Genomic DNA, 41,738 nt, shown 5'->3' on the forward strand with positions numbered 1-41,738 from the left:
ACGTCATGGGAATCGGCCCGGTCTCGGCCAGCCAGCTGGCACTGGACAGGGCAGGACTGACGCTTGCGGACATCGACGTCCTAGAACTCAACGAGGCTTTCGCGGCGCAGGTCCTGGCGTGCACCCGCTCCTTGGGACTGACCGACGCCGACCATGAGGAACGGATCAATGTCAACGGTTCAGGAATCTCCCTGGGGCACCCGGTAGGGGCTACCGGAGCGCGTATCCTCGCCAATCTTGTCCGTGAGATGGAACGCCGCAACGCCACCTACGGACTCGAAACTATGTGCATCGGCGGGGGCCAGGGGCTTGCCGCCGTCTTCCGGAACATCACCGCAGCCTGATTCGGCACCACCCGAACAAACCACCGTTACAACCAGATAATCAATCACCAAGGAGAATCACATGAAGTACATGGTCCAGATGACTGTTAACCCGCCCAAGGACATGGATCCGCAGGAGTGGCAGGAGATCCTGCGCCGGGAGAAGGAGTACGGCCAGGCGTTCATGAAGAACGGAAAGTTCCAGCACATCTGGCGGATTGTGGGCGAATTCGCCAACGTCAGCATTTTCGACGTCGAATCCAATGACGAGCTGCACACCATCCTCGCCGGATTCCCGCTCTTCCCCTACATGGACATGAACGTCACGGCCCTGGCCAAGCACCCCTCTGCCCTCAACTGATCTCAGCTGGGCTGTGCACCGCCGTCGGCGGGAACCCGATCGCCGGGTTCCCGCCGTCAGCGGTTAATCGGCCGGTGGTTTACGGTTCGACCACATTGGACTCCGCCAGCTGGACGGAAGCGAATTCGGTTTTGAGTGTCTCCATGACGCGGCCCAGGGTGCGGGACACCTTGTCGGTACGCCAGCCCAGCGCAGTGTGGATGGTGTCTTTACTGTCCCGTAGGGACTTGAACACAACGGAGTCCGGATGCAGGTTTTGCACGCCGGAGAGGGACACGCTGATCCCTACGCCGCCGCCCACCAGGGCCAGGATCGTATACGTGTCTTCTGCCTCCTGAATGATCCGTGGATTGAATCCGGCCTCCACGCACCGGCTGACCAGCAGGTCGCGCATCACCGAGCCCTGGTAGGCCTCGGGCGCCACGAAGTCTTCGTCCCGAAGGGACTCGAAGGAGACGTCGTCTTCGCTGGCGAGGGGGTGATCCTTGGGCACCACCGCCATGAGCGTGTGCTCAAGGATGGGGAGCGTGGAGATGCCCGCACGTTGCACGGGGAGGATCACGATGCCCAGATCCAGGTCTCCGTCCACCACACGGTCAAGCACGGTGGAGGAGTATGACTGCCTGCGGATCCGGATTTCAATGTTGGGATGGCGTTGGTGGACTGTCCTGATAATGCGGGGCAGGATGGCCCCGCCCAGCGCCCCAGAAAAGCCAATGGTGACAGTGCCCGTCTCACCGTCCGAGGCACGTTGTGCAGCAGCCGAAGCTTGGTCGGCCGCTTCAAGGACCTTCTTCGCCGGATCAATAAAAGCCTGACCTGCGTGGGTCAACCGGACGCCGCGCGAATGACGTTCGAACAGTTGGACCCCAAGGTCCCGTTCTAACTGATGAATCTGTTTGGTCAACGGCGGCTGGGCAATATGAAGCCGTTCCGCGGCACGGCCGAAATGCAGTTCCTGGGCCAGGACCAGAAAAGACCGTAGCAGACGAATTTCCATCAGTATTCCTTCATTAGATTGCTTCGATATTCATCCGGTATTGGACGCTCCACAACACCGGATGGAATTATTGTACCCAGACGATATTCAGTGAGGAGTGATCGTGCAGCAAGCGAAAACCATGACCATGGCCGAGGCCGTTTCTGCGTTTATTCGCAATGGTCAGTCAATTTCAATCGAAGGATTTACCCACCTTATTCCGGTGGCGGCCGCACACGAAATAATAAGGCAGGGGATCAGTGGCCTGACTGTGTACCGCATGACGGCGGACATCGTGGTGGACCAGCTTGTTGCCGCCGGCTGCGTGCAGAAACTCGTGTCTTCCTTCATTGGAAACAGTTCAGTGGGTTCCCTGCATGAGCTGCGCCGCAGGATAGAGGATGCTGATCCGGTGCCTTTGGAATACGTTGAGTACAGCCACGGCGGGATGATCTCCCGGTACCTGGCGGGGGCGAGCGGGCTGCCTTTTTATCCGATCCATTCCTACGCGGGCAGCGACATCAAGACGGTCAATGATGAGATCCGGGTGGTTGAATCGCCGTATGACGGGAGCAAAATCCACGTGGTTCCGCCCATCAAGCCCGATGTGACCATCATCCATGCCCAGCGCGCGGACGCCCGGGGCAACACCCAGATCTGGGGCCTCACCGGTATCCAGCAGGAGGCCGCATACGCCGCAGAGAACGTCATCGTTGTGGTCGAAGAGATCGTGGCCGACGAGGTTATCCGCTCGGACCCGAACCGTACGCTCCTTCCGGCCCATGCCGTCAGCGCCGTTGTCGAATGTCCCAAAGGCGCCCACCCTTCATTTGTCCAGGGGTACTACGACCGCGATGGCGACTTTTACCGGCAATGGAACTCCATCAGCAAGGAACCCGAACTGCTACAGCGCTGGCTAAAGGAATGGGTTTACGACCTGGAAGACCACGCTGCCTACGTGCGTAAGCAGGGCAGTGACTTCTGGGATGGACTCGAATCCCCGAACGTCCCCTCCCTCCCCGTGAGCTATGGAAGCAGGAAACTATGAGCGCCACAGCCATTGCCCCGGTTGACGCCGCACCCACTACGTCCGAACTGCTCGCCGTGATCGCCTCCCGCGAGCTGGCCCGGACCCGGACTGTGTTTGCCGGAATCGGGCTGCCCACCCTCGCAGTCTCCCTGGCACACATGACGTCGGCACCGGACATTGAGATCGTCTACGAAAGCGGAGTCTGCGGGGCGCACCCTGCAACGCTCCCAGAGACTGTTGCAGACTCCGTACTGATCACCGGCGCCGAAGCTGTCCTGGATATGACGTCGCTGTTCAACTACGTACTGCAGGGCGGCCACATCGACGTCGGTTTCCTGGGCGCCGCCCAGATCGACAAGTGGGGCAATCTAAACAGCTCAGTGATCGGGCCGTGGGACGAACCCAAGGTCCGGCTTCCCGGTTCGGGAGGAGCCATCGAGGTGATGGCCAACTCGAAGGAAGTCTTTGTGGTCATGCGCCGGCATGAGAAGCGTTCCCTGGTGGGCACCTTGGACTTCTGCACGTCTCCAGGCCCCGACCGTGCCGTGGCCGAAGGCTTCAAGCCCCGCGGTGCGGGAGTGACCAAAGTAATCACCGAACTCGGCATCCTCAGCCGCAGCGGACCCGGTGAGGAGCTTCAACTCACTGCCGTCCATCCGGGCGTGGATGTGGCCACCGTCGCCTCAGCGACCGGTTGGCAGCTCAAGATCGCTGACGATGTGCAAATTATTCCTGCGCCAACGGCCCAGGAACTCGAACTGCTCCGGACCAAAGTGGATCCGGACAAGATTTACCTGCGTTAGAAAGGGACAACATCATGCTGAACTACGAGGCCACAGGCAACCCCACCGGACCGGTTCTGTTCATGGGCAGCTCACTCGGTACAACGCTGCGGATGTGGGAAAATCTGCTCCCGGGCCTGGAGCCCCACTTCCGGATCATCCGGTTCGACGCCCGCGGACACGGCGGATCCGTTGACACCGAAACCGCGGCCGCGGGTAAGGTATCCACCCGCACTGTCGAAGAGCTGGCCAAGGATGTGGTGGACCTCGCCGATGAACTGAACATCGACGCCTTCCACTATGCAGGGCTGTCGCTGGGAGGGGCTATCGGCCAGGAGTTGGCCATCTCCTACCCGGGCCGGGTCCAAAGCCTCGTGCTCTGCTGCACCGCCGCCAAGTTCGGCGAACCCAAACCCTGGCAGGACCGCGCCGAACGTGTTCGTGCCGAAGGCATGGGTTGGCTTCGCCAGCCCACGGCAGACCGGTGGTTCACTGAGGGGTTTGCCGGGACAGACGATTTTGCCAAGGTGCTGCTTGAAGACCTGCTGGCGCTGTCCCCGGCAGGATACGCTAATGCGTGCGACGCCGTGTCAAGGTTCGACGCGTCCGACCGGCTGGACGAAATTACCATTCCGGTCCTGGTCATCGCCGGCGCCCAGGACCTCGCCACACCCCCTTCGGTGGTCAAGGCCATCGCGGATGGCATCTCCGGTGCGAAGTACCTCGAAATCGACGGCGCCGCCCACATTGCCAACGTGCAGCGCCCTGAGGCCTTCGTGAAGGCGATCACGGAATTCATCCAGGACTAGAAGCGGCCGCCATGAAGATCACTCGCGTCGAGACGATTCCATACTCCATTCCTTACACTCGCTCGCTGCATTTCGCCGTGGGTTCGGTGGCGGAGGCCGAACATGTCCTGCTTCGAATCCACACGGACGAAGGCCTGGTCGGCACAGCAGATGTGCCGCCCCGGCCCTACACCTATGGTGAGACGCAGGAATCGATTGTCAGCATCGTTCGGCGGATTTTTGCGCCAATCTTGACGGGGCGGGATCCCTTCGAACGCGAGTTCATCCATAAGGGCATGGAGCGCACTGTAGGGAACAACGCCACTAAAGGTGCTATCGACGTCGCCCTCTGGGATTTGATGGGCCAGTCCCTCGGAGTCAGTTGCCACCGCCTCCTGGGGGGCTACACCGACTCCATGCGGGTGTCCCATATGGTCGGAATCGGGACACCCGAAACCATGCTCGAGGATGCCTTGCGCGTGCATGAGGAGTACGGGATTACGGCGGTGAAGCTCAAAGTGGGGCGTAGCAGCATTGACGAGGACGTAGCCGCCGTCGGCGCGGTCCGTGAAGGGCTGGGTCCAGACTTCGAGATCGGGCTCGACGCCAACCACGGCTGGACGGCGAACCAGGCGATCGAGGCGATGGAACGGATGTCAGGTCTTGGGCTGACAGTACTGGAGGAGCCCTGCCCCGCCAGCGAGGTACTGGGCCGGCGGCGGATCGTGGCCCAGTCCAGGATTCCCGTAATCTCCGACGAGAGCACACCCACCCCTGGGGACGCCGCCCGGGAGCTGCTGGCCGGGGCATGCAGTGCCATCAACATCAAGATCACCCGGACGGGGTTCACCCAGTCTGCGCGGCTGGTGGGCCTTTGTGAAGGGCTGGGTGTGGACGTGCTGATCGGCAACCAGATCGATACCCAGCTGGGCACCCTGGCATCCGTCACTTTTGGCGCGGCCTTCGAGTCGACCTCGCGGCGGGCTGGGGAGCTGTCCAACTTCCTCGACATGTCAGATGACCTCCTGGCCGATCCGATCCGCATCGTGGAGGGCCGCATCTACGTGCGCGACGTCCCGGGAACAGGCCTGTTGATTGATGAGGACAAGCTCGAGAAGTACCGGCAAGACGGGCAGCGGTAGCGCGGCGCAGGTGCTGTGCGGAACGGGGTTGTCATGGAACCAATGAAGACATTGCGCCGACTCGGCGCTAGGGTCCGGTCCTTCAACGTTCAAGCCGCGGACCGGGACCGCGCCCGGCGGCAAGATACGCGGTGCTACACCTGCGGATGCTCCCGGGCGGAACTGCTGGTTGTGCCTGATGTCTTGGCTTATTCGGCATCGGCCTGTAACGAAAAGTGGCATAAAACCGAGTGAAGAGGTCCAGGACAAAGTGTCCTGGACCTCTTCACTTGTATGATCGGTCGCCCCTGCTTACGCTCCTCAGGTGGCGGTTCCGACACCGATGACGTCGAGGTTGTGCCCGATGATGAGCTGCCCGTCGAAACCGTTGCCGCAAGCCTCCCACACGTTGTCGGGTCTGTTGCCCGGAACCAGATGTGAGAGGACCAGTGTTTTGACGCCGGCCTCTTGGGCAATGGTTCCGACGTCCTCGATGAGTGGGTGCGCCTGGATCAGATGCTGGTACAGCCCCTCCTGAGCGTCAGTACGAGGCTCAGGGAAGAGGGACTGGGGCCAGGTTTTATCGATCACTTCGTGGACCAGTACATCGGCGTCCTTGGCCAGCTTGATCAGGTTTGGGGTCTTTCCAGTGTCACCGGATAAGACCACGGAGCCATCGTCTGCGTCAAAGCGGAAGGCCAGTGCCGGGAAAACGGGGGCATGGTTGTCCAAGGTTGCTGACACCCGCATATTCATCTTCGTAGGACGTGAAAGGGCTCATTTCCGGGCAAGGATCTGTATTTGGGCTTTTCGTGAACTCTGGGGGAACGGGTACGTCGAAGGCTTCCCATAGGTGGTTCGGATGAGGCTTGCGGTTGTCGAAAGCCTGTCATTGAAGTCAGTAGCGTAGGCCTGCACAGTGAGATCTGTCATTTCCCAGGTGCCAGGGGTCGGGTTTGCTGGACTGACAGGGGTGGGCGGGTATCCTGATCCGAACAAGGCAGGCACCTGGCCTCTGTTTCCCGGTCCCCAGATGGGTATTTTATTGACGGACTGAAGGCCGTTGTAGATGCCCTCGCTGAGAATGTTGTTCAGGTCCACGACATGGTCGGAGTGTAGATGCGTCAGGAATATTCCGGCCAACACATCCAAGGGTCCTTCGAAATCCTTGTCGTAGTTGGGGCCAAGTTTGGCCTTCCGTAACTGTCGCATGACCCCATGGCCTGCATCGATGAGATAGTAGCGGTCGCCCACCACAAGGGCGGAGGATATTCCTTCACGCGTCCCGCCGGGCCAGTAGGGCGGGCCACCCGGGGTGCCGAGAAGAACGAGCCGGGTGCGATGCCCCTCAGCTGAAGCGGGGCCAAACGCCCGGGAAGCTGATGACTTCTCTGAGCCAGTTTGAATGTTGCTGCCGTTTTGTCAATAAATTAGGAGTGCCTCCGCTCGTCAATGACGCGGAGGCACTCCTCACAGAGGAAAGGAGATGACTCGCGGACTTACTTGGTCTGACCTTCCTTGGCGAGAACGTAGTTGTAGACGCCTTCTTCGCCTACACCGCCGTCGGTACGTGGTTGTGGGTCGAGCATCAATTCGGGCTTAACCGCTGAAGCGATATCGTCCTCGTTGTGGGGGTCTCCGGGGAAGTACAGCTGCTGGATAACTGGCTGATAACCGGGGGCCGAGACCCTGAGGTGGATGTGCGCCGGGCGCCAGGCGTGCCAGCCGGCTGCAGCGATCAGTTCCCCGCAGGCGCCGTCGGTGGGGATCTGGTACGGCGCGGGCCTCATGGTGGCGATTTCGAAGTAGCCAGTTTCGTCCGCCATCACGGTCCCGCGGAATAGCCATTCGGGCAAGCCCGGAGCGTATTGCGAGTAGAACCCGGCTGCGTCTGCGTGCCAGATCTCCACTTGGGCGTTGCGGATTGGTTCACCGTCGGTGTTGGTGAAGTGTCCTTTGAACTGCAGCGGCGTGCCCTGCTCATCTTCGCGCATTTCCAGTGTCCCTGGGGTCTGGAGAACCGGGGAGTTAGGAACATAGAAGGGTCCTTCGATCGCTCCAACGGTGCCGGGGCGGTCTACTGAATTGACTTCCTCGACCGAATGCTCGAGCCACACGTCGAGGAACAACGGCCATTCCCCATCTGTACCGACCTTGATCAGCCAGGCTTTCAGGGCGTTGTACTCGTCGTAGGTCACCTGGTGTTTGTGGACGAGGTCATTGGCGGCCTTGATCATTTCCCCGGCCAGCAGGCTCACTCGCTCCTTGCTCGCAGTGCCCGGGGCAGATCGTTTGACGGATTGGGCGAAGCGCTCAGTTGCCTTGGTGCCGGCCTCGACGGCCGTGCCTTCGTCTTCAGTGCGGGTCTCGCTGGTGGTTTGCATCATGAACTCCAAATTCGTTCGATAGGACTGTCGTGATCGGGGGTGTTATTGCAGTCAGGGTCGTTGAGCTGTGCGGATGAAGTTACCGGCCCGCGGCATCTCGTTTCATGTACGCGTTGACGTCGTTGCTGTTGAACAGGTCGGGGACGGTCCAACCATCGAGGTCGTATTCGCTCATGCACTGCTCCACCATTCCGTGCATGGTGCTGGTGGCGCCGTTGTGCATGGCATTCATGAGCATCTCGACCCGGACGTTTTCATGGTTTCCGGAGTAATTGCGCTCATAGAGCTCGTGCCGGCCTCCAAACTCGGATCCGATGGCGTCCCAGAGCAGTTTCATGAGCTTGACCCGGTCGATCGCTTCGATGCCGTTGGAGCCGCGCACGTACTTGTCCAGGTAGGGACGAATAGTGGCGTTCTTGAAGTCCAATGCCCCGGAGGGCAAGTAGATCAAGCCGGACGCGACATCCTGCTCGATGATTTCCTTGATCCGCGCATAGCCTTGGCCCATGAACAGGCGGTAGGCCATTCCGTACTCCAGGTTAGGCAGCACCGATCCGTTGGGGCCCTGATCCGGATTGTGCATCATGCCATCTACAAGGGCCCAGAACATGTTGCGCCAGCCGATAACTTCGCCGGCCCGGGCCTGCACGCCCCGGAAGTCCTGCGTACCTGCAATCTCGAGTGCCTTCAGGAGCAGGCCGGCGATAAAGTCGAGCTTCACTGCCAACCGAATGCAGCCTTGGAAGACGGCGCGGTTCAGGAATCCGGTCTGTGGCATAAACCCATTCACCTGGTCCGGATCCCCATAGGCGAAGATGTTCTCCCAAGGCACCAGGACCTTGTCGAAGACGAAGACGGCATCGTTCTCGTCCATCCGCGAGGACAGCGGGTAGTCGAACGGGGTGCCTGTCACGGCGGCGTTCTGGGCGTAGGAGGTCCGCGAGATCAGCTTAACGCCCGGGGCATCCGTGGGAACCGTGCAGATGAGCGCGAATTCCTTCTTCTTGATGGGCAGTCCGTAATGGGACACAAAGTTGTACTGCGTGATGGCCGAGCCGGTGGCTACTACCTTGGCACCGGAGACAATGACGCCGTTGTCCGTTTCTTTCTCCACTCGCATGAACACGTCGGCCACCTGGTCCGGGGGAAGATGGCGGTCCACCGGCGGGTTGATGATGGCGTGGTTCCAGAACAGGACCTTTTCCTGCGATTCCTTGTACCACCGCTTGGCGTTCTCCTGATAGGGGGCGTAGAAGTCAGGCATGGCACCCAGGGTGCCCAGGAATGAGGCCTTGTAGTCGGGTGAGCGGCCCATCCAGCCATAGCTCATGCGGGCCCATGTCTCGATGGCAGTTTTGGCATCCTTCAGGTCGTCCACAGAATGCGGCACCTTGAAGAACGGGTGTGTCTGACCGCCGGATCCCGTGTCTGTGGGCACCAGCAGCTTTTTGGAGGTCTCAGGGTCGTGGAAACCGTCGTACATCCGGGCCACCATCCGCACGGAGTTTCGGAAGGCGGGGTGTGTGGTGACGTCGTCTACTCGGTCGCCGTGGATGTACACCTCACGGCCGTCCTTCAACGACTCGATGTATTCGTCACCTGTCATGGGCAGTTTCGGGTTAGCCGGCGTGATTCGTTCCGAATAACTGCCCTGCGAAACTGTCTCTTCGGTCTCGGGAATGGTGGTCATGGTTGCTCCTTTGATGTGGGTGGGGACACTGGGGCGATCATAAAAATCGCGTTCCGGTTTGTGGATCTGGTGCGGAGGTGCGCGGTTAGAAGGATTTGAACGACTTGGAGCCCTCGAACCAGCCTGTGGAAAGGCTGTCTCCGGAAGCGTCCCAGGGGCTGCCTCCTGAGAAATTCCCGACCTCCCGGAATTTTCCTGAGACGAACAGCAGGGGCTCGACGTCGTTGACCTCCATCGCGATCACCTCGCCGATGACGATCACGTGGTCGCCGCCGTCGTATATTCGCCACGGCTTGCATTCGATGGTCGCCGCGGTTCCGCACAGTACGGGCACGCCGTCTTCGGATCGCCATTGCGGGGCACCCTTCATTGGCTTGCCGGCGAAGTTAAGGCAGACGTCGAGTTGGTCTTCTGCCATGATGTTGATCGCGAACGGTTGGTCCTCCAGGTACTGGGAGGCCCTGTTTCCACGGATCAGCGTGACTTGGGCCAACGGCGGGTCCAGTGACACAGCGGTGAAGGCGTTGACGGTGGCGCCGTGGGGCTCTCCGTCCGGCGTATGGCAAGTGACCACGGTCACGCCCGTTGCAAATTTGCCGAATGCGTTGCGCAGTTCTCGGACGTCAATCGTCTGTGCCGGAAGCTCCGACGTGGTCTCGCTCATGAGTAATTTCTCCTCATACTGCCCGGTTCAAGCCGGAGCCTTGGAAGTGGTGGTGCCTGTCAAGCGTTGGCCGTCTCAGCGAGACTGAGAACGAACCGGTATTGAAGAGCTCGTCAGGCCGTTGCGAAATGCGGATCACCTGGGAGTGGTGCGCCGGAGCCATGTCAATGAGTGTCCTGTGTCACACAGCCAATTCCTAGATGCTGTCCCGCAGAGATAAGGGGATGTCCCATAGGGGCGATTCCGGTTGGGGAGGTGCTGCTCTCAGGCAGGGGCCGGACGCACGGCATCAATCAGAAGAGGTGCGAAATTTCCCGATTAGCGCTGGCGGGGCACACGACAGCTGAAGGGCCGGCAGGGAGGCAACAGGAACGTCCGCTCGTCGAGTCGGTGATGAATCATGGCGCCAGATGCGACTTGTGACTCTCGGGGCGAGGCCAGGGAACTGGCCCGAGCTGTGGCCGCTGGGCCGCGCTGGTCCACCATGGCTAACGCTCATCTTTGTGCGGCGGCCGCACTGGCGATTTCAGCCCCGGTTTGCGCGCTGCAGCTCCGAAGGAAGCGCCCCCATGCGGGCCTTGAACGTCCGGGCGAAATGCGAAGGTGATGCAAAGCCGCATCGACGTGCAATCTCGGCGATCGGCGTATACGGCTCAGAGCCCAGGAGGGCCTCCGCCGTCTGCAGTCGGTGGGAAACCAGGTAGTCTCCGAACGATATTCCTTGGGCAGCAAATAGGCGGGTGAGCTGGCGTTCGCTGATTCCCGCAGCCGCGGCGACCTGGGCCCGGTCCAGGGAGTGGTCGGTGAACCGGCGCTCAATCTCCTTCAGCGCTCGCTGATAAGCCGAACGAGGGTCGGTACCAGGGGTTTTGGTCAGCAACTGCTCCATCAGGGCGAAAGCCTCCTGCTCGCCTTGTTCGAGGCCCTCACCTTGCCGGGCGAGGACCGAATTAGCCAGTGAAGCCAGGCTGGCCGCGGCGGCGTCCTTGCCCGGGGCACCTGCAGCAGTCGCGAAATCGTAAATGACAGGCTCCCTCAGCGAACTTCCATGGGCCAGCCGCACATACTCTTCGCGCGGCACGGTTAGCACAAGCTCGTACACGCCTTGGGAGAATCCACGCAGGAACGGTCGATCCAAGTCGCAGAGCACTGCCTGGCCAGGCTTGAGCAGGATCATCCCCGTGGAGTGGTAGAAGAAGGCTTCGCCGCCTAGAGCGAAGAACATCGCCACATCGCCCGTGGGGTTTGTGGCGATGAATCGCTCTGAACGTTCAATGACTTGCGGAGAACCTTTCACGCGGGCGAGCCGCAGTGTCGGACAATGAAGGGTGATTTCCTCCGCCACCAGGGGAGTGCTATCAATCGTGCGTATATCCAGACCCATAAGCGTCGCGGCGTTGTAGGATGCCCAGTGCTCTAAGCGGTGACTCGCGGGAATCTGCGACGTGGAAAAGCTGAGCAAGGGTGAGCCGGGAATATGAGGCTTAGGCACAGCATTTCCCTCTCCAATGAAGGCTTAATCTGAAGCACTCGGCATCTCGCCGGGTGCTTAGCCCGATACGGCGGCGAGCAGCGAAGTGCCGTAGGTGATCTACGTCATAGTCTCAGCAATGTGAGTGGACATCCAATACGAATACGGTATGGGTTCGATATGGTCACAGGATGGAAGCATGCGCCTTCGCGCCTTCTACAACTCCTTCGTCAGTGGCAATCCCGTAGCTCAGGAGCCTGCTCTCCGCCGCACCACGGTCGTCAACGGCTTTTGCCGGCCGCGCAGTCCTCGAATATAGCCCAGGTTCTGGATCGCGGAGAGCGAGCGGCCCAATACTGAACGTTTAGCCCGCCCGGACGGCTTCGGGTAACCGTGCATTTTCGATTCCGAACTATTTAAGATTCGGCACCGCCCGGGCGATACCCCCGTGTAGGTGGTCGTTAGTCAGGGTCGGTCGGACTTCCAGCTCCTGCTTCCTGAGCCGAGAGGTAGTTTCGGGAAGTTTACGCATCCTTGTCAGGGACAAGGATAGTCATGACCTTCACCGACTGCTTGGTGTTGGCTCTGGCGGGGATGCCGATGGTGGCCCGGGTCGCAGAATGTCCGAGATCCCTGAACGCTGCCCTCCCGTGGTCGGCCGTCGCTGCAGCAAGCTTACCCAAAGTGAAGGCGAGCATCCTTCGCCGCTGCGAACGCATTGGGTCATTTGTCCAATACTTTCTTTCTCTTTCTTTATACGGGATCAGTATAAGACTTAGGAAGCAGCACACTCAATTGGCGGGTAATTTATAATGTAAACTCTAAATACTCGCGGCTTTACGCCTTGAATTTAGATTGATTGCCCAAGGAGGCCGCAAATGACGGATCATGAAAAGTTGTTTCGAACCACAGATGGCGTGGAATTGGTTTACGACGACTTCGGTTCCGGCCCCGCTGTTTTGCTCGTGCACGGGTTTACATGCAGGGCCGCCCATTGGGCATTCCAGCGCGAGGCGCTGGTGGCTGCGGGGTATCGGACGTTGGCCCTTGACTTAAGATTTCACGGCCGTTCGAACTCGCCGGCCACTGGTCAGCGTGTCTCCCGCCTAGGGAAAGACGTGCGCGAACTGATGGAACATCTGGAACTTGACGAGGTGGCGCTTGTTGGTCATTCCTTAGGGGTTTCGGTTTGTCTCGCGTACTTTGACTTATTCGGCACGGACCGCGTACGAGCTTTCGTGGCCATCGACCAGTCGCCGAAAATCGTTAACGACGAGTCGTGGGCTTGGGGCGTCAGGTCTGTCGGGTGGGCCAATGTCTGGGATTCAGTAAACGGGAGATTTCAGTGGGGTAATCCATCGCTTGAGCCCCCTATGCCGCCTCATGTCGGGCAACTCTTTTCCGATGTGGGCGGACTCACTGAATTTCCTGAAGGAGCCGTCCTCCAACTTATGGTGGATCACTTCACTGCAGACTGGCGGGATGTTGTTCCGGCAGTGAATGTTCCGTCCTGGGTAGCCACCGGCCGCTACTCGCCATCTTTTCCGCTTGAGGGCATGCAGTGGTTGGCTGAGTCGCTGCCCAAGTCTTCCCTGTCCGTTTTCGAAAACAGTGGCCACTGCCCCCACTGGAACGAGCCGGAAGAATTCAACCGCGAAATGCTCGCTTTCCTGAGTAGCGCTTTGTAGTAGCTGCTGGACCCGCACCCCAGTGACTGAGCTGTCTCTTGGGAACTAAAAGCTTTCGGTCGTGATGGAACCAAGGAAAGATTTCAACTCGCCAGCCATGTCAACAGACTCGTTGTCCAGGAGCCACTGGACCTGTAACCCATCCATAAGTGCGACTAGCTGCCGCGCTGCCGCAGCCGGTGTTACTCCGTGTCGCAGCCTGCCTCGCCGATCCAAATCGGCAAATGCTTGTCCACCGACGTCCCGCACCCAGTTGTAGCGGCGCTTAAAGTACTCATGGGCGGGGTGCGTCGGGTCTGTCGATTCGGCTGACAATACGCAATGAAGCGCGACGAGTCCAGGAACAGTGGTGTTGTTATGCACGAGGCGGATGATGCCGTTCAGCGTCTCCATGCCGTTGTCCGTCACGATGCCGGCGGCCGCCCATGAATCCTCGTCGCGAAGGGTGAGAACGGCCTCAAGCAGGGCCTCTTTGCTGGGGAAGTGGTGGAGGAGACCAGTCTTGGTGAGGCCGATCTTGTCAGCGATGTCTTGGATGGACCCTGCCCGGTAGCCGGATGTGGAGAAAACCTCGAAGGCCGCCGCCAGGATTTCTTGGCGGCGGCCTTCCGTCTTTGCGTAGCTTCCGCGTGGCCGCCCACGGCGCGGTTCCCGTGCCACAGCATTGGTCGCTATTTCAGTCATCTGGCAACTCTAACAACCTTCAGCTTGGGCCTGCGTTCCGTCCGGTGTCAGCTGTGCGTCCAGGTCACACACGGGGAAAACTAAGTACTTAGAAACCTACCACATGGTCAGTTTTCGTGATACGTTCTCTTTCATTGGCCGTCCATGGTGGACGCCACTGACCGCGAAAGGGACCAAAGATGTTCCGATCCAAGCGAATGGCCGCACTTGTTGCCGCCGCTGCCCTGAGCCTCACCGGCTGCTCTGCTGCAGGTGAGCCCCCTGCCGAACAGGCCTCGCAAACATTGACGCTGGGTGCTCTCATGGCACCCAAATCCTTTGCGGCTGCCGACTCTGACTTCGCCAACGTATCGCCGTTCTACCAGGCGGTGTACGACACCCTGCTTCGCATGGAGCCTGACGGCAAGCTGGTGCCGATGCTGGCGACCGAATGGACCTACAACGAGGACAAGACCGTCCTCACCCTGAAGCTTCGTGATGACGTCAAGTTCACGGATGGCACGGCATTCAATGCAGACGCTGCCAAGCAGAACCTCGAGCGATTCAAGGTGGGAACATCAGCAGACGCGCAGTTCCTGGCAGCCTTGCAGAAAGCCGATGCAGTTGACGCAACCACGCTGAAGCTGACCCTATCTGCGCCGGACCCCGCCTTCTTGGGGTACCTGTCCAAGGAAGCGTCGTTTATGCAAAGCCCGGCTTCCTTCGGCAACGCGGACATCGCCACCAACCCCGTGGGATCCGGACCATACATTCTGGACACTGCTGCCACCGTGACCGGCACTTCCTACACGTACAAGACCAACCCGGACTACTGGGCCAAGGACCTTGTTCACTATGACAACCTGATTCTGAACGTATACCCGGAACAGACCTCACTGCTGAGCGCCGTCAAGTCCGGGACGCTCAACGGCTCCCTCATTGACATCGCGATGATTCAGGAAGCTGAAGCTGCAGGCTATAAAAACAATTCTTTCGAAGGTAACTGGGTTGGCTTGATGCTCTTTGACCGTGCGGGTACAACCAACCCCGCCCTCAAGGACGTCCGCGTCCGGCAGGCCTTGAACTATGCCTTCGACACGAAGTCGCTGTTGGATGCCGTGAACCAAGGTCGCGGCACGCCCACCACCCAAGTGTTCCCACCGTCGTCGGACGCGTACGATCCGTCCCTGGACTCCCGCTACGCCTACGACCCCGCCAAAGCCAAGGCGCTCCTGGCCGAGGCCGGCTACGCGAACGGGTTCAACCTCCAGATGCCGTCTACCCCACTCGTCAACAGCTCGATTTTTGCTTTGATTACGCAGCAACTCAAGGATGTCGGAGTTACTGTCGAGACCGTTGACGCGGGTAATAACTTCATTGCCGACCTGCTGGCAGCAAAATATGCCGCCAGTTACATGATTCTGGAGCAGCAGTCGGACTGGCAGCTGATCAACATGAAAATTGCGCCGAAGTCAGCGTGGAATCCTTACAAATACGCCGATCCCAAGGTCGACGAACTGGTGAAGAAAGTTAACCTGGGTTCCGAGGACGAGCAGAAGTCCGCAGCGAAGGAACTTAACAAGTACATCGTTGAGCAGGCCTGGTTTGCCCCGTGGTACCGCCCGCAGAACAGCTTTGTGACTGATGCTAAGACCAATGTGCAGCTTCAGACGGGCAACGTCTACCCCTACATCTGGTCCTTCACCCCCGCCTCCTAGCGGACAGGCTGCCGGACCGGGCTCCTAGCCCGGTCCGGCAGCCCGAGGAACCCTCCCAAAGGATTTTCGAATGTACCGATTCGTGCTGCGGCGCCTGTTTTCCGGTGTCCTTCTGCTGTTTGTCATCACCACGGTCGCCTACCTGCTGCTCTATGCGGGCGGCGGAAATATCGCGCGCCGCCTCGTGGGCCCAACCGCCAGCGATGCCCAGGTTGCCTTGAAGGCCAGCCAGTTGGGCCTGGACCGCCCACTCCCTGTGCAGTACTGGGACTGGCTGACCAACGCCCTGACCGGGGATCTTGGCCGGTCCTGGTTCAACGGCCAGCTCGTCAGCACCGGCGTCAGCAGCCGGCTTGCCGTCACCATTTCCCTGGTCCTTGGTGCAGTGATGATTGCAGCTGTGATTTCTGTGGTCATCGGCGTTTGGGCTGCGGTCCGCCGCGGCTGGGTTGACCGTGTGGTCCAGTTCGTGGGCGTCCTTGGGTTTGCCGTCCCCGGCTTCCTGATCGCCCTTGGGCTCGTGTCCCTGTTCGCGCTGAACCTTAAGTGGTTCAAGGCCACCGGCTACGTTCCTATTACGACGTCGTTCGGTGGTTGGGCTGCCACCGTCACCTTGCCGATCATTGCCCTGTCGATCGGCTGCATCGCCGCGGTGGTCCAACAGGTACGCGGCTCGCTGATCGATGCACTCCGCCAGGACTACGTCCGGACGCTGCGGGCACGCGGCCTGTCCTTCAACCGCGTGGTCTACAAGCATGTCCTGCGCAACGCAGGCGGCCCGGCCCTGGCCGTGCTCGCCGTGCAGTTCATAGGGCTCCTCGGCGGTGCCGTCATCGTTGAACAGATCTTCGCACTGCCTGGCCTAGGCCAGATCACAGTGGCCGCCACCGGCCAGGGTGACATCCCGGTCGTGATGGGAGTCGTCGTCGCGACGGCCGCCATCGTGGTGGCCGTCAACCTCATCATCGACCTCGCCCAGGGCTGGCTCAATCCGAAAGTTCGGCTGTCATGATCGAAACACCCCTCGCACTGCCCGTCACGGCAGCCAAGGTTTCCCTTTTCCGCAAGCTCCTGACCCACCCCACGGGCGCAGTCTCACTGCTTGTGCTGTTCCTGGTGGCACTGGCCTCGGTCCTGTCGCCACTGCTGGCAACGCATGATCCGAACACTGCAATCCTGAAGGATGTGCTGGCCAAGGCAAGCTCCGAACACCTCCTCGGCGCCGACAGCGCGGGCCGCGATGTCCTCAGCCGGTTGCTGTTCGCGGGCCAGTTCAGCCTTGCCGGCGCCTTGCTGGCCCTTGCCGTCGCGCTGGTTCTCGGCGTCACCGCGGGACTGATCGCCGGGTACTATGGCGGCTGGTTCGATTCCGTCTCCTCCTGGCTCACCGGCCTGATGATGGCCCTTCCCGGCATGGTGGTGCTGCTGGCAGCCCGCGCCGTGGTGGGCCCGTCGATGTGGCTATCCATGATGATCTTCGGCATCCTGCTCTCGCCCGCCTTTTTCCGGCTGGTCTACGCCTCAGTCACCGCCGTCCGCAACGAGCTCTACGTGGATGCAGCACGGGTCTCCGGGCTGAGCGACTTCCGGATCATCGGCCGCCACATCCTGACCGTGGTCCGGGCGCCCGTGATCATCCAGTCCGCCATGGTCCTGGGCATCGCCATCGCCATCCAGGCCGGCCTCGAGTTCCTGGGCCTGGGGGACCGGAACATCCCCACCTGGGGCAGCATGCTCAACGACGGCTTCATTAACATTTTCAAATCACCCACCCTGGTCCTGTGGCCCGCCCTGATCATCGGCCTGGTCTGCATCGCCCTGACTCTCTTGGCGAACGCGATGCGCGACGAACTGGAACGCAGCAGCGGCCCGGTCAAGAAGAGCCGCAAGGCTGCAGCTGCTGCCGCCATCGCGGACGCCGCAGGTGCCGCCGAGAAGCGCGGTGCAGCCGCCGTCGTCCATCCCGAAGAACGGACTGAAAACGCGGGGGAGTTGCTGCTGGAAGTTGCCAGCCTTGGCGTCGGCTATGACCAGCCCGACGGTTCCACTACCCATGTAGTCAACCATGTGAACTTGACCGTCCGTCGCGGCGAAGTCCATGGCCTGGTGGGCGAATCCGGCTCCGGCAAGACACAGACTGCTTTCTCCATCCTCCGGCTGCTGCCGCAGGGCGGGCGCATCACCGGCGGCTCTATCTTTTTCGAGGGCGAGGACCTGGCACACCTCTCCGAAAAGGAAATGACCAAGATCCGCGGGAAGCGTATCGCCTACATTCCGCAGGAACCGATGTCCAACCTCGACGGTGCATTCAGCATCGGCAGCCAGCTGATGGAGCCGATGCGGGTCTGCCTCGGAATCTCCAAGGCCGAAGCCCGCACCCGTGCCCTGGCGCTGCTGGCCAAAGTGGGAATTCCCAACCCGGAACGCACCTTCAACGCTTACCCGCACCAGATCTCCGGTGGCATGGCACAGCGCGTCCTTATTGCAGGTGCCGTCTCCTGCGAACCGGACCTGTTGATCGCCGACGAACCCACCACTGCCCTGGACGTCACTGTGCAGGCCGAAGTCCTGAACCTGCTCCGTGAGCTCCAGGACGAACTGAACATGGGCGTCATCTTGGTAACCCACAACTTCGGCGTGGTGGCCGACCTTTGCGACCGTGTTTCAGTAATGCAGTCCGGCCGCGTGGTGGAAACCGGCTCCGTCAGGGCCATCTTCAACGATGCCCGGCACCCCTATACGCGCCGGCTGCTGGACGCGATCCTCGAAGACACCGCGCCCCGCGGGCAGTACACCCTTAAGGAACTGAAAGAAGTGACTTCATGACCGAGACGCTGCTCGACGTCAAGGACGTCGTTGTCGAATATCCGCTCAGGGGCTTCCGCAAAATACCCTTCAAAGCCCTCAAAGGCGTCTCCCTGGACATCCGCCCCGGCGAAACCGTGGGCCTGGTGGGCGAATCCGGTTCCGGCAAGACCACCCTCGGCCGCGCCGTGCTGGGCCTGGCACCGGTCACCGGCGGCAGCATCAAATACCGGGGCCAGGAAATCTCCAAGGCCGGCCGTGCCCAGCGCAAGGAACTCAGCAACGAAATCCAGGTGGTCTTCCAGGACCCCTATACCTCACTGAACCCCTCCATGACCATCGAGCAGATCCTCACCGAACCGCTCACCGTCCGAAAGGTTGAACGCCAGGCCGCCAACAAGCGGGTGGCCGACCTCCTGGACCAGGTCCGGCTGCCGCAGGGCTCCGCGCACCGCCTGCCGCGGGAATTTTCCGGCGGCCAGCGTCAGCGCGTCGCCATCGCCCGGGCACTGGCCCTGGACCCGAAGCTCATCGTCTGCGACGAACCCGTCTCAGCCCTGGACCTCTCGACCCAGGCGCGGGTGATGGAACTCTTCATCGAGATCCAGGAACGCACCGGCGTCGCCTACCTCTTTGTCTCCCACGACCTCGCCGTAGTGCGGCACCTCAGCCACCGCGTGGCCGTGATGTACCACGGCGAGATCGTGGAATGGGGCGACGGCGAACAGGTCACCGGAGAACCCGAACACCCCTACACCCAGCGCCTCTTCATGGCCGCGCCCATCCCGGACCCCGACCGGCAAGCCAAACACCGCGCGGACAGGCTCCGACTCCTGGAACTCCACAACCAGCAGGACCTCCAGGCCGGCGTCGCCTGACGGACACAGCATGAGCATCGATACGACAACCTTCGGAACAGCCAAGAAAGCCACCATGGAAACCCTCACGCCAGAAACACCCGCCACCAACGAGCGCGAGACCGACGCCCGGCTCCAAGCACTCCTGGCTGAACTCACCCTCGAAGAAAGGGTGCAACTGCTGACAGGCAGGGACTTCTGGACCACCTGGCCAATGAAGAAGATCGGCCTGCGCAGGATTCTCTTCTCCGACGGTCCCACCGGCGTCCGAGGCGAGGCCTGGGATGAACGCCAGCCGTCCATGAACTTCCCCTCCGCCACAGCTATCAGCTCCTCGTGGGACCCGGCCATCGCAGACCGGCTCGGTGCGGCCTCCGCCGTCGAGGCCCGCCGCAAGGGAGTCGATGTGGTGCTTGGCCCTACGATCAACCTGCACCGCTCACCGCTGGGCGGCCGTCACTTCGAGGCCTTCAGCGAAGACCCCGTCCTCACAGCCGAACTCGCCGCCGCCTACGTCTCCGGCGTGCAGCGCAACGGCGTGGGCGCAACCCCCAAGCACTACATCGCCAACGACTCCGAAACGGATCGGTTCACCGTGGACGTCAAGGTAGGGGACCGGCCACTCCGGGAGCTATACCTGCTCGCGTTCGAAAAGGCCATCGTCGAGTCCAACGCGTGGTTGGTTATGAGTGCCTACAACTCCATAAACGGTGCCACCGCAACTGAAAATGGTCTGCTGGAGACCCCGCTGAACAGCGAATGGGGCTTCGACGGCGTCGTTATCAGTGACTGGACCGCCGTGCGCAGCATCAACAGCGCCAAAGCCTCCCAGGACCTGGTCATGCCCGGCCCGGACGGGGCGTGGGGTGTGGCCCTGGTGATAGCTGTGAAGTCCGGCCAGGTCCCCGAAACGGCCATCGACCGCAAGGTCCTGCGGATCCTGCAACTCGCCGCCCGCGTCGGCGCTTTGGAAGGCTTCGATGCCGTAGCGGCCGAACCGGCAGACCGGGAGGACCCGATCGCGTTCGCCCGCGAAGTCTCCGCGGCCGGCACCGTCATGGTGAAGAACGACGGCGTGCTGCCGCTGGACCCGGCCTCCGTCAAGAGTGTTGCGGTGATAGGCCACAACGCCCGCTACGCCCGAACCCAGGGCGGCGGCTCCGCCACAGTGGTCCCGGAAAAGATCGTCACCCCGCTGGATGGGATCCGTGCCGCCTTCGGGGCGGACAACGTTACCTACAGCGTTGGCGCCATGGTCCACGAAGGCATCGCCGAACTCCCGCTGGAACAGATCACCAACCCCGTCACCGGAACCCCCGGCGTCCGGGTCCGCTTCCTGGACCCCAACGGAAACGAACTCTTCGCCGAGGACCGCTGCTCCACCGCCCTGGTCTGGTTTGGCGGCGACGCACCCATTGCCGAGTCCTCCATGGTCCAGTTCCACACCATTTACACCCCGAACGAAACGGGTACGGTCCGGCTGGGTTTCGCCACCGTTGGCCACGGCCGCATCTTCGTCGATGGAATCCTCGCGCACGAAGCGACGGTTGAAGCGGTCGGAACGGATTTGGGGGCGGCGTTGCTGGCTCCGCCCGCCGTTTCAGTGCCGGTGAAGGTGCATGAGGGTATCCCGATACAAATCCGTGTGGAGCTCACGACGGACAGGGTAGGCGCATTATCCAATACGCTCGGAATCACTATCGGTATCGAACCATTCGATGACGACCGGGACGGCCTGATCACCCAGGCGGTGGAGGCTGCCCGCGCAGCCGATGTCGCCGTCGTCGTGGTGGGCACCAATTCCCGCGTCGAATCCGAAGGCTACGACCGGACGTCCCTTGAGCTGCCGGGACTGCAAGACCGCTTGGTCCACGCCGTCGCGGCAGCCAACCCCCGCACCATCGTTGTCGTGAATTCCGGCTCACCGGTCCTGCTGCCTTGGCGCAACGAGGTGGCAGCGACCCTGATCGGCTACTTCGGCGGCCAGGAATTCGGCCACGCGCTCACCGACATCCTCACCGGCACCACCGAACCCGGCGGCCGGCTCCCCACCACTTGGCCCGCCAGCCAGGAAGACGTCCCGGTCATCAACGTCACCCCGGCGGCAGACGGAACGCTGACCTACGATGAAGGCATCCACATCGGCTACCGTGCCTGGCTGAAAGCCGGCACCATCCCGGCCTACGAATTCGGCTACGGCCTCGGGTACACCACCTGGACCATGGACAGCGTAGACGCCCCCGTCAACGCCGCCGCCGGCGCCGTAATCCCCGTCGCCGTGACCCTGACAAACACGGGGGAGCGCTCGGGCAAGAACATCGTCCAGGTCTACGCCGAAAAGCCAGGCTCCGCCGTCGACCGCCCGGTCCGCTGGCTCATCGCCTCCACCCCCGTCTGGGCCGATCCCGGCGAAACAGTGATCACCATGCTGGACGTCCCCACCCGGCTCCTGGCCTACTGGAACAACGGCTGGACCTACGAACCCGGCGCCTATACCCTTCGCGTCGGCACCTCCGTCAGCGAACTTCCGCTGCAGGCCACGCTGGAACTGGTCCAGAACTAGCTCGTGCATAACGAAGGAAAGACGAGACAAATGCCCGAGACAGGCACGCAACATTCAAGTACGTCGATCGCTAGCCAGCTGATCCGGGAGTTGGAGCTGAATGGCCCCTTCCCTGATCCTCGATCTGATACGGACCACCAGTCCCTGGTTTCCATATACCCCGAGCTCGGCGCCGTATCGGCAGTCGATATTACTGTCCCGACTCCGGAAGGAGGAGTTTCGGGACGTCTGTACCGAGCTCCCGGCGACGCCTCTGCAGGCTTCGTCTGGGTACACGGCGGCGCATTCATTGCCGGAGACCTGAACATGCCGGAGGCTCACTGGGTGAGCCTCTACCTCGCTTCAAGCGGTATTTCCGTTCTGTCGCTCGACTATCGCAAGGCGCTTCACGGCGTGAAGTACCCCGCACCTTCGAACGATGTGCTGGCCGGGTGGACGTGGGCTCTTGAAAATCTCAGCGCATTAGGATTGACGACTGCTGATGACCTTCACCTCGGAGGCGCCAGCGCCGGGGCTGCGTTGACTGCCGCGCTCACCGGACGGCTCAGGGACGATGCCGGACAGATGCCGGCGTCCTTACTGCTCGCCTATCCTCTCGTCCATGCCGAGATTCCGACAATTAGCGAGGACCTTGGAAAGAAGATGGAGGGCGTCCCTGCTGAGCTCTCATTTGGGCCTGACTTCATCCGCGACATCAATCTCAACTTCGCCGGCAGCGAGGACAATTTCAGCGACCCTCACGCATTTGCCGGAGGGGGAGACCTGCATGGTTTTCCTCCTGTGTACATCATCAATTCCGAGGCCGATACGCTTCGCGCTTCCGGGGAACTCTTTGCGGCCCAACTGGAGGCGGCAGGAGTCCATGTCCGCTTGGAGATGGAACCGGACAGCATGCACGGACACTTGGACCATCCCCACTCGGCGCCAGGCAGGAATTCAGTTGAGCGGATGATCCGGTGGCTTCGCAGCGATCGGCGGCTCGGACTGGGCCCAAGCATTGACACATTCCCGAACTAAAGAAAGGCCCTCAGTGATGTCAGCCGTCACGGCTCCCACGCATAACCATGCCACAGGCACCACAGCTCCCGGCTTCGAGGATGTACGCGCCGAGTTTGAGCGCTACCTGGCCGACGACCCCCACTTCAGTGCACAGTTGGCTGTGTATTGGAAAAGCCAACTGGTAGTGGATCTGGCCGGCGGGGACGGTCTAGGACACGACACCCTTACGGGAACCTTTTCGGCAACAAAAGGGGTGGCAGCGATTGCGTTGGGCACTTTGATCAGGTCCGGTGCGCTCGACTTGGATCAAACGGTGGTCCACTATTGGCCCGAATTCGGAGCCCACGGAAAGGAAAGGATCCTTGTCCGCGAGCTCTTGTCGCACCAGGCAGGGCTCGTGAATGTGGATGACGGACTTGATAATGAGGACATACTGGACTCGCGCCGTGCCGCCCCCAAGCTGGCGGCACAACGGCCGCACTGGCGCCCAGGCACAGCGTTCGGCTACCACGGCATAACCATAGGAACGTTCATGGAGGAACTGGTGAGGCGCATTACTGGTCAGTCCCTGCAAGGACTCTACGAGGAGAGCATCCGCGCACCCCGCGGCATCGACTTCTGGCTCTCGCTGCCGTCGTCACAGGAGGGCCGGTACGAAGCGCTGCGTCCGGCGCAGCCCACCGCCGAACAGTTGGCAATAATCAGCCAGAGTCCGATGGCGCCGGACAGTTTGGGCGCCCTGATGTTCAACGGTGTCAATAATCTCGTACCACCGAACCTTGGGCCATACTCACCCAATCTACGGGAAGTGCGGGCAGCCGGTCCCGCTGCACTTGGCGGTATCGGATCGGCGAGGGGGCTCGCGCAGGTTTACGCCGCAGCCATTGGACTGCTGGGGGAGGCTCTCCTGGACTCCGAAACTGTTGGCGAGATGGGACAGCAGCAGGTCTGGGGAGTTGATCGAGTGCTGAATTTCCCAGCCGCGTTCGGGATTGTTTTCATGAAGCCTCATCCAGGCAGTGATTTTGGCAGCTTTCGGGCCTTTGGTCACGATGGAGCCGGTGGAGCGCTCGGTTACGCTGATCCCCTGTACGATCTGAGCTTTGGTTACATCCCACTGCAAATGCAACTCCCCGGCGGCGCAGATGCCAGGGCGCTTCACCTCTCGCAGACCGTGCGATCTGCCATACGCCAAAGCTAACGGCCTGGGAGCCATGACGGCCTGCGGACTTGACTCCGCAGCTCGTCAAGCGCTCCCGTCGCTGGCGGCGAGCACTGCCGTGGCGTATGCGTGGCTGGTCTGGACTATGCCGGTGACGATGTCGAGTTCGGTAGCATTCCGTGGTCCGTAGATCATGACCATTCCGCGGGCGAGGCGGATGCCCGCGAGGGGGTGGGCGACGGCCCATCCCTTGGCGATGGCGTCGCGGCTCAGCGCCGGCGGTAGTGCCAGATGCAGCGAACCGTCGTAGTCGGGGTGGAGGTGTGCGAACTCACCCACTTGTGGCACGAGGAACGCATCAAGCGGCGCTCCCGGGCCGCGTTCGACTATGAAGCCGGATGCGCCGAGTACGGAGATGGCTGACTGACGGGCGGTTACCCTTGGCAGGGCCGTGATACTGCTGTGGAGCTGCTCCCGGATATGGAGGGGGCTGTTGTCCGAGCGTTGCTCCTGGGGAATCGACCATGAAACGTCGGGCCGGGAATCCTGGCGGGCCGGAAGGGCCCCGCCGGGAAGGGTATCCCACGTGTCGGGACCGGAGGGCAGAATGCTGCGGGCGGCGAGGAACTGGAGCCGCTCGGCGATCCAGCCGCTGAGCTCGGCAACGGTGGTGTTGGTGAGACCGTGACCCCCGGGATCGCGGCGGGCGTAGCTGGGTGCGCCCGAATCTCCGAGCAGGTAGGTCCAGGTACGGTCCAGCAGTTCGCGGGGGATGACTGTGTCCGTTTCGCCTTGCGCTATAAAGACCGGCACTCCGGCCAGGCGCGCAGGAGAGGTTGGGACGCCGGCGTCGAACGGCAATGTTCCATACAGGATTGCAGCGCCGGCGAAGCGCTGCGGATCGGCCAGGAGCAGGCCACCGGCGAACGCGGCGCCGCCGCTGAAGCCGACAAGGATTACCGGGCGGCCCGCTGGTGCCACGTGGTCGAGCCACTTCCGGAACCAGGCCATGGTCTGAGTGAGGGACTCCGCGATCGGGCGGCCGATTCCACGGTTGGCGAACCAGGCATATCCGCCCCCGGAGGGGATCGGTGCGCGGACGGCTGCGTACGAGGGTCCGGGGGGCAGGTGTCCGGCCAGGCCAATGATTCCGGTCTCGTCGGCGCCGCGTCCGTGCAGTAGCACCACCAGGGGACGGTCGGGGGCGTCAGGGCTGTGCCAGACGACTGTGGGTTTGCCGAAATCGTCCTTCATGAGTTGTCCTCCCCGGTGTTGGTTGCGGTTATGCGGCCTGCGGTGGACACGCCTGACCATCGGGCCAGTTCGGCGTCGAGCTCCAGCGGCTCGACGGGAGCGGCGTTCTCGTACTCGCCCCAATGCTGCCGGGGAAGCATCCACATAAGTTCGAACTCGTTGCCGTCCGGATCTGCGCCGTAAATGCTCTTGGTGGCGCCATGGCTGGACTGACCGGTGTATGCGCCGGCATCCGTTAAGGTCCGGCGGGCCTCGGCCAGCTCCTCGATGGTGTCCAGCTGCCAGGCGAGGTGGTAGAGCCCGACGCCGCCAGGCACCTTTGGCGCCGCATCGGCGCCTACCCCGAAGAGGCCGAGGTCGTGGTGGTTGCCGGAGCGCGGCAGCCGGAGGAAACACGCGTTTGCGCGCGGCTCGCGGGCAGCGACCTCCATCCCAAAGACGTGGGTATAGAAGCGCTCGGCCCGGTCAAGATCGGTGACGAACAGTACGGCATGATTCAGCCGGACGGGTGAGACTGGCATCGGAGGCAATTCCTTCTCGGTATGGGCCCGCATGAGCGACCCGGGAGCCGGCCGAGTGAAGGCTGGCTCCCGGGGGAATGCATTGCTGCGGTAGTTGGGCTGGCGTCCGGGTCAGGCCTTGACAGCAAAGCCGCCGGTCCAGGCGATCTTTTCGCCGGCGGCAAGGGCGATCTGCAGGAAGCCCGTTGCCTCCAGTTCACGTGCCCGGCGCAGTGAGCCAGCATCGATGGCGCGCAGGCCGCCAGCGGTGATGACCTCGGCGAGCCGGCTCTTCGCGTCGGCGTCGTCCCCGGCGATCAGTACGGTGGTGGGTTGCCCGGCGATCTCGCCCGAGGCCAGGGTGGCTGCGAAGGTGGTGTTGAATGCCTTCACCACGAAGGAGTTCGGAAGCGCGGCCTGGATCTCGGCAGTAGCCGAGGAATCAGCCGGCACGGTCAGGGAGTCGAAAGTCTCGAAGTTCAGCGGGTTGGTGATGTCCACGATGATCTTGCCGGCGAGCTGGTCAGCACGCTGGCTCAATATCTCACGCAGAGCCGGGTAGGGAACGGCGAGGACGACAATTTCTCCGACAAGGGACTTGTCTGTGTCCGCGCTGCCGAGGATCTGGACGGTGTTGCCGCCCTTTTCGACGATGCCTGCGATGGCCGGGCCCATGTTGCCCGTTCCGAGGATGCTCACAGTGGTCATAACGGTCTCCTTCTTAGTTCGCCCCTAGTTGGTTGAGGCTTCAACTAAATAATAGCTGTTCTTATTGGTTGTTGCAACAACCAATGTGGGACACAATGGATTTATGCAAACGAAATGGCTTACAAAGGACGAACTGGCCGCCTGGGTGCGGCTTTACACGGTGATCGAGCTGCTGCCGAATGTGTTGGACTCGCAGTTGCGCCGTGACGCGGACTTGACCAGTTTTGAGTACTACGTGCTCGCGATGCTTTCGGAAGCCCCTGACCGGACCTTGCGGATGGCCGCCCTGGCGGCCCAGACCAGCGCCACGCTGCCCCGCCTGTCCCACGTCGTCAAGCGGCTCGAGGCGCGCGGCCTGATGGAGCGCTTCCCCTGCCCCGAAGACGGACGTGCAACCAACGCCCGCATCACCGATGGGGGATGGCGCAAAATCCAGGAAACCGCACCCGGCCATGTGGCAAACGTCCGGCGGCACGTCATAGACGCACTCACCACCGAACAGCTCGGCCAGTTGCGGGGGATCGCCGATGCCCTGCTGGGGCGGCTTGACCCCGAGGCGGCTATGGCACCCCTCTATCGCCGTCATGACGTGGCGGACTGAGGTTCGCCGCTACCCGTCGCATCCTGACATGCACTGCACACTCCGAAAATAGTTGACGCGACAAGTAATTTCCTCTACGCTTTTACTTGAAACATCAACTAAACTTTCGAAGGCCGGCTTCGCCCACACCCTTCAGGAAAGCCAAGACAAAAGGAACGATCCCATGACTTCTCCGGTCTATCCCGCTGCCACGCAGTCCAATCTCGCCCGTACAGTCCTGCGCTTGGCCTTGGGTGTTGTCTTCTTCGCCCACGGCTGGCAGAAAATTTTCGAATACACCATCCCGGGCACGCAGGCCGCCTTCGTTCAGATGGGCGTACCGGCGGCCCAGCTGGTTGCTCCCGCCATCGGCTTCCTGGAGCTCCTTGGGGGCGCCGCCATCATTCTGGGCGTACTGGTCCGCCCAGTGGCCGCCCTCCTGGCACTGGACATGCTCGGTGCCCTGTTCCTGGTCCACGCGCCAGCCGGCATCTTCGCTGATAAAGGCGGATACGAACTGGTGCTTGTCCTCGCGGCCGGCGCGGCAGCCCTCGCCATCGTCGGTGCAGGCCGGTTCTCCATCGACTCCTTGGTCTTCGGCCGCAGCCAGAACCGCACCATCGCAGCCCTCGCCTGAGCAGCAGGCAGCCACAAACTAAGGACGGCGCCCGGAACCCGCAAAAAGCGGGGTCCGGGCGCCGTTCCTTTTCGACTCGATCCGGTGATCGAATCGAATCCTCCGTTTAGGCCAGAAGGGAGCCATGAAAACCCAGGGATTTGGCTAAACTGCCCGTGCTGCCTTGATGGCCTGCATCACGCGGTCCGTTACCTCGTTGATGAGGCCGATGCCGTCCGCCTGGGTGAGGATCCCGCGTTCGGCATACTTGGCCACAACGGCCTCGGTCTGCTCGTGGTACAGGTCCAGGCGGTGGCGGATAACGGCTTCGTTGTCGTCGCTCCGGCCCGTCTCCTTGGCCCGGCCGAGCAGCCGGTGCACGAGTTCCTCGTCGTCGGCCGTCAACTGCAGGACGACGTCGAGCTTCTCCTCGCCTTTGGCGATGATCTCGTCGAGGTAGTCCACCTGGGCGGTGGTGCGGGGGTAACCGTCCAGCAGGAAGCCGCTTTCGACGTCGGCCTCGCTCAGGCGGTCGCGCACCATCTTGTTGGTGACGCTGTCCGGCACGAAATCGCCGGCATCCATGTACTTCTTGGCCTCGACGCCCAGCGGTGTTTCACCCTTGACGTTGGCGCGGAAGATATCGCCGGTGGAGATCGCAACGACGCCGAGGCGCTCGGAGATCCGTTCAGCCTGCGTTCCCTTGCCCGAACCCGGAGGTCCAATAATTAGCATTCTCGTCATCGCAAAAGCCCTTCGGCCTAGATCCATTTTGGTGCGGCGGCGACGGTACCGCCGGCGCCCGACCCGGCAATGTGCACACCGTCAGTGCCGCGGCCGGCGGCCCATTGGGCGATGGCGGGAAGCGGTCCGGTGATGATCGTGGGGTTGGTGGCACTGGCGTCGCCGAACGCCGAATCGGTGCCCGCAACTTTGACGAGCAGCCCGGCAGCTGTGCCCCGGGTTTTCCAGGCGCCGGTGATGTCTTCGAGGAGCCGTTCCAGGACAGGCGCTGGGATGTCACTAAAGGAGGCGCCGTTGTCCAGATCCACGGCATGCATCCAGACTTCCCGCGTCCGCATCCACACGGTCTCTTCAGCCGGGACGGTCCGGCCCTGTGCGGTTTTGACTTTGTGCTGCCAGGCATCTTCGGGCAGGTCGCGCCATTCCACGGACAGGTGCACCGCGGAGTGGTCGAACAGGTTTCGCAGCGCGATCGGGGACAGCGTGGCGCCGAACTCAATTTCCTGGTTCCGGGCTTCGGGGGAGGAGTACATCGGTGTTTCCACGCCGGTGGCGGCCCACTCCACCAGTCGGGCGATGGCGCGGGCGTTGTAGCCAACATGGGCGACGATGTGGCGGCGGGTCCAGCCGGGCAACAGCGAGGCACCGTCCAGGTCCGCGTCGGTGAGTTCGTTCAGTTTCCGGGCGAAGAACGCCGTGCCCCGGCGCGCCTGCAGCAGGGACTGCAGGAGCGCCGGGTCGGTGGTCTGGTCGGTGCGGGCAACCATCAGGCTTCCTTGACGACGCGGTTCTTCAGCTGGCCCAGGCCTTCGATGGTGGTCAACAGGACCTGGCCTTCCTGCAGGTAGCGTTTGGGGTCCTGGGCGTGTCCCACGCCGCCCGGAGTGCCCGTGGCGATCACGTCGCCGGGGTTCAGGGTGATGATGGTGGAGATGTAGGAGACCAGGAATTCCGGGGTGAACACCAGATCGGAGGTGGGGGTGCTCTGCTGGACGTCCCCGTCCACGGCGGAGGTCATCAGCGGGCCGGCGGTGAATTCGTCCTTGGTGACCAGGGCGGGGCCGAACGGGGTGGACTTCTCCCAGGTCTTACCCTGCAGCCACTGGATGGTGCGGAACTGGTAGTCCCGCATCGACACGTCGTTCAGGACTGCGTACCCGGCGATGTGGTCCGCGGCGTCGGCTTCGCTGATGCGGCGGCCCTGCTTGCCGATGATGACGGCGAGTTCGGCCTCCCAGTCCACGGCGTCGGATTCCTGCGGCAGGGCCAGGTCGTCATTTGGGCCGATCAGGGATTCGGCGTACTTGGCGAACAGGGTGGGGTACTCGGGGACGTCACGGCCCATCTCCTTGATGTGGTTGCGGTAGTTGTGGCCCACGCAGATGATCTTCCCGGGGGAAGGCACGACGGCGGCGAGGTCCGCGCCGTCCAGGGGATGGGTTGCGCCGTTGGCCGCCTTGGCTGTGGTTTCCCAGTTGGGGTCCTGCAGGAGGGCCCCGACGTCGGCGAACCCGTCAATTTCGGTGAGGGTTTCGCCGTCCTGGCGGACAGCCACGGTGTTGTTGCTGCCGCCGTTTGCGGTGCGGAGGGTGAGGAGTTTCATTATTTGGTGCGTCCTTCGATGTAGGTGCGGTTGAAGTTCAGGCGCTCAAAGATGGGGGCGTCGCTGAACCGGAACAGATCAAACTCGGATTCGGCCTGGAGCGACCAGGCAGCCCAGGACGGGACGACGAACAGGTCACCCTTCGCCAGGGCCTTGGTTTCGCCGTTCAGGGTGGCGGTGCCGGAGCCTTCGAAGACCTGCCAGACGCTGGAGCCCACCTCGCGGAGCGGTTCGGTGGTGGCGCCGGCGCGGAGGCGGTGGAACTCGGCGCGGATGGTGGGCATCACGTCCCCGCCGGTGGTGGGGTTGGAGTACCGGACGGCGGCGTGGCCCTGGGACACGGTGGCCGGGTGGCCCTCGTCCTCGAGCAGGAGCTGTTCGCGGAGCGCGGCGTCGGTGTGTTCCCACCGGTACGCGGCGATGGGCGAGTTGGTGGTGTCGTCCAGGCCCGAGAGCGGACGCAGGCCGGGATGGGCCCAGAGCCGTTCAGAGCGGGAGATGTCCGGGGTGGCTTCGTCGGTGACGCGTTCGGTGCCGAACTCAAAGAACCCGGCATCCGCGTAGTGCACAAACGGGATGTCCAGGCCGTCGATCCAGGCCATCGGCTCATCGGTGTCATTGTGGTGGCCGTGGAAGTTCCAGCCCGGGGTCAACAGGAAATCCCCGCGGCGCATCGCAACCGGATCCCCGTTCACCACCGTCCACACACCTTCGCCCTCCACCACGAAGCGGAACGCGTTCTGGGAGTGGCGGTGCTCCGGCGCCGTCTCGTGCGCGCCCAGGTACTGGATTGCAGCCCACAGCGTCGGAGTGGCGTACGGGGTCCCGGCAAGTCCCGGGTTCGCCAGGGCGATCGCACGGCGTTCCCCACCACGGCCCACCGGCACTAGGTCACCGGCACGGGCGGCCAACGGGTACAGATCACTCCACCGCCACACATGCGGCACCGCCTTAGGCGAAGGAACCATCGGCATCAGATCGCCGATCTCCGTCCACAACGGAATCAGGTTCTCATCCTTGAAGTCGCTGTACAACTGCTCCAACTGGGCAGCCTCTTCCGGCGTCGGCTCGGGCAGGGCGTGGCTGGCGGCTACTGATTCATGGGTGATGTTCTCAGTCATGGCAATCCCTTACTTTGCGTGAACGCCTGCGGCCGCGAGGCGTTCGGCGATGTCGGCGCGGAGGTCTTTCTTGTTGATCTTGCCTACCTTGGTGGTAGGCAGTTCGTCCACCACAACAAGGTGTTCGGGGATCTTGAAGGCCGCCACCCCGGTCCGGCGCAGTAAATCCTGGATCTGTTCGAGGGTAACCTCGCGTCCCGGTTTGACTGTGATGTAGAGGCACAGGCGTTCGCCAAGGACTTGGTCCGGCATGGCGATTGCCGCGGCCATGGTGACGTCCTCGATCCGGTAGACCAGGCTCTCGATTTCTTCGGCCGAGATCTTTTCACCGCCCCGGTTAATCATGTCCTTATCTCGGCCCTGGACAATCAGGTTCCCGTCAGGTCGCCGCTCCACAATGTCCCCACTGGCGTACCAGCCGTCCGGGGTGAAGGCACGGGCGTTCGCTTCGGGGGCGCGGTAGTAGCCGCGCGGGGTGTACGGTCCACGGGTCAGGATGGATCCGGGGACGCCGTCGGGGAGGTCCTCACCGAATTCGTCCACAATCCGGACTTCGTCCGCTTCGGACACGGGGCGGCCCTGCGTGGTGCAGATGACGTCTTCGGGGTCGTCCAGCCGTGTGGTGTTGATGAGCCCCTCGGCCATGCCGAAGACCTGCTGCAGCGTGGCGCCCAGGACGGGCTTCACCTTCCGGGCGATTTCGTCCGGCAGGCGTGAGCCGCCTACCTGGAGTACCTCGAGGGTGGCGAGCTGACTGGTGCCGGCTTCCTGCTGGTATTCGATCCATCGCTGGGCGACGGCCGGGACCGCAGTCGAAAGTGTCACTCCCTCACGTTCAATCGCTGCAAAGGCTTTGCGTGGTTCGGGGCTGGGCAGCATGATGGTTCGGCCTCCTGCGAACAGGATGCCGAGAATTCCGGGGCAGGCCAGGGGGAAGTTGTGGCTCGCGGGGAGCGTACCGAGGTAGACGGTGTCCTCGGTGACTCCGGTGGGTATGGAGCATGCCTTGATGTTGTAGGCGTAATCGTTGTGTGTCCTGGTGATGAGCTTGGGCAGGCCGGTGGTGCCGCCGGAAAGCAGGAACAGTGCGGGCGAGTCCGGTGAAGGGGCCGTGGCGTCCAACCGTGCCCGGGCAGCCGAGACGTCCTTTACTGGCGCCAAAATCTCCTCGAGACGTACGTTGAGTGGCTTTGCCGTACCGGAAACGAGGATGATCTCCAGAGCCGGAATGGATACCGCAAGTTCTTCCGCCATGGCTTGGTGGTCAAAGTCCTTGATGACGTCTGGCACAGCAATGGCCCGGGCCTCAGAGAGTTCGGTGAGGAAGGAAAGCTCGTATTGCCGGTGTGCAGGCAGTGCCATGACAGGAATGATGCCGGCCCGGAAGCAGGCAAGGGTCAGGACGGTGAACTGCCAGCCGTTGGGCAACTGGACCATGATGCGGTCATCCGGTTTTAGGCCCAGCTGCAGGAGCCGTTCGGCAGCCGCATCCATTCTGTTGGCGAGTTCGGCGTAGGTGAGGCGGAGGTCCCCGTCCACAACGGCGGTTTTCTCCGGCAGCCTGTCTGCGGTGTCCAGGATGTAGGCGCCCAGTGGGCGGTCTTCCCAGTAGCCTTTGGCACGGAATTCTGCGGCAAGGTCTGCCGGCCAGGCGATGGTGCCTTCACTGGTGTGGCTGGTCATTTGGTGTCCTCCTCGACATTGATGACGACGGCGTCAAGGGCTATGAGCCCGTCACGCGTCAAGCGTAAGGGGTTGATTTCGATCTCTGCGATTGAGTCGTTGGAACCGAGTGCATCGCCCAGCCGGACCAGGACCGCTGCGAGTTCTGCGGTGTCAAGCATCGGCCCGGAACGGAAGCCGTAGAGCAGGTCGCGGGCCTGAAGCTCAGCAGGCATACCCTCCGCTTCTCTTATGGATAGCGGAGCCGAGCGGATGGAGACATCGGCGTAGACCTCGGCGGCGGTGCCACCGAGGCCCACCACGACAATCGGTCCGAAGACGGGATCGCGGCGGACACCCGCCACCAAATCAACGCCGGAGGGTGCCATTTTCTCAATGAGGAAGTCGCGGGCCCCCGCCGCTTCGAGGCCGTCCAATGCCCGGTCCAGGGCAGCAGGGGAGTCCACGCCCAGGTGCACTCCGCCGATCTCGGTTTTGTGCAGGACAGCGGCGTCGAGCAGCTTCACCGCAACCGGGCCGCCCAGCTCGGCGAGGGCCTGATGGGCAGCGGCGCGGCTGCTGCAGCTGCGCCGGGCGGGTGTGGCAATGCCCAGTGCGCCCAAGAGTTCCTTGGCGCGGTCCTCGTCCCACGGCCCTTGAACGTCTGGCCAGGCGAAGGATGCGGCGGCAGCCTCTGCACGTTGGAACTGTCCCCGGGCGTCGTTGACCAACGCTGCAATGCCGTGGGCCAGTGAAGTGGGTCCGGTAATCAGGGGCAGGCCATGGAGTTCGGCTGATTTCCGGGCACGTTCGACGTCGCTGTCGGGTCCGTCCACGCCGATCAGGAACGGCAGGCTCGCCGCGGCTCCTGAAGCGACAACGGACGCCGGCAGGTCGGCCACGGGTTCGGTCAGTCCGTAAACGGCGACAACGTCGATTGCAGGGTCAGTGGCGACTGCAGCCACAATTTTGTCGTAGCCGGGCCCGGGCCGGCCGGTGTCAACGGGGTTGGCCTGGAACGTCATCGGCGGCAACAGTGCACCGATGGTGTCCTGGCTGGCCTGAGCCAGCCGCGGAAGCGTCACGCCGGCAGAGTGGAGGGCATCGGCGATCAGCAGGCCCGGGCCTGCCTGCCCGGTGATGAGTCCCACTCCGGGATTGGGGGCCGGCGCCAGGCGGCGGCTGGCGAGTGCGGTGACTGCCGCAACCAGCTGGTTTTCGTCGTCGACGATCACCGCGCCTGCCTGCTTAAGCACGGCACGCGTCGTACGCCAGGACGTGGCCAGGGCACCGGTGTGGGACTGGGCAAATTCGGACACATCATTTTGTCCGACGATCAGCGCAACTACCGGTTTGACGGCACTGAGGCGCGCGACGGCGTCCACGAGGGCCGGGCCGTCGGCGACGGTTTCCAGGTGCAGGGCAACCGCTTTAGTTTGCTCATCGGAAATGAGGTAGTCGAGGACGTCCGGTGCGGTGATGTCCGTGCCGGCGCCGATGCCGACGGCGAGGCTGACGCCAACGCCGGCGCGCTGCAGGTGGAAGGCCAGGACGTGGTTGACTCCGCCACTGGCTGCCACCACGGCCACCGAGCCCGGTTCCAGTTCTGCGACGCCGGGGACAAAGCTCGCACGCAGGTTCAGGCGCGGCACGAAGAAGCCTGAGGTGTTCGGGCCGAGCAGCCGGATGCCGGTCTCTTGAACAGCAGCCCTAACGTCCCGGTCGAGTTCGAGGCCGGGGCCGCCGGCTTCGGCAAATCCGCCGGCGCAGACCAAGGCAGCCTTGGCGCCGTTCGCTGCGCTGTCCCGCAGTGCCTGCGCGGTGGCGGCGGCGGGGACGCAGAGGACCGCCAGATCGGGGCCGCCGGGGATGGCGGTGGCGGCAGCGGCGATGCTGGTGTGCATCCCGTTTTCACCGCGGCTGTTCACCAGTTCCACGGGCGACGGGTAGTTGGAAAGCGACTGCGCCATGACGGCGCCGAGTTTTTCGGCGCTGGAGGAGGCGCCGACGACAATGATGCCGCGCGGTTCGAACAGGGGGGTAAGGCTATGCATTGTTTGCCTCCGTGGTGGCGATGGCGTCTGCGCGGCCGGAGAGCACCAGGGTGAGGGCGGATACGGGACCTCGGTCATCGACGATCACGCTCGTCAGGCCGTGGCCGAGCCGGGCTTCCTCGGACAAAAGGATACGGGTGAACGGGGTCCCGCCCTGGATCACGACTGCTGCAGCCAGCGACGTCAGCCGGTCGAAGGCGTCGGTCAGGCCGTCTTCGGTATCCGGTGCGGTGAGCAGCAGTGCCGTGCTGGAGCTGGCATCGGCCGGGTCGGTGACCACGGCAATGCTCCCGCCGGCACCGGTCAGGACGGCCCGGCCATCCTGCTGGGTAAGGGAGAGCAGGCGGCCGCCGAACCGGACCGACCCGGCGTCGAGCGGTGTTTCCAGTGGTGTGTGGCCGTGCCGGCTAAGCCAGTCTTCTTCCACCGAATCAACAAAGCCTGCATCGCGCTGGCGGATCTTGTCGATATCGATGCTGCGGGAGAAGAAGTGGAAAGTGAATTGAGTGGGGGCGAAGGAGTCGTAGTACCTGCCGAAGTGCTCCCACCAGCTCAGTCCGCCACGTGCCTGGTTCTGGATCTTGGCAACCTGGGGCTGACGCTCGGTTTCATAGTTGGTGAAGGCAGTTTCGAGGTTGTCCTGGTGCGCAGCGATTTCCCGGACGAGGGTGATGGCATCTTCCATGGCCATTTTGGTACCGGACCCGACGGAGAAGTGGGCGGTGTGTACGGCATCGCCGAGCAGGACGACGTTGCCCTTGTGCCAGGACCGGGTCCGGCGGGTACGGAAGTTGGCCCAGCGGGAGCTGTTGGCCACCAGGGGCTCACCGGCGATATCCTCGGCGAACAGCTTTTCCAAGAACCGCTGGGTCTTCAAATCCGAGGGCCCCGGGGGCTGGCTGACATCGAATTCGTCGAGGCCGGCCTTGCGCCACGTCTCCTCGTCGGTTTCAACGATGAAGGTGCTGAGGCCTTCGCTGATCGGGTAGCCGTGTACAGCGAAGTTGCCGAACTCGCTCTTCCGGTGCAGGAAGGTCATGCCCTTGAAAATGTGGCTGGTGCCGAACCAGATGAACTTGGCCGTGGCCATCTCCGCCGTGTGGCCCAGGCTCTCGCCGAGCTGTTCGCGGGTGGAGGAGTTGGCACCGTCGGCACCGACGATAACGTCAAAGTCTGCAAGCTGGGACAGGTCCGGCACGTACTGGCCAAAGCGCATCTCGACGCCGGCCTCTGCGGCCCTTTCCTGCATGAGCTGAAGAAGGGTCTTGCGGTAAATCGCGGCCATGCCGTTGCCGCTGAAGGACTTGTGTTCGCCCTTGAGCCAGACCTCGATGTCATCCCAGTGGGTGCCGAAGTCCCGCAGGCCATCGTGGACCACCGGATCAGCCTCGTTGATCCTGGTCAAGGTGGCGTCAGAGAAGACCACTCCGAAGCCGAAGGCGTCAGTGGCCTGGTTCCGTTCAAAGAGCACGACCTCGGCGTCGGGAACGGTTTGCTTGAACAGGGTTGAGAAGAACAGTCCGCCGGGACCGCCGCCAATGCAGGCTACGCGAAGTGCCATCGATGCCACCTTCTAGATTTAGGGAAGTCAGTGAGATAGGTCTCGTATTGAGTATGTAACGCTTATGCGTGCAACGTCAACTTTTTGTTACACATACCTCACGGCAAGGGTGGATTCCTGTCTACGAAGCTACTTCCTGGCCCTGGGCTACGGGCTGCCCGATGATGCCGGAAACGAATTCTGTCGCTGCGGGGCCGAGCTGCCGGTGCACTGCGCCGAAGAGCGTGTAGGCCTCGCGGCTGGGCCAGTTCGCGGGCTGCAGCTCAGGAGGAAGGTGCGGATCCCGGAACGGAAAGCGGCGGAAGTCGCCGATGACATGCATGCGTTCAATGAGGGCCGTCCGCCCGTCCTTGCCCGCGCTCAGCGCGTCGTCATTGAGGGGTGCATAGGTGCCGATGAAACGTTGATAGTCCGCACCCAACTGCTCCAGATCCCAGCATCGCGCGGCCAGCCCCCTGTCTTCCTGTAGGTCGCCGGTTCCGCACCATAGCGCGTCCACCTTAGCCAGTGGATTCTCAGCGGCGATTTCGCGTACTTCAGTGAGGAGGTTGTGGGGACTCAGCCAGGTCGATGGTGACAACTGGCCGAAACCGTGCCAGGCGAGCTGTTTCCGGAGCTGTTCGCGGACGGCGCGTTCGGATTCCGGGACCTGGTAGATGGCCATGGTCCACCGCCCCTCCCAGGTCTCGTCCCGGCGCCGGAAAATCCGTTCTCGTCCCTCATTGAGGATGTCCAGCATGTGCGGGGTGAGGGAGTAGACCGTTTCCCGGCCTACCCTCCTCGTGGTGAACCAGCCCTCCTTGCGCAGGCGGGACAGATTGACGCGGACCGTGGCCGCTTCGATGTCGAAGACTGCGAGGAGTTCCGTGATGTCGGCCAGCCGGACCTCGCTGCCGGCGTATCGGAGATAGTCCCCGAATAAATCCAGGATCAATGCTCTGGGTTTCCACTGCATAAGGCTCCTCTAACTCTTCACTACCTGAGAGATCATCAAACAGGAAACGTGCAACAACTCTATTGACGAACAACATTTTCATGTTACATTCAGTTGTGCGTCAGATCACAGCTGATCGCGCCCATAAATCTCTGGCACATCACAACGTTGTGTATATCACCTGGAGCTCCCCATGACTTTCCCGCAGTCTTCAACCTCGGCCCGACCGCGCAAATCACCCGGCGTAGTCATCTTTTTGTGTTTCCTCGCCATCGTCTTCGACGGCTACGACCTGGTTGTCTACGGTGCAATCGTTCCCAAGCTACTGGCCTACGAGCCGTGGGGCTTGACGCCAGTTGAGACCGGCGCCATAGGCAGCTACGCATTGGCCGGCATGTTCATTGGCGCCATCCTTATCGGATACCTCACCGATATCGTCGGCCGCCGGAAAGTCATGATGGTTTCCATCGCGGCATTCTCGTCTCTGATGCTTTTGACCGCCTGGGCACCGACGCCTGAACTGTTTGGTCTGTTCCGCTTCCTGGCAGGGCTCGGACTGGGCGGTGTCATTCCGACGGCGATCGCACTGACCGTGGAGTTCTCAAAGGCGAACCGGCGCAACTTCAACAACGCCCTGATGTTCTCCGGCTACGCCGTCGGAGGTATTCTGGCCGCGCTTCTGGCCCTTGCATTCCTGCCCTCTCTTGGATTCCAGGGAATGCTGGCCTTAGGTGGCATTCCCCTCATCGCCGTGGTCCCGCTGCTCTTCAAGTTCCTTCCCGAATCCCCGGCCTTCCTGGCAGCGAAAGGCGACCGGGCCCGGGCGGAGCGCATCGTCGCCGAGTACGGGCTGGAACTGCTGCCGCCGGCTCGGGTGCATGGTGACGCGCCCGAGGCGGGACGCTTCCGGACCCTGCTGACTGGACGGCTGCTAGGCGCCATGATCCTGTTTTGCCTCGCCGGTATTTGCGGCCAAACGCTCGTGTACGGGCTGAATACCTGGTTGCCGCAGCTTATGGTAATTGCGAAATACTCCCTGGCTTCTTCACTGACATTCCTCCTCACCGTCAACATCGGTGCAGTCGTGGGGGTACTGGTGTCATCCCGCTTGGCGGACCGCTTCGGCCCCCGCAGAGTCACGGCTGTTTCCTTTGCCAGCTCGGGAATCGCGCTTGTCCTTATGGGAACCGGCATCATGCCGCTCGTGGCAATGTACGCCCTGGTTGCGGTGGTCGGATTCGGATCAGTGGGTGCTCAGATACTTGTCAACGGCTTCGTGGCAACCTACTTCTCCGGCTCAACGCGGGCCACGGCCTTGGGAATCACCTTGGGCATCGGGCGTATTGGGGCCGTTCTGGCCATCTCCGGTGGAGGTGTCCTTGTTGCCGCGGCGCTCGGCAACTTCATCAACTTCTCCGTCTGGGCCATCGCTGCAGCAATCGGGGCAATAGCGGTCCTGACCGTCCCCCGCCCCCGCGACACCGAAACCAAGGGCGGCACTGCAAGTGCTCCTGCCACCAGCAACACCATCCACCACTAGAAACAACAATCCGACCGCACCGTACTGGGCGGGTAAGAGCATCCAAGAAGGAGTCACCTTGCAAACGCAACTCATCATCGACAACCAGGCCCGGAACGGCCGCGAAGGTAAGACGTTCGAACGCCGTCACCCGGTGACAGGTGCCCTGGTGACCGAAAGCGCAGCAGCCGATGTAAACGACGCACTCGACGCAGTTGAGTCCGCCGCGAAGGCGTTCACCACGTGGTCCACCTCGGGCCCAAGCGAACGACGTGCCGTGATGCTCAAGGCCGCCGAAATCATGGAGCGTCGCGGCCAGGAATTCATCGAAACAATGATGTCGGAAGTTGGTGCAGCCCAGCTCTGGGCCGGCTTCAACGTCTTCCTCACGGCCCAATTGTTCCGGGAAGCTGCTGGCCTTGCCACCCAAATCCAGGGTGAGACGCTCCCCACTGACAAGCCAGGCACCCTATCGATGACCGTCCGGCAGCCCGCAGGTGTGGTTCTCAGCATGGCCCCGTGGAATGGAGCAGGAGTGCTCGCTGCAAGGGCCCTTGCTTACCCGATCGTTTGCGGTAACACGGTGGTTTTCCGCGCTTCGGAAACCAGCCCCCGAACCCATGCAATCATCGCCGAGGTTCTGCACGAGGCCGGTGTTCCCGCAGGCGTCCTCAACTTCATTACAAGCACTGCTGAGGACTCGGACCAGGTGGTTGAAGCGATCATCGCCCATCCCGCCGTCCGCCGGATCAACTTCACCGGGTCGACAGCGGTAGGCCGAATCATCGCCGAGAAGGCAGCACGTCACCTCAAGCCCGTGCTGCTGGAGTTGGGCGGAAAGGCGCCCTTCGTAGTCCTTGACGATGCCGACATCGATGGCGCGGTTAACGCCGCAGTCTTTGGCTCCTTCCTATACCAAGGTCAGATCTGCATGTCTACCGAACGCTTTGTTGTCGACGAAAAAATCGCAGACGAGTTCGTGTCCAAGTTTGCCGCTCGCGCCGCGCAGTTAAGCGCCGGCGACCCTATGACGGACGAAGGCTGCATCGTCGGCCCAATGATCCGCGCGGAATCAGGAACCAGGATCAACGGGCTTATCGATGACGCCTTGGCTAAGGGGGCTGAGATCGTGGCTGGGGATCGTGCCACGGGTGCGTCGATGGCTGCCACCATCGTGGACAGGGTAAGTCCGGAAATGTCCATCTACGACCAGGAGACCTTCGGCCCCATCACCACGGTAGTCCGTGTCTCCGGCGTCGAAGAAGCAGTCCAGGTGGCAAATGACACCGAGTACGGCCTCGCGGCCGCCGTCTTCGGCGCTGACAGCACCCGCGCCCTGCAGGTTGCCATGCGGATTCAGGCCGGACACGTCCATGTCAACGGGGCAACAGTGCAGAACGAGGCTCAGGCTCCCTACGGCGGCATGAAGAACAGCGGACACGGCCGGTTCGATGGCCGGGCAGTCATCAACGAGTTCACGGAACTGAAATGGATCACCGTGGAGCAGTCCGACCAGCAGTACCCGTTCTGACCCAGAGTCCCATCTACACGGACAGGAAAGGCATGACTATGCAGGTAACCGCAGCAGTAGCCCGTGAAGCACGGCAGCCGCTCACGATTGAAAAGCTCGAACTGGACGATCTCCGCCCGAACGAAGTGCTGGTAAGAATGGTGGCCACGGGTGTGTGCCATACAGACGCGATCGTGCGTGACCAGGTCTATCCGACGCCCCTACCCGCCGTTCTCGGACACGAGGGCGCTGGAATTGTGGAGCAGATCGGGTCTTCCGTCACGTCGGTGCAGCCGGGCGATCACGTCCTGCTCGCCGCCGCCTACTGCGGAAAGTGCGACCGCTGCCGGTCCGGCGAGATGGCGTACTGCGAAAACCTCTTCGCGGCAGACTTCGGAGGCCGGAGGACCGACGGAACCACTGCGCTAAGCAGGGACGGCGAAGTGATCTCCTCGCACTTCTTCGGTCAGTCGTCATTCGCCACGTACGCCAACGTCGTCGAGGAAAGCGTCGTACGCGTCGGTTCCGACGTCCCGCTCGAGGTTGTTGCCCCGCTGGGGTGCGGCATCCAGACCGGAGCCGGCGCCGTGCTCAATGAACTTAGGCCAGCGCTGAACAGTACGCTCGTGGTCATAGGCACCGGCGCAGTCGGATCAGGGGCCATCATGGCCGGTGGGGTGGCAGGGTGCGGCCGCATCATCGCAGTGGATATCCACACGTCCCGGCTTGATCTCGCCAAGGAACTGGGAGCGACGGACACCATCAACACGCAGGACGTGGACCTCACCGAAGAGATCCTTCGGCTGACAGATGGCCGCGGAGCTGATTACATCGTCGATACAACCGCCCGCCCGGAGTTACTCCGCAAGGGAGCCGACGCCCTTGCGCTCCGCGGCACTTTGGCGCTGGTCGGCGCCGCCAAGCCTGGGACAGAGGTGTCCTTTGAGATCGGGCTTTCCCTGGTCAAGGGCTGGACCTTCAAAACCGTGATCCAAGGCAGCTCAGTGCCCCAGGTGTTCATTCCTAAGCTCATCGAGTTGTGGAAGGAAGGCCGTTTCCCCATGGACAAGCTGATGAGCAACTACAGCCTCCACGAGATCAACCAGGGATTCGACGACTCCGCCAAGGGAACTGTCATCAAGCCGGTCATCGTGTTCTAGCGGCCAGTCACGAGTCTGAGTGGCTTAGGTTAGCCGTCTCACACGAGAGAGGACGACGGCGGGTTCGGGCGAATTCAGGGGGTCGTTGCAACACCGTTGGTGTTAGTTGGTCAAGAGTAGGTCACGCAGGCGCTCGGCTGGGGTATCCCAGTCGAGCGTTT

Annotated in this window: 39 protein-coding genes (1 of these 39 only partly in view); 19 read left to right on the forward strand and 20 right to left on the reverse strand. The window is 62.3% G+C overall.

The window, feature by feature from the left end; translation table 11 throughout:
* Both J2808_RS21160 and catC read left to right on the forward strand, forming a co-directional pair.
* On the forward strand, window positions 1-344 hold the 3' portion of the coding sequence (locus J2808_RS21160; RefSeq protein WP_309820637.1) for an acetyl-CoA C-acetyltransferase. 883 nt of this gene lie to the left of the window's left edge; the window shows 344 of its 1,227 coding nt (coding positions 884-1,227); its start codon lies beyond the left edge, outside the window; the stop codon is at window positions 342-344.
* A 61-nt stretch (window positions 345-405) separates the two neighbouring features.
* A complete protein-coding gene (gene catC / locus J2808_RS21165; RefSeq protein ID WP_309820639.1) occupies window positions 406-684 on the forward strand; it encodes a muconolactone Delta-isomerase in 279 nt (92 codons plus the stop codon).
* A gap of 79 nt (window positions 685-763) precedes the next feature.
* Here catC and J2808_RS21170 read toward each other — a convergent pair whose 3' ends face one another.
* Window positions 764-1,684 (reverse strand): LysR family transcriptional regulator, encoded by a 921-nt coding sequence (locus J2808_RS21170; RefSeq protein WP_309820641.1) that lies wholly within the window; start codon window positions 1,682-1,684, stop codon window positions 764-766.
* A 103-nt stretch (window positions 1,685-1,787) separates the two neighbouring features.
* On the opposite strand from J2808_RS21170, the gene J2808_RS21175 reads away from it, so the two are divergent.
* Genes J2808_RS21175 through J2808_RS21190 form a run of 4 tightly spaced genes read left to right on the forward strand, consistent with a single transcriptional unit; the run spans window position 1,788 to window position 5,405 of the window.
* A complete protein-coding gene (locus J2808_RS21175; protein WP_309820643.1) occupies window positions 1,788-2,711 on the forward strand; it encodes a CoA transferase subunit A in 924 nt (307 codons plus the stop codon).
* Entirely contained in the window at window positions 2,708-3,496 is a 789-nt protein-coding gene (locus J2808_RS21180) for a CoA-transferase subunit beta (RefSeq protein ID WP_309820645.1), read from the forward strand. Before J2808_RS21175 ends, J2808_RS21180 begins: the two co-directional genes overlap by 4 nt.
* A gap of 14 nt (window positions 3,497-3,510) precedes the next feature.
* A complete protein-coding gene (gene pcaD / locus J2808_RS21185) occupies window positions 3,511-4,284 on the forward strand; it encodes a 3-oxoadipate enol-lactonase (RefSeq protein ID WP_309820647.1) in 774 nt (257 codons plus the stop codon).
* Between the two features lie 11 nt (window positions 4,285-4,295).
* Complete coding sequence (locus J2808_RS21190; RefSeq protein WP_309820649.1) at window positions 4,296-5,405, forward strand: mandelate racemase/muconate lactonizing enzyme family protein; 1,110 nt, start codon at window positions 4,296-4,298, stop codon at window positions 5,403-5,405.
* Window positions 5,406-5,705: 300 nt separating this feature from the next.
* Here J2808_RS21190 and J2808_RS21195 read toward each other — a convergent pair whose 3' ends face one another.
* The 7 genes from J2808_RS21195 to J2808_RS21225 form a co-directional block, all read right to left on the reverse strand.
* Window positions 5,706-6,128, reverse strand: a complete 423-nt coding sequence (locus J2808_RS21195) for an MBL fold metallo-hydrolase (RefSeq protein WP_309820650.1) — start codon at window positions 6,126-6,128, stop codon at window positions 5,706-5,708.
* Window positions 6,129-6,161: 33 nt separating this feature from the next.
* Entirely contained in the window at window positions 6,162-6,791 is a 630-nt protein-coding gene (locus tag J2808_RS21200; protein WP_309820708.1) for an MBL fold metallo-hydrolase, read from the reverse strand.
* Between the two features lie 92 nt (window positions 6,792-6,883).
* A complete protein-coding gene (gene catA, locus J2808_RS21205) occupies window positions 6,884-7,771 on the reverse strand; it encodes a catechol 1,2-dioxygenase (RefSeq protein ID WP_309820652.1) in 888 nt (295 codons plus the stop codon).
* A gap of 79 nt (window positions 7,772-7,850) precedes the next feature.
* Window positions 7,851-9,461: a 4-hydroxyphenylacetate 3-hydroxylase family protein gene (locus J2808_RS21210; RefSeq protein ID WP_309820654.1), complete on the reverse strand. Its 1,611-nt coding sequence runs from the start codon at window positions 9,459-9,461 to the stop codon at window positions 7,851-7,853.
* Window positions 9,462-9,546: 85 nt separating this feature from the next.
* On the reverse strand, window positions 9,547-10,125 hold the full coding sequence (locus tag J2808_RS21215) for a flavin reductase family protein (protein ID WP_309820656.1): 579 nt from the start codon (window positions 10,123-10,125) through the stop codon (window positions 9,547-9,549).
* A 526-nt stretch (window positions 10,126-10,651) separates the two neighbouring features.
* On the reverse strand, window positions 10,652-11,617 hold the full coding sequence (locus J2808_RS21220) for an AraC family transcriptional regulator (RefSeq protein ID WP_309820658.1): 966 nt from the start codon (window positions 11,615-11,617) through the stop codon (window positions 10,652-10,654).
* 503 nt (window positions 11,618-12,120) lie between these two features.
* Entirely contained in the window at window positions 12,121-12,315 is a 195-nt protein-coding gene (locus J2808_RS21225; RefSeq protein WP_309820661.1) for a hypothetical protein, read from the reverse strand.
* Between the two features lie 159 nt (window positions 12,316-12,474).
* Here J2808_RS21225 and J2808_RS21230 point away from each other — a divergent pair, with 159 nt between their 5' ends.
* Window positions 12,475-13,284 carry an alpha/beta fold hydrolase gene (locus J2808_RS21230; RefSeq protein WP_309820663.1) on the forward strand — a complete coding sequence of 270 codons (810 nt, stop codon included), beginning with the start codon at window positions 12,475-12,477 and terminating at the stop codon, window positions 13,282-13,284.
* A gap of 45 nt (window positions 13,285-13,329) precedes the next feature.
* Here J2808_RS21230 and J2808_RS21235 read toward each other — a convergent pair whose 3' ends face one another.
* Window positions 13,330-13,968, reverse strand: a complete 639-nt coding sequence (locus J2808_RS21235; protein WP_309820665.1) for a TetR/AcrR family transcriptional regulator — start codon at window positions 13,966-13,968, stop codon at window positions 13,330-13,332.
* Window positions 13,969-14,147: 179 nt separating this feature from the next.
* On the opposite strand from J2808_RS21235, the gene J2808_RS21240 reads away from it, so the two are divergent.
* From J2808_RS21240 to J2808_RS21270, 7 genes are all read left to right on the forward strand, one after another.
* Window positions 14,148-15,665, forward strand: a complete 1,518-nt coding sequence (locus J2808_RS21240; protein ID WP_309820666.1) for an ABC transporter substrate-binding protein — start codon at window positions 14,148-14,150, stop codon at window positions 15,663-15,665.
* Window positions 15,666-15,735: 70 nt separating this feature from the next.
* Window positions 15,736-16,677 (forward strand): ABC transporter permease, encoded by a 942-nt coding sequence (locus J2808_RS21245; protein ID WP_309820668.1) that lies wholly within the window; start codon window positions 15,736-15,738, stop codon window positions 16,675-16,677.
* On the forward strand, window positions 16,674-18,491 hold the full coding sequence (locus J2808_RS21250; protein WP_309820670.1) for a dipeptide/oligopeptide/nickel ABC transporter permease/ATP-binding protein: 1,818 nt from the start codon (window positions 16,674-16,676) through the stop codon (window positions 18,489-18,491). Before J2808_RS21245 ends, J2808_RS21250 begins: the two co-directional genes overlap by 4 nt.
* A complete protein-coding gene (locus J2808_RS21255; RefSeq protein WP_309820672.1) occupies window positions 18,488-19,348 on the forward strand; it encodes an ATP-binding cassette domain-containing protein in 861 nt (286 codons plus the stop codon). The genes J2808_RS21250 and J2808_RS21255 overlap by 4 nt, the downstream gene beginning before the upstream one ends.
* Before the next feature lie 10 nt (window positions 19,349-19,358).
* Window positions 19,359-21,890, forward strand: coding sequence for a beta-glucosidase (locus J2808_RS21260; protein ID WP_397428101.1), 2,532 nt, complete (start codon window positions 19,359-19,361; stop codon window positions 21,888-21,890).
* A 30-nt stretch (window positions 21,891-21,920) separates the two neighbouring features.
* Entirely contained in the window at window positions 21,921-22,907 is a 987-nt protein-coding gene (locus J2808_RS21265) for an alpha/beta hydrolase (protein WP_307485953.1), read from the forward strand.
* A 16-nt stretch (window positions 22,908-22,923) separates the two neighbouring features.
* Window positions 22,924-24,090: a serine hydrolase domain-containing protein gene (locus J2808_RS21270; RefSeq protein WP_309820675.1), complete on the forward strand. Its 1,167-nt coding sequence runs from the start codon at window positions 22,924-22,926 to the stop codon at window positions 24,088-24,090.
* Between the two features lie 45 nt (window positions 24,091-24,135).
* On the opposite strand, the gene J2808_RS21275 is transcribed toward J2808_RS21270, so the two are convergent.
* The 3 genes from J2808_RS21275 to J2808_RS21285 all read right to left on the reverse strand — a co-directional run bounded on the left by J2808_RS21275 (window position 24,136) and on the right by J2808_RS21285 (window position 26,513).
* Window positions 24,136-25,305: a luciferase domain-containing protein gene (locus tag J2808_RS21275; protein WP_309820677.1), complete on the reverse strand. Its 1,170-nt coding sequence runs from the start codon at window positions 25,303-25,305 to the stop codon at window positions 24,136-24,138.
* Window positions 25,302-25,826, reverse strand: coding sequence for a VOC family protein (locus J2808_RS21280; protein WP_309820680.1), 525 nt, complete (start codon window positions 25,824-25,826; stop codon window positions 25,302-25,304). The genes J2808_RS21275 and J2808_RS21280 overlap by 4 nt, the downstream gene beginning before the upstream one ends.
* Window positions 25,827-25,937: 111 nt before the next feature.
* Window positions 25,938-26,513 carry an NADPH-dependent F420 reductase gene (locus J2808_RS21285; protein WP_309820682.1) on the reverse strand — a complete coding sequence of 192 codons (576 nt, stop codon included), beginning with the start codon at window positions 26,511-26,513 and terminating at the stop codon, window positions 25,938-25,940.
* A gap of 103 nt (window positions 26,514-26,616) precedes the next feature.
* Between J2808_RS21285 and J2808_RS21290 the strand changes: the two genes are divergently transcribed.
* Window positions 26,617-27,114 (forward strand): MarR family winged helix-turn-helix transcriptional regulator, encoded by a 498-nt coding sequence (locus tag J2808_RS21290; RefSeq protein ID WP_309820684.1) that lies wholly within the window; start codon window positions 26,617-26,619, stop codon window positions 27,112-27,114.
* Window positions 27,115-27,277: 163 nt separating this feature from the next.
* Window positions 27,278-27,730: a DoxX family protein gene (locus J2808_RS21295; RefSeq protein ID WP_309820686.1), complete on the forward strand. Its 453-nt coding sequence runs from the start codon at window positions 27,278-27,280 to the stop codon at window positions 27,728-27,730.
* Window positions 27,731-27,874: 144 nt separating this feature from the next.
* On the opposite strand, the gene J2808_RS21300 is transcribed toward J2808_RS21295, so the two are convergent.
* From J2808_RS21300 to J2808_RS21335, 8 genes are all read right to left on the reverse strand, one after another.
* Window positions 27,875-28,444 carry an adenylate kinase gene (locus J2808_RS21300; RefSeq protein ID WP_309820712.1) on the reverse strand — a complete coding sequence of 190 codons (570 nt, stop codon included), beginning with the start codon at window positions 28,442-28,444 and terminating at the stop codon, window positions 27,875-27,877.
* A 26-nt stretch (window positions 28,445-28,470) separates the two neighbouring features.
* Entirely contained in the window at window positions 28,471-29,220 is a 750-nt protein-coding gene (locus J2808_RS21305; protein WP_309820688.1) for a maleylpyruvate isomerase family mycothiol-dependent enzyme, read from the reverse strand.
* Window positions 29,220-30,056, reverse strand: coding sequence for a fumarylacetoacetate hydrolase family protein (locus J2808_RS21310; RefSeq protein ID WP_309820689.1), 837 nt, complete (start codon window positions 30,054-30,056; stop codon window positions 29,220-29,222). Before J2808_RS21310 ends, J2808_RS21305 begins: the two co-directional genes overlap by 1 nt.
* Window positions 30,056-31,177, reverse strand: a complete 1,122-nt coding sequence (locus tag J2808_RS21315; RefSeq protein WP_309820691.1) for a cupin domain-containing protein — start codon at window positions 31,175-31,177, stop codon at window positions 30,056-30,058. Before J2808_RS21315 ends, J2808_RS21310 begins: the two co-directional genes overlap by 1 nt.
* A 9-nt stretch (window positions 31,178-31,186) precedes the next feature.
* The gene (locus J2808_RS21320) at window positions 31,187-32,860 is read right to left on the reverse strand and encodes a (2,3-dihydroxybenzoyl)adenylate synthase (RefSeq protein WP_309820693.1); all 1,674 of its coding nucleotides are present in this window, start codon (window positions 32,858-32,860) and stop codon (window positions 31,187-31,189) included.
* Window positions 32,857-34,893 (reverse strand): acetate--CoA ligase family protein, encoded by a 2,037-nt coding sequence (locus tag J2808_RS21325; RefSeq protein WP_309820695.1) that lies wholly within the window; start codon window positions 34,891-34,893, stop codon window positions 32,857-32,859. Before J2808_RS21325 ends, J2808_RS21320 begins: the two co-directional genes overlap by 4 nt.
* Complete coding sequence (locus J2808_RS21330; RefSeq protein ID WP_309820697.1) at window positions 34,886-36,454, reverse strand: FAD-dependent monooxygenase; 1,569 nt, start codon at window positions 36,452-36,454, stop codon at window positions 34,886-34,888. The genes J2808_RS21325 and J2808_RS21330 overlap by 8 nt, the downstream gene beginning before the upstream one ends.
* A gap of 121 nt (window positions 36,455-36,575) precedes the next feature.
* On the reverse strand, window positions 36,576-37,409 hold the full coding sequence (locus J2808_RS21335; protein ID WP_309820698.1) for a PaaX family transcriptional regulator: 834 nt from the start codon (window positions 37,407-37,409) through the stop codon (window positions 36,576-36,578).
* Between the two features lie 172 nt (window positions 37,410-37,581).
* Here J2808_RS21335 and J2808_RS21340 point away from each other — a divergent pair, with 172 nt between their 5' ends.
* Genes J2808_RS21340 through J2808_RS21350 form a run of 3 tightly spaced genes read left to right on the forward strand, consistent with a single transcriptional unit; the run spans window position 37,582 to window position 41,577 of the window.
* The gene (locus J2808_RS21340; protein ID WP_309820700.1) at window positions 37,582-38,928 is read left to right on the forward strand and encodes an MFS transporter; all 1,347 of its coding nucleotides are present in this window, start codon (window positions 37,582-37,584) and stop codon (window positions 38,926-38,928) included.
* 58 nt (window positions 38,929-38,986) lie between these two features.
* Window positions 38,987-40,438 (forward strand): aldehyde dehydrogenase, encoded by a 1,452-nt coding sequence (locus J2808_RS21345; RefSeq protein ID WP_309820702.1) that lies wholly within the window; start codon window positions 38,987-38,989, stop codon window positions 40,436-40,438.
* Between the two features lie 32 nt (window positions 40,439-40,470).
* On the forward strand, window positions 40,471-41,577 hold the full coding sequence (locus tag J2808_RS21350) for an NAD(P)-dependent alcohol dehydrogenase (protein ID WP_309820704.1): 1,107 nt from the start codon (window positions 40,471-40,473) through the stop codon (window positions 41,575-41,577).
* Window positions 41,578-41,738 lie beyond the last annotated feature (161 nt).

The sequence above is a fragment of the Pseudarthrobacter sulfonivorans genome (assembly GCF_031454915.1).
Classification (GTDB): Bacteria; Actinomycetota; Actinomycetes; order Actinomycetales; family Micrococcaceae; genus Arthrobacter; species Arthrobacter sulfonivorans_C.

Excerpts from the sequence above, each read along its gene's own strand:
- catC (WP_309820639.1), top strand. The coding sequence starts at position 406 with ATGAAGTACATGGTCCAGATGACTGTTAACCCGCCCAAGGACATGGAT.
- J2808_RS21170 (WP_309820641.1), bottom strand. The coding sequence starts at position 1,684 with ATGGAAATTCGTCTGCTACGGTCTTTTCTGGTCCTGGCCCAGGAACTG.
- J2808_RS21180 (WP_309820645.1), top strand. The coding sequence starts at position 2,708 with ATGAGCGCCACAGCCATTGCCCCGGTTGACGCCGCACCCACTACGTCC.
- pcaD (WP_309820647.1), top strand. The coding sequence starts at position 3,511 with ATGCTGAACTACGAGGCCACAGGCAACCCCACCGGACCGGTTCTGTTC.
- J2808_RS21190 (WP_309820649.1), top strand. The coding sequence starts at position 4,296 with ATGAAGATCACTCGCGTCGAGACGATTCCATACTCCATTCCTTACACT.
- catA (WP_309820652.1), bottom strand. The coding sequence starts at position 7,771 with ATGATGCAAACCACCAGCGAGACCCGCACTGAAGACGAAGGCACGGCC.
- J2808_RS21210 (WP_309820654.1), bottom strand. The coding sequence starts at position 9,461 with ATGACCACCATTCCCGAGACCGAAGAGACAGTTTCGCAGGGCAGTTAT.
- J2808_RS21215 (WP_309820656.1), bottom strand. The coding sequence starts at position 10,125 with ATGAGCGAGACCACGTCGGAGCTTCCGGCACAGACGATTGACGTCCGA.
- J2808_RS21225 (WP_309820661.1), bottom strand. The coding sequence starts at position 12,315 with ATGCGTTCGCAGCGGCGAAGGATGCTCGCCTTCACTTTGGGTAAGCTT.
- J2808_RS21230 (WP_309820663.1), top strand. The coding sequence starts at position 12,475 with ATGACGGATCATGAAAAGTTGTTTCGAACCACAGATGGCGTGGAATTG.
- J2808_RS21235 (WP_309820665.1), bottom strand. The coding sequence starts at position 13,968 with ATGACTGAAATAGCGACCAATGCTGTGGCACGGGAACCGCGCCGTGGG.
- J2808_RS21240 (WP_309820666.1), top strand. The coding sequence starts at position 14,148 with ATGTTCCGATCCAAGCGAATGGCCGCACTTGTTGCCGCCGCTGCCCTG.
- J2808_RS21245 (WP_309820668.1), top strand. The coding sequence starts at position 15,736 with ATGTACCGATTCGTGCTGCGGCGCCTGTTTTCCGGTGTCCTTCTGCTG.
- J2808_RS21250 (WP_309820670.1), top strand. The coding sequence starts at position 16,674 with ATGATCGAAACACCCCTCGCACTGCCCGTCACGGCAGCCAAGGTTTCC.
- J2808_RS21255 (WP_309820672.1), top strand. The coding sequence starts at position 18,488 with ATGACCGAGACGCTGCTCGACGTCAAGGACGTCGTTGTCGAATATCCG.
- J2808_RS21260 (WP_397428101.1), top strand. The coding sequence starts at position 19,359 with ATGAGCATCGATACGACAACCTTCGGAACAGCCAAGAAAGCCACCATG.
- J2808_RS21265 (WP_307485953.1), top strand. The coding sequence starts at position 21,921 with ATGCCCGAGACAGGCACGCAACATTCAAGTACGTCGATCGCTAGCCAG.
- J2808_RS21270 (WP_309820675.1), top strand. The coding sequence starts at position 22,924 with ATGTCAGCCGTCACGGCTCCCACGCATAACCATGCCACAGGCACCACA.
- J2808_RS21275 (WP_309820677.1), bottom strand. The coding sequence starts at position 25,305 with ATGAAGGACGATTTCGGCAAACCCACAGTCGTCTGGCACAGCCCTGAC.
- J2808_RS21280 (WP_309820680.1), bottom strand. The coding sequence starts at position 25,826 with ATGCCAGTCTCACCCGTCCGGCTGAATCATGCCGTACTGTTCGTCACC.
- J2808_RS21285 (WP_309820682.1), bottom strand. The coding sequence starts at position 26,513 with ATGACCACTGTGAGCATCCTCGGAACGGGCAACATGGGCCCGGCCATC.
- J2808_RS21290 (WP_309820684.1), top strand. The coding sequence starts at position 26,617 with ATGCAAACGAAATGGCTTACAAAGGACGAACTGGCCGCCTGGGTGCGG.
- J2808_RS21295 (WP_309820686.1), top strand. The coding sequence starts at position 27,278 with ATGACTTCTCCGGTCTATCCCGCTGCCACGCAGTCCAATCTCGCCCGT.
- J2808_RS21300 (WP_309820712.1), bottom strand. The coding sequence starts at position 28,444 with ATGCTAATTATTGGACCTCCGGGTTCGGGCAAGGGAACGCAGGCTGAA.
- J2808_RS21305 (WP_309820688.1), bottom strand. The coding sequence starts at position 29,220 with ATGGTTGCCCGCACCGACCAGACCACCGACCCGGCGCTCCTGCAGTCC.
- J2808_RS21310 (WP_309820689.1), bottom strand. The coding sequence starts at position 30,056 with ATGAAACTCCTCACCCTCCGCACCGCAAACGGCGGCAGCAACAACACC.
- J2808_RS21315 (WP_309820691.1), bottom strand. The coding sequence starts at position 31,177 with ATGACTGAGAACATCACCCATGAATCAGTAGCCGCCAGCCACGCCCTG.
- J2808_RS21320 (WP_309820693.1), bottom strand. The coding sequence starts at position 32,860 with ATGACCAGCCACACCAGTGAAGGCACCATCGCCTGGCCGGCAGACCTT.
- J2808_RS21325 (WP_309820695.1), bottom strand. The coding sequence starts at position 34,893 with ATGCATAGCCTTACCCCCCTGTTCGAACCGCGCGGCATCATTGTCGTC.
- J2808_RS21330 (WP_309820697.1), bottom strand. The coding sequence starts at position 36,454 with ATGGCACTTCGCGTAGCCTGCATTGGCGGCGGTCCCGGCGGACTGTTC.
- J2808_RS21335 (WP_309820698.1), bottom strand. The coding sequence starts at position 37,409 with ATGCAGTGGAAACCCAGAGCATTGATCCTGGATTTATTCGGGGACTAT.
- J2808_RS21340 (WP_309820700.1), top strand. The coding sequence starts at position 37,582 with ATGACTTTCCCGCAGTCTTCAACCTCGGCCCGACCGCGCAAATCACCC.
- J2808_RS21350 (WP_309820704.1), top strand. The coding sequence starts at position 40,471 with ATGACTATGCAGGTAACCGCAGCAGTAGCCCGTGAAGCACGGCAGCCG.